The organism is Celeribacter ethanolicus, from assembly GCF_001550095.1.
In the GTDB taxonomy this organism is placed as follows: domain Bacteria; phylum Pseudomonadota; class Alphaproteobacteria; order Rhodobacterales; family Rhodobacteraceae; genus Celeribacter; species Celeribacter ethanolicus.
This window is the reverse complement of record NZ_LRUC01000033.1, coordinates 55,915-111,091: the sequence shown is the minus strand read 5'-3', so window position 1 is coordinate 111,091 and position 55,177 is coordinate 55,915. Positions and strand designations below refer to the sequence as shown.

60 protein-coding genes (2 of these 60 running past the window's edge) are annotated in these 55,177 nt (G+C 58.3%); 26 read left to right on the top strand and 34 right to left on the bottom strand.

The window, feature by feature from the left end; translation table 11 throughout:
- Positions 1-215, top strand: partial view of a L,D-transpeptidase family protein gene (locus NH195_RS12795; RefSeq protein WP_040618649.1) — the end only. The gene continues 298 nt to the left of window position 1, outside the view; only the last 215 of its 513 coding nucleotides appear in the window; its start codon lies beyond the left edge, outside the window; it ends in the stop codon at positions 213-215.
- A gap of 219 nt (positions 216-434) precedes the next feature.
- Here NH195_RS12795 and NH195_RS12790 read toward each other — a convergent pair whose 3' ends face one another.
- The 13 genes from NH195_RS12790 to NH195_RS12730 are packed head-to-tail and all read right to left on the bottom strand — an operon-like array spanning position 435 to position 11,010.
- Positions 435-1,436, bottom strand: a complete 1,002-nt coding sequence (locus tag NH195_RS12790) for a cytochrome c oxidase assembly protein (protein WP_009815494.1) — start codon at positions 1,434-1,436, stop codon at positions 435-437.
- A complete protein-coding gene (locus tag NH195_RS12785) occupies positions 1,433-3,370 on the bottom strand; it encodes a penicillin acylase family protein (RefSeq protein ID WP_066707513.1) in 1,938 nt (645 codons plus the stop codon). The genes NH195_RS12790 and NH195_RS12785 overlap by 4 nt, the downstream gene beginning before the upstream one ends.
- Positions 3,367-3,561: a hypothetical protein gene (locus tag NH195_RS12780; RefSeq protein WP_066707510.1), complete on the bottom strand. Its 195-nt coding sequence runs from the start codon at positions 3,559-3,561 to the stop codon at positions 3,367-3,369. The genes NH195_RS12785 and NH195_RS12780 overlap by 4 nt, the downstream gene beginning before the upstream one ends.
- Positions 3,552-5,165 carry an apolipoprotein N-acyltransferase gene (gene lnt, locus NH195_RS12775; protein ID WP_066707507.1) on the bottom strand — a complete coding sequence of 538 codons (1,614 nt, stop codon included), beginning with the start codon at positions 5,163-5,165 and terminating at the stop codon, positions 3,552-3,554. Before lnt ends, NH195_RS12780 begins: the two co-directional genes overlap by 10 nt.
- Complete coding sequence (gene lspA, locus NH195_RS12770; RefSeq protein WP_018001715.1) at positions 5,132-5,590, bottom strand: signal peptidase II; 459 nt, start codon at positions 5,588-5,590, stop codon at positions 5,132-5,134. The genes lnt and lspA overlap by 34 nt, the downstream gene beginning before the upstream one ends.
- 28 nt (positions 5,591-5,618) lie before the next feature.
- Positions 5,619-6,401: a ZIP family metal transporter gene (locus NH195_RS12765; RefSeq protein ID WP_026155630.1), complete on the bottom strand. Its 783-nt coding sequence runs from the start codon at positions 6,399-6,401 to the stop codon at positions 5,619-5,621.
- Between the two features lie 12 nt (positions 6,402-6,413).
- Positions 6,414-6,869, bottom strand: coding sequence for a DUF411 domain-containing protein (locus tag NH195_RS12760; RefSeq protein WP_018001717.1), 456 nt, complete (start codon positions 6,867-6,869; stop codon positions 6,414-6,416).
- Positions 6,870-6,872: 3 nt separating this feature from the next.
- Positions 6,873-8,246 carry a M23 family metallopeptidase gene (locus NH195_RS12755; RefSeq protein WP_026155631.1) on the bottom strand — a complete coding sequence of 458 codons (1,374 nt, stop codon included), beginning with the start codon at positions 8,244-8,246 and terminating at the stop codon, positions 6,873-6,875.
- Positions 8,243-8,869 (bottom strand): SCO family protein, encoded by a 627-nt coding sequence (locus tag NH195_RS12750; protein ID WP_026155632.1) that lies wholly within the window; start codon positions 8,867-8,869, stop codon positions 8,243-8,245. Before NH195_RS12750 ends, NH195_RS12755 begins: the two co-directional genes overlap by 4 nt.
- Positions 8,869-9,336 carry a copper chaperone PCu(A)C gene (locus NH195_RS12745; protein WP_018001720.1) on the bottom strand — a complete coding sequence of 156 codons (468 nt, stop codon included), beginning with the start codon at positions 9,334-9,336 and terminating at the stop codon, positions 8,869-8,871. Before NH195_RS12745 ends, NH195_RS12750 begins: the two co-directional genes overlap by 1 nt.
- A 23-nt stretch (positions 9,337-9,359) precedes the next feature.
- A complete protein-coding gene (locus tag NH195_RS12740; protein WP_018001721.1) occupies positions 9,360-10,019 on the bottom strand; it encodes a DsbA family protein in 660 nt (219 codons plus the stop codon).
- Positions 10,016-10,438, bottom strand: a complete 423-nt coding sequence (locus tag NH195_RS12735; RefSeq protein WP_018001722.1) for a disulfide bond formation protein B — start codon at positions 10,436-10,438, stop codon at positions 10,016-10,018. Before NH195_RS12735 ends, NH195_RS12740 begins: the two co-directional genes overlap by 4 nt.
- 5 nt (positions 10,439-10,443) lie before the next feature.
- Positions 10,444-11,010: an SCO family protein gene (locus NH195_RS12730; protein ID WP_026155633.1), complete on the bottom strand. Its 567-nt coding sequence runs from the start codon at positions 11,008-11,010 to the stop codon at positions 10,444-10,446.
- Positions 11,011-11,217: 207 nt separating this feature from the next.
- Here NH195_RS12730 and NH195_RS12725 point away from each other — a divergent pair, with 207 nt between their 5' ends.
- The 5 genes from NH195_RS12725 to NH195_RS12705 all read left to right on the top strand — a co-directional run bounded on the left by NH195_RS12725 (position 11,218) and on the right by NH195_RS12705 (position 14,468).
- Positions 11,218-11,646, top strand: coding sequence for a MerR family transcriptional regulator (locus tag NH195_RS12725; protein WP_013959865.1), 429 nt, complete (start codon positions 11,218-11,220; stop codon positions 11,644-11,646).
- A gap of 103 nt (positions 11,647-11,749) precedes the next feature.
- Entirely contained in the window at positions 11,750-12,328 is a 579-nt protein-coding gene (locus NH195_RS12720; RefSeq protein ID WP_009573601.1) for a cation efflux transmembrane domain-containing protein, read from the top strand.
- 95 nt (positions 12,329-12,423) lie between these two features.
- A complete protein-coding gene (locus tag NH195_RS12715) occupies positions 12,424-13,179 on the top strand; it encodes a transglutaminase-like domain-containing protein (RefSeq protein WP_026155634.1) in 756 nt (251 codons plus the stop codon).
- Entirely contained in the window at positions 13,169-14,134 is a 966-nt protein-coding gene (locus tag NH195_RS12710; RefSeq protein ID WP_010138164.1) for a cation diffusion facilitator family transporter, read from the top strand. The genes NH195_RS12715 and NH195_RS12710 overlap by 11 nt, the downstream gene beginning before the upstream one ends.
- Before the next feature lie 55 nt (positions 14,135-14,189).
- Positions 14,190-14,468, top strand: coding sequence for a SpoIIAA family protein (locus tag NH195_RS12705; protein ID WP_234988885.1), 279 nt, complete (start codon positions 14,190-14,192; stop codon positions 14,466-14,468).
- 266 nt (positions 14,469-14,734) lie between these two features.
- Here NH195_RS12705 and NH195_RS12700 read toward each other — a convergent pair whose 3' ends face one another.
- Positions 14,735-15,577 (bottom strand): hypothetical protein, encoded by an 843-nt coding sequence (locus NH195_RS12700; protein WP_008336115.1) that lies wholly within the window; start codon positions 15,575-15,577, stop codon positions 14,735-14,737.
- 237 nt (positions 15,578-15,814) lie between these two features.
- Positions 15,815-16,411, bottom strand: a complete 597-nt coding sequence (locus tag NH195_RS21845) for a hypothetical protein (protein WP_102017048.1) — start codon at positions 16,409-16,411, stop codon at positions 15,815-15,817.
- 518 nt (positions 16,412-16,929) lie between these two features.
- On the opposite strand from NH195_RS21845, the gene NH195_RS12690 reads away from it, so the two are divergent.
- Together NH195_RS12690 and NH195_RS12685 are read left to right on the top strand one after the other, a co-directional pair.
- Positions 16,930-17,172, top strand: a complete 243-nt coding sequence (locus NH195_RS12690; protein ID WP_018001728.1) for a type II toxin-antitoxin system ParD family antitoxin — start codon at positions 16,930-16,932, stop codon at positions 17,170-17,172.
- 5 nt (positions 17,173-17,177) lie between these two features.
- Positions 17,178-17,498 carry a type II toxin-antitoxin system RelE/ParE family toxin gene (locus NH195_RS12685; protein WP_009573608.1) on the top strand — a complete coding sequence of 107 codons (321 nt, stop codon included), beginning with the start codon at positions 17,178-17,180 and terminating at the stop codon, positions 17,496-17,498.
- Between the two features lie 208 nt (positions 17,499-17,706).
- Here the strand turns inward: NH195_RS12685 and NH195_RS12680 are convergent, their stop codons facing one another.
- The 6 genes from NH195_RS12680 to NH195_RS21695 form a co-directional block, all read right to left on the bottom strand.
- A complete protein-coding gene (locus tag NH195_RS12680; RefSeq protein ID WP_009573609.1) occupies positions 17,707-19,029 on the bottom strand; it encodes an APC family permease in 1,323 nt (440 codons plus the stop codon).
- Positions 19,022-19,714, bottom strand: a complete 693-nt coding sequence (locus NH195_RS12675; protein WP_009573610.1) for a TVP38/TMEM64 family protein — start codon at positions 19,712-19,714, stop codon at positions 19,022-19,024. The genes NH195_RS12680 and NH195_RS12675 overlap by 8 nt, the downstream gene beginning before the upstream one ends.
- A complete protein-coding gene (locus NH195_RS12670) occupies positions 19,711-21,159 on the bottom strand; it encodes a multicopper oxidase family protein (protein WP_009573611.1) in 1,449 nt (482 codons plus the stop codon). Before NH195_RS12670 ends, NH195_RS12675 begins: the two co-directional genes overlap by 4 nt.
- Before the next feature lie 15 nt (positions 21,160-21,174).
- Positions 21,175-21,636, bottom strand: a complete 462-nt coding sequence (locus NH195_RS12665; protein ID WP_009573612.1) for a rhodanese-like domain-containing protein — start codon at positions 21,634-21,636, stop codon at positions 21,175-21,177.
- Positions 21,637-21,657: 21 nt separating this feature from the next.
- Positions 21,658-22,044 (bottom strand): DUF302 domain-containing protein, encoded by a 387-nt coding sequence (locus NH195_RS12660; RefSeq protein ID WP_009573613.1) that lies wholly within the window; start codon positions 22,042-22,044, stop codon positions 21,658-21,660.
- Positions 22,045-22,133: 89 nt separating this feature from the next.
- The gene (locus NH195_RS21695; protein WP_081423917.1) at positions 22,134-22,964 is read right to left on the bottom strand and encodes an EF-hand domain-containing protein; all 831 of its coding nucleotides are present in this window, start codon (positions 22,962-22,964) and stop codon (positions 22,134-22,136) included.
- Here NH195_RS21695 and NH195_RS12650 point away from each other — a divergent pair.
- From NH195_RS12650 to lgt, 8 genes are all read left to right on the top strand, one after another.
- The gene (locus NH195_RS12650; protein ID WP_009573615.1) at positions 22,926-23,648 is read left to right on the top strand and encodes a response regulator; all 723 of its coding nucleotides are present in this window, start codon (positions 22,926-22,928) and stop codon (positions 23,646-23,648) included. The two genes, NH195_RS21695 and NH195_RS12650, sit on opposite strands and share 39 nt — an antisense overlap.
- On the top strand, positions 23,645-25,030 hold the full coding sequence (locus NH195_RS12645) for an ATP-binding protein (protein ID WP_009573616.1): 1,386 nt from the start codon (positions 23,645-23,647) through the stop codon (positions 25,028-25,030). The genes NH195_RS12650 and NH195_RS12645 overlap by 4 nt, the downstream gene beginning before the upstream one ends.
- A gap of 1 nt (position 25,031) precedes the next feature.
- Positions 25,032-25,352 carry an SHOCT domain-containing protein gene (locus NH195_RS12640; RefSeq protein WP_232616942.1) on the top strand — a complete coding sequence of 107 codons (321 nt, stop codon included), beginning with the start codon at positions 25,032-25,034 and terminating at the stop codon, positions 25,350-25,352.
- A gap of 47 nt (positions 25,353-25,399) precedes the next feature.
- Positions 25,400-27,400 carry a heme lyase CcmF/NrfE family subunit gene (locus NH195_RS12635; protein WP_009573618.1) on the top strand — a complete coding sequence of 667 codons (2,001 nt, stop codon included), beginning with the start codon at positions 25,400-25,402 and terminating at the stop codon, positions 27,398-27,400.
- A gap of 3 nt (positions 27,401-27,403) precedes the next feature.
- Complete coding sequence (locus NH195_RS12630; RefSeq protein ID WP_009573619.1) at positions 27,404-27,964, top strand: DsbE family thiol:disulfide interchange protein; 561 nt, start codon at positions 27,404-27,406, stop codon at positions 27,962-27,964.
- A gap of 1 nt (position 27,965) precedes the next feature.
- Complete coding sequence (locus NH195_RS12625) at positions 27,966-28,436, top strand: cytochrome c-type biogenesis protein (RefSeq protein ID WP_009573620.1); 471 nt, start codon at positions 27,966-27,968, stop codon at positions 28,434-28,436.
- Positions 28,433-29,596, top strand: a complete 1,164-nt coding sequence (ccmI, locus tag NH195_RS12620) for a c-type cytochrome biogenesis protein CcmI (protein ID WP_066707502.1) — start codon at positions 28,433-28,435, stop codon at positions 29,594-29,596. The genes NH195_RS12625 and ccmI overlap by 4 nt, the downstream gene beginning before the upstream one ends.
- A 97-nt stretch (positions 29,597-29,693) precedes the next feature.
- Complete coding sequence (lgt, locus tag NH195_RS12615; protein ID WP_009573622.1) at positions 29,694-30,599, top strand: prolipoprotein diacylglyceryl transferase; 906 nt, start codon at positions 29,694-29,696, stop codon at positions 30,597-30,599.
- 57 nt (positions 30,600-30,656) lie between these two features.
- Here lgt and NH195_RS12610 read toward each other — a convergent pair whose 3' ends face one another.
- The 8 genes from NH195_RS12610 to NH195_RS12570 form a co-directional block, all read right to left on the bottom strand.
- Positions 30,657-31,139: a c-type cytochrome gene (locus NH195_RS12610; protein ID WP_009573623.1), complete on the bottom strand. Its 483-nt coding sequence runs from the start codon at positions 31,137-31,139 to the stop codon at positions 30,657-30,659.
- A 121-nt stretch (positions 31,140-31,260) separates the two neighbouring features.
- Complete coding sequence (locus NH195_RS12605) at positions 31,261-33,621, bottom strand: copper-transporting P-type ATPase (protein WP_009573624.1); 2,361 nt, start codon at positions 33,619-33,621, stop codon at positions 31,261-31,263.
- Between the two features lie 65 nt (positions 33,622-33,686).
- The gene (locus NH195_RS12600) at positions 33,687-34,577 is read right to left on the bottom strand and encodes a ribose-phosphate diphosphokinase (protein ID WP_009573625.1); all 891 of its coding nucleotides are present in this window, start codon (positions 34,575-34,577) and stop codon (positions 33,687-33,689) included.
- The gene (locus tag NH195_RS12595) at positions 34,577-36,091 is read right to left on the bottom strand and encodes a thymidine phosphorylase family protein (RefSeq protein ID WP_066707498.1); all 1,515 of its coding nucleotides are present in this window, start codon (positions 36,089-36,091) and stop codon (positions 34,577-34,579) included. The genes NH195_RS12600 and NH195_RS12595 overlap by 1 nt, the downstream gene beginning before the upstream one ends.
- Positions 36,088-37,473 carry an MBL fold metallo-hydrolase RNA specificity domain-containing protein gene (locus NH195_RS12590; protein WP_066707496.1) on the bottom strand — a complete coding sequence of 462 codons (1,386 nt, stop codon included), beginning with the start codon at positions 37,471-37,473 and terminating at the stop codon, positions 36,088-36,090. The genes NH195_RS12595 and NH195_RS12590 overlap by 4 nt, the downstream gene beginning before the upstream one ends.
- 33 nt (positions 37,474-37,506) lie before the next feature.
- Complete coding sequence (locus tag NH195_RS12585) at positions 37,507-38,568, bottom strand: YncE family protein (protein WP_066707494.1); 1,062 nt, start codon at positions 38,566-38,568, stop codon at positions 37,507-37,509.
- Between the two features lie 682 nt (positions 38,569-39,250).
- Complete coding sequence (locus NH195_RS12575) at positions 39,251-41,431, bottom strand: protein-disulfide reductase DsbD family protein (protein WP_009573630.1); 2,181 nt, start codon at positions 41,429-41,431, stop codon at positions 39,251-39,253.
- Positions 41,432-41,682: 251 nt separating this feature from the next.
- Entirely contained in the window at positions 41,683-41,979 is a 297-nt protein-coding gene (locus NH195_RS12570; protein WP_066707491.1) for a DUF2933 domain-containing protein, read from the bottom strand.
- A gap of 163 nt (positions 41,980-42,142) precedes the next feature.
- On the opposite strand from NH195_RS12570, the gene NH195_RS12565 reads away from it, so the two are divergent.
- The 8 genes from NH195_RS12565 (at position 42,143) to NH195_RS12530 (ending at position 48,237) form a co-directional block, all read left to right on the top strand.
- Complete coding sequence (locus NH195_RS12565; RefSeq protein ID WP_066707488.1) at positions 42,143-42,706, top strand: L,D-transpeptidase; 564 nt, start codon at positions 42,143-42,145, stop codon at positions 42,704-42,706.
- A 29-nt stretch (positions 42,707-42,735) separates the two neighbouring features.
- A complete protein-coding gene (locus tag NH195_RS12560; protein WP_066707486.1) occupies positions 42,736-43,200 on the top strand; it encodes a c-type cytochrome in 465 nt (154 codons plus the stop codon).
- A 426-nt stretch (positions 43,201-43,626) separates the two neighbouring features.
- The gene (locus NH195_RS12555) at positions 43,627-44,199 is read left to right on the top strand and encodes a c-type cytochrome (protein WP_066707483.1); all 573 of its coding nucleotides are present in this window, start codon (positions 43,627-43,629) and stop codon (positions 44,197-44,199) included.
- Between the two features lie 11 nt (positions 44,200-44,210).
- Positions 44,211-45,146, top strand: coding sequence for a c-type cytochrome (locus NH195_RS12550; RefSeq protein WP_096807334.1), 936 nt, complete (start codon positions 44,211-44,213; stop codon positions 45,144-45,146).
- Between the two features lie 56 nt (positions 45,147-45,202).
- Positions 45,203-46,597, top strand: coding sequence for a multicopper oxidase family protein (locus NH195_RS12545; protein ID WP_009573640.1), 1,395 nt, complete (start codon positions 45,203-45,205; stop codon positions 46,595-46,597).
- Complete coding sequence (locus tag NH195_RS12540; protein WP_009573641.1) at positions 46,594-47,064, top strand: c-type cytochrome; 471 nt, start codon at positions 46,594-46,596, stop codon at positions 47,062-47,064. Before NH195_RS12545 ends, NH195_RS12540 begins: the two co-directional genes overlap by 4 nt.
- Positions 47,065-47,069: 5 nt before the next feature.
- Positions 47,070-47,798 carry a DsbA family protein gene (locus NH195_RS12535; RefSeq protein ID WP_040402930.1) on the top strand — a complete coding sequence of 243 codons (729 nt, stop codon included), beginning with the start codon at positions 47,070-47,072 and terminating at the stop codon, positions 47,796-47,798.
- A gap of 118 nt (positions 47,799-47,916) precedes the next feature.
- Positions 47,917-48,237, top strand: coding sequence for a YnfA family protein (locus NH195_RS12530; RefSeq protein WP_009573643.1), 321 nt, complete (start codon positions 47,917-47,919; stop codon positions 48,235-48,237).
- 88 nt (positions 48,238-48,325) lie between these two features.
- Here the strand turns inward: NH195_RS12530 and NH195_RS20880 are convergent, their stop codons facing one another.
- Positions 48,326-48,523, bottom strand: a complete 198-nt coding sequence (locus NH195_RS20880; protein WP_009573644.1) for a heavy-metal-associated domain-containing protein — start codon at positions 48,521-48,523, stop codon at positions 48,326-48,328.
- 174 nt (positions 48,524-48,697) lie between these two features.
- Here NH195_RS20880 and NH195_RS12525 point away from each other — a divergent pair, with 174 nt between their 5' ends.
- Both NH195_RS12525 and cueR read left to right on the top strand, forming a co-directional pair.
- A complete protein-coding gene (locus NH195_RS12525) occupies positions 48,698-51,202 on the top strand; it encodes a heavy metal translocating P-type ATPase (protein WP_040402909.1) in 2,505 nt (834 codons plus the stop codon).
- A 12-nt stretch (positions 51,203-51,214) separates the two neighbouring features.
- Positions 51,215-51,619 carry a Cu(I)-responsive transcriptional regulator gene (gene cueR / locus NH195_RS12520; RefSeq protein ID WP_009573646.1) on the top strand — a complete coding sequence of 135 codons (405 nt, stop codon included), beginning with the start codon at positions 51,215-51,217 and terminating at the stop codon, positions 51,617-51,619.
- Positions 51,620-51,674: 55 nt separating this feature from the next.
- On the opposite strand, the gene NH195_RS21690 is transcribed toward cueR, so the two are convergent.
- The 4 genes in view from NH195_RS21690 to NH195_RS12500 are tightly spaced (at most 26 nt apart) and all read right to left on the bottom strand, a layout consistent with a single transcriptional unit that may run on beyond the window.
- Positions 51,675-51,962 carry a copper-binding protein gene (locus NH195_RS21690; protein WP_009574142.1) on the bottom strand — a complete coding sequence of 96 codons (288 nt, stop codon included), beginning with the start codon at positions 51,960-51,962 and terminating at the stop codon, positions 51,675-51,677.
- A 23-nt stretch (positions 51,963-51,985) separates the two neighbouring features.
- Positions 51,986-52,462 (bottom strand): cupredoxin domain-containing protein, encoded by a 477-nt coding sequence (locus NH195_RS21685; RefSeq protein ID WP_009574143.1) that lies wholly within the window; start codon positions 52,460-52,462, stop codon positions 51,986-51,988.
- Positions 52,463-52,488: 26 nt separating this feature from the next.
- Positions 52,489-53,856: a multicopper oxidase family protein gene (locus NH195_RS12505; RefSeq protein WP_074646437.1), complete on the bottom strand. Its 1,368-nt coding sequence runs from the start codon at positions 53,854-53,856 to the stop codon at positions 52,489-52,491.
- On the bottom strand, positions 53,853-55,177 hold the 3' portion of the coding sequence (locus NH195_RS12500; RefSeq protein ID WP_043872337.1) for a TolC family protein. The gene runs 76 nt beyond the window's last position; only the last 1,325 of its 1,401 coding nucleotides appear in the window; the start codon falls outside the window, past its right edge; the stop codon is at positions 53,853-53,855. Before NH195_RS12500 ends, NH195_RS12505 begins: the two co-directional genes overlap by 4 nt.

The following is a 55,177-nucleotide window of genomic DNA, read 5'->3' as shown; positions in this document are numbered from 1 at the left end:
GCATCTCCTATCCGAATGAGGCCGACATCGCCTTTGCTGAAGCGCAGGGCCTTTCCCCCGGCGGCGACATCTTCATCCATGGTGGTCCACGCCCAGGCATCGACCCAACGGACGTCCGCGACTGGACAGCTGGCTGCATCGCGGTCACAGATCGGCAGATCGAGGACATCTATGCAATGGTGAAAGACGGAACACCGATCGACATCTACGCCTGATGGGAGGAGATGATCTTCCGTCAAATCAGGCAAATCGTCGGCACAGGGCGACGTTGATCGCTTCGATGGCGATCACGGCCAAAGTGACGCTCGCCGCCGTGGGCCAGCGCAAGCACCCGGTACGCGTAAGGACACTACAATATGTGTCCAGCCGTGGCAGTGGCGAAACAGGCGGGCCCTAGCGGGGAAGAATACGTCTGGTATCATGTCGAATTCAATCTATCCGAGGGCATAGACGATGGTCACGACGGTAATCATGACAACCATGAACATGGCGAATGCGCCAAGGGCGAGGGTACGGCCCATGTCCCGGTTCGGCTTCTCTACTTTCAGACGCAGTTCCTCCGCGGTTTCCGGAAACTCGAGCGCCGCCGCATTCGATTGGCGCATCAGGTCGTAGCGGGACGTCCAGCGCCGTTCCTCCGCCGCGTTCCAGCCGTTGAGCACCAGGATGATTGCCACGATGAGAACCATCGACGACGGGACCCAGATTACGTAGCCGCCGATTGTCTCGTCAGCCAGGGCGCGAAGTCGACCACCGCTCGCTGCGATGATTTCTGATCCATAGAGGGGCACCTCCTTGAGCGTTGTCAGGGAGCCCAGAAAGATGTTGGAAACGATCACCACGAACCCTGACATCAGTCGAGCACCGCGCCGCGCTCCTTCAGGCGGATCACGCGGATCGAACAGCATAGCAAAGTACCAAAGCCCCGCCAGCACCATAGACAGATGTGCCAGCGCTTCCATCGCCGCAATACGTTGTGTAAGGGCGTAGATCATCGGGATCTGCCAGACGAAAAGCGCGCCAATCAACAGGGAGGTGGCAGATGCAGGAAGCGCCAAGAATCGCGGGATGCGCGCACGCCCAATCGCGGCAAGGCGTCGGCGCCATTCCCTTTTCAATCCGGCTTGAAGGCCAAGCCAGGGCTGAGAAACCGCGATAAGAAGCGGTCCTACCAGTCGCAGAAGAAGATGCTCGACCTGATGTACAGAAAACAGACTGTGCCCCAATGGCGGGAGCGGCCCATTCGTCGCGACGAGGACGACCGCGAGGCCGACAAAGAAGACGGTTCGACGCCAGCCAGAAACCCTTCCGAGACAGCGAACGTGTATTTTGAGCCCACGCAAAAACAGCCATGCTGTAAGGCCGACAACAATGAGCGACACCGGTGACAGCGCATCGCCGAAAGGGTCGTAAAGAAAGAAGAGGTTCGTGATCATTCGCTCTGGCCCTCGCTCATCCGAGGACTGTCCGAGGTAGCCGGTGTGAGTCGCGAGATCCCGGAAGCGCCGCCACGGGCCAGTGACAGATCGGTCGACATGGCCAGGTATTCGCCTCGTATCCAGGAGGGAAAGAGATTGTCGTAGAATCGAGATAGCGGATGTCCCGACTGTCCGGTGGGCGAGATGTAGTATGATCCCGCTGCTTCCGATATCGACATGACCGCCTGAAAATTGCTTCCGGCACTCACAAGGAATGGACGGTCTTCTTCGACACCAAATGATGTCAAGAATAGCGTATACGGATCGCCTGAAATCGGCGCTTGAAGGGACAGCAGGTCGGTCAGCAACCCACGTGAACTGATTGGCGACCACTGCATGTCCAATCTATGCTCCTCCCCCCAGGTCCACGTCGAGGGATCGCGCCCATATCGATCGACCAGCCAGCCAAGGGCATCATCCAGGGCCACGCGAACCTGCTCCTCACATGTCTCGCGAGGTGAGGATAGGCGGATGTCGCACCAGATCGCGCTACCGCGACGATCGCTGAGTACCGCATAAAGAAAGTTTGGGTTCGGACGGGTCCAGAGTTGCTCCGCTGTCGGAAACTCGTCCTTCAAAATGCGCTGCTGCAAAGCCCGGACCCAGGTCCAGAACAGCAGAGGTTCCGGTGAATAGCGATCCATTTCGCCATTCCACGAGGCAAGCCTGTCCAGAAGCTCACGACGAAGGCTGTCCGCATCGGTGCCTTCGATGCTGTCTCTGGACTGCACGAACCAAAGCTCTTTCGCCATCAGGGGCAGGAGGGTTCGCGCCACGGAACTTACGGTGTCCCTTTGAACACCGATGGCGCCTTCCGTCGAGAAGATCGATTGCCGCGCTTCAAGCTCCGCCAGTCGAATGTCGCGAAAAGACGACGCCCGTACGGCCTCCGCTCTTGGCCATCGGGCAACGGTCTCTCGGTCAATGGCCAATGCCTCCATGCCCTTCGGCAACATGTCTGCGGCAACTCCGATGGCATCGGTCGCGTCGGCCGAACGCGCGAACAGCTCCAGCATCGTCAGGAAACCTGCCGCCCGCACGGGTGACGGCCCCCTTGGTGCCTCCTCGTCTGGCACGGGAAATGACCGGAAGGCCCAGGCGACGCGCGCATTGCGACCGACAATAACGAAAGGTACGCCCGGTATTGTGGCCCCTATGGCCGGCCCTGTCGAAAATTGAAGATCTGCGAGATACCATTCCGAGGGAAGCGACAGGGAACCGCTGATATCGGCGGCTAGAATTGGCGTTCCGGTCGCTGTTCGGTCGCCGTCGATCGCCCATGCATCAAGGCGCTGCTCCGGATCAGTCGCAAACAGTTCGGGCACTCTCAGGCGATCCGCCGGTATAATGGCACCTGATATACTCGGCATTCCTTCCCGTGCGCTTCCCGGTCGCAGGCCATTCAGGAAAGACCGGGCAATCCTCAGGCTATCGCCGGGTGTCCAGGCCGCGATCGACCGTTCGTCTGCGATCAGCAGCTCCGGAGAGCCTCGGCCACGCCCGCCTTCCGACACTAGCTCCAGCCACGCATTAACGCCGGCGGCATAGGATGCGAGCGCGTCTGAGACCGCTGGCTCAAGGTCCAAGATCTCATCCGATGGCCACGAAGCTTCCGCTTTTCGCCTTGCCCTTAACAGTTGACCGAGCCTGTCTTGGGCGTGAACGAAGCCGATCGCGAAGTAAACATCCGCAGCGGAAGCTGCGGAGATGTGCGGGACTGCCGAAGAATCTCGCAGAATGTCGACCGGTCCGCCTAAGCCTGCGACCGTGAAGTCCTCGTCGTAATCGGGAACGGATGCGCTCAGCAGAAAATAGACCAACCCGGAACCAACCGATACCGTGATGCAGATTGCCAGAAACCCGTACAGCAATATGTTGAAAAGCCGTCTCATGTCGGTGCTGTTTCGAAACCCTTCTTAAAAAAGATGCGCAAGAGGACCACCGATATGAAATAGGTGAGAAGACCGAAGGCGATCGCCGAACTCGCCGCATACTGGAGGATATCCAGCCGGTTTCCTTTTCGGCGTCGCGCCAGATATCCACCCCAGATCGCACCCGCGACAATGCCCGCGATTACCAGCATGACTTTTTCTCCGTTCTTGTTCTCTTGTTGCACCGGTGTGTGCCGACCAGACCTGCAGCCAGTCCCACGGCCCAAGTAGTGAAGATGAGAGCCAGCAGCGCCCAGTCGCCGAAGCGCGCATAGAGCGTTGACGGATGAGCAGAGGGCAGAGCCGCATCTATGACACCGGTTTCTCCGTTGCCGAGCCGCGCGACGAGGTCACCGTTTGCGTCGATGATCGCGGAGATCCCTGTGTTTGCGGCCCGGACGATGGGAAGCCCTTCCTCGACAGCGCGCATGCGTGCGGAGGCGAGATGCTGCTCCGGTCCAATGCTGGTTCCGAACCAAGCATCGTTGGTCGCATTGAAAATCCAGTCCGGCCGGAACAGGTCGTCGACCACATGCCCTGGGAAGATGATCTCATAGCAGATCGCCACGGCGACCAGCGGCACACCCGGAAGCGCAAGCGTTCGCGGGCCCGGTCCGGGCGTAAAATCGCCCAGACCCGCCGTGAGCCGCTCGATGGGCAACCAGCCGCGGAATGGCACATATTCGCCGAAGGGTACGAGATGGTGTTTCGCGTATCCGGTCAGGATTTTGCCGGTCTCGCCAAAAGCCTGGACCGTGTTGAAATATTGGATCCCATCCTCACTCGGTACACGGTCCGGCACCCCGGTGAGCAGCACGCTGCCTTCCGGTAGCGCAGCGGCAATGCGGGCCTGTGCCTCCGTATCCTCATCGAGGAAACCCGGAAAGGCGGTTTCCGGCCAGAGAAGAACGTCGAAATCGCCGCGCCGGGTTGAAAGCTCAAGATAGCGCGCGAAGGTCGCCTCGCGGTTCTCGGGCGCCCATTTCTCCTCTTGTGGAATGTTGCCCTGGACGATGCGCAAATCGACACCGGGTGGCTGTTGTGCATCCGACTGGAGGCGAAGCGTGCCGACAGCCCACATCGTCGCTATGCCGGCCAGCGCCATGAGCGAAATGGTCAATCGTTGCCGCCCGGACGCCATGGCAGCCGCGCCGGGGAGTAACGCAACGAACACGGTGAGAAAGCTTAACCCATAGCTTCCGACCCAGGCGGCGGGCTGGCGAAAAGCGGCGTAATCGACCAGAGCGTAGCTGGCGAGGTTCCACGGAAATCCTGTCAAAACGTGACCTCGCAACCACTCGGCAGCGGTCCAGGAGGTCGCGAACAGGAGGCAGGCCAAGAGACTGCCCATGGCTCCGCGCCGCGCGATTTCGGCAAAAAGCGCGGCGGCAATGGCTGGGAAAATCGCGAGACCTGCGGACAATCCCGCGACCGCCGGGATCGCCATCGTCCCAAACCGCCCGGCCTCGACGTAGAAACTTTCCGCGATCCACGAAATCCCGAAACCGAACTGGCCAAGACCAAACGCCCAGCCGACGAGGAAAGCGCGCCCGAAGGAGAGATCGCGAAGACCGACAAACAACGCGGAATAGGCAATTGGAACAAGCAGGAGAAGCGAGAAGGGCGGGAAAGTCAGAACGGTCAGCGCCCCGGCGGCGAAACCAAGCGTCATCCGCGAAAGCAAACGGTGGCGCAGAGCGATGCGGTTCAGAATTTCCGGCTTCACGACTTGATCGAACGCCGCGCGCTGATCCATGGCGCGGCGAGCAAGAGCCCCACGCCACTGACGACAAATACATCGGCCAAGTTGAAGGCAGGCCAATGTGTTGTGCCAATGTAGAAATCGAGAAAGTCTGTTACAGCCCGATACCGCACACGATCGATGACATTGCCCAGGGCTCCGCCAATGATCGCACCGTAGGCAAGCGTTTCCACCGCATTGTCGGCGCGAAACAGCATAACCCCCAGCCAAACACAGATGGCAAGAGCGAAAGCGATGAGGCTCCACCACGGCGCGCCGCCCAACATCCCGAAAGTCACGCCGTCATTACGATAAAAGACGAGGTTGAATCCCGGAAACACGGGAATTCCGGCGCTTAAAGTGACGGCATTCGCAACGACAATGGCTTTGGTGATCTGATCGATCGCGAACGCAGCAAGTGCTGCGAAGACGCCGATCATCGGAGATACCTTGTTTAGTGACATTGCCTCATCCCAACCAGACATCAAGGAACAGCATCAGAACGAGCCCGACTGCGAGACCGAGCGTCGCCCTGTTCTGATGGCCGCTGCGATGGGTTTCGGGGATGATTTCGTGGCTAATGACGTAGAGCATTGCGCCCGCGGCAAAGGCCAGACCCCATGGAAGCAGCGGTTCCGACAGTGTGATGATGCCGGCCCCGAGCAAACCGCCAATCGGCTCGATCATGCCCGTCAGCGCCGCGATGCCCCAGGCGCGCAGCTTCGGATATCCCTCGCCCAGCAGAGATACAGCGACGGCCAATCCTTCGGGCGCATTCTGAAGCCCGATGCCGATGGCGAGCGGCAGACCGCCCTCCATACCTCCGGATCCGAAGCCGACCCCAACCGCAAGGCCTTCGGGGAAGTTGTGGATCGTGATTGCGATGATGAACAGCCAGACCCGCCGCAAAGACGCCGCTTCGGGCCCTTCGCGTCCCGTCTTGAAGTGCTCGTGCGGCAGCTTTTCGTTCATCAGGGCGACAGCCCCCATGCCCAGAAGAATCGAAACGCATACGATGGCCGCAGGCATCGCGCCGTTTTCGAACATCGGCTCCGCCGCATCCAATGCCGGGATGATCAGCGAAAAGAAAGAAGCGGCGAGCATCACACCGGCAGCGAAGCCGAGCGACAGATCGCGTGTGGCCCGAGACGGGATGCGCCCGAACAGCACGGGAACTGCTCCGACTGCTGTGAGCGATCCGGCGGCAAGACTTCCGAGAAAGCCGAGCATTATCGGAGACAGATTTTCCATGGGCGGGCCAGATTATCCTTCGGCGTAGCTCGAAAAGACTTCCGTCGACCCGTCCTTGCGGATGAGGAAGACATCATAGGCCTCGCGGTCGTCTTCTGGCCCCATGCCGGGCGAGCCATAGGGCATCCCCGGAACAGCGAGGCCGACGGCGTCCGGGCGCTCCTCGAGAAGGCGGCGGATGTCAGCGGCCGGTACATGGCCCTCGATCACGTAGCCGTCAATGAGCGCGGTGTGGCAGGAGACCATGCGCTGCGGCACGCCGTTGTCTAGCTTGAAGCGCACGAGAAGCCCGCCGAACATGTCCTGGCCGGTCGGCACAAACCCGTTCTCTTCGAGATGTTTCATCCACGAGAGGCAGCAGCCGCATCCGTTGGTCTTGCGGACGTCGATCGCCGTTGCCTCTGCGAGGGCCTGGGCCGCTGGGAACAGGGCGAGCGTGATGGCAAGAACTTGTGTCATGCGTTTCATGGGTCAGAGCCTTTCGGTTGTCGTTTTGGCAATCTCGCTGCCGAGGTTTTCATTCAGAAGCGCCCGCGCCTCGGCCAGACGCGAGAGCGCGGCGGTATCATCCGCATCGCTCTCGGCCGCTTCGGCGAGCCGGTCGTCAGAGAGGGGGTCAGTCGGGCGCCCATCCACGAGCACCTCATAGTGCAGGTTCGGACCTGTCGCCGTGCCAGTCGCGCCGACGCGGCCGATCACGTCTCCCGCCGCAACGCGTTGGCCTTGTGCCAAGTCTTCCGGCACGGCGCTCAGATGCGCGTAGCGCGTCATGGTGTCGGAGCCGTGCAAGATTTCGACCACGCGACCATATCCGCCGCGCCAGCCGATGAAATTGACCCGCCCCGGTGCCGTCGCTTGAACCGGTGTCCCACGTGCCGCTGCAAAATCGACGCCGGTGTGCATCCGGACGTTGCCAAAGACCGGATGCGTGCGGCGTCCGAACACCGAGCTGAGGCGCGCACCCTCTACCGGCTGTGCGAAGACGCGCAGCACCTCGCCATCGACGTAGATCGTCGCCTGACCGCTGCCGTCGTCCGGCCATACGATCTCGTAAAGCGAACCGCCGATCTCCAGTGCGGCGAAGGCGAGTTCGGGCTGTCCGATCCTGTCCTCTCCGACCCGCGCCTCACGCCAGAGAAGCCTTAGTGTTTCGCCACCGGCCATCTCGCGGCGGAAATCCACGGTCCCACCCAGCATCTGCGCAAGGTCCACGGAAAAACGGGCGGGTATGCCGGCTTCGTCGAGTGCCGCGAAGATCGAGCTGTCGATCATGGCTTCGCCGGCAAGGGTTACGATTTCCGGATCCGGAGCCACGACCTGCGTGGACATCTGCTCGCCGAAAACCACCTCGATCCGAACCCCGTCCTCGACGGCGAGTGAGACGGTGCGGGGGCTGCCGTCCACGGTCGAAGCGACAGTGACCGAGTGCCCCGGCCGCAGCCGTCGCAGATCGTATTCCGCACCAAGCGCGAGGGCAACTTCGGCTCTGTCAGGTGCCGCAAGACCGGCCTCTGACAGCAAGAAATCGAGCGTTTCGCCCGGAGCAATGTCGCGCGACCACGTCGACAGGGGTGGCTCGATCGCTTGCACCGGCCTGTCGGCAAACGCGGCCTGCAGAAGGGGCAGCGGGCTGAGGTCGGGTGCATCGTCTGCCCATGCCGCCGCGGGCAGCGTCACGGGGATGTCAACGTTCTGGGGGGCTTCAGGACCTTGGGGCATCCAGCTACCTGCCTGGGCAAGTTCCGGCGGCACGGGTTCTTTCGACATGGAATCAGAGATGGCGATAGCCGCTCCCGAAACCGTCCCCGCAATTGCGACACAAGCCGCCAAAGTTCTGAGCCTCATGTCGCCCCCTCCATTTCTTCTTCCAGCGCGCGGCGGATCTTCGGCACCGCGAATTCTTTGGGCTCGTGATAGTCGATCATGGTGACGAATCGCCCAGAGGCTGCGAACAGGAAGACGCTCGCGGTGTGGTTCATCGTGTAATCGCCGCTCTCCGCCGGTACTCGCTCGTAGGTGGCGCGGAAGCCGTCCGCGACGCGCGCTATCTGCTCTTCCGGTCCCGTCCAGCCGCGGATCGCCGGATGGAAGTAGCCGACATATTCGGCCATCGTTTCGACAGTGTCGCGCTCGGGATCGACCGTGATGAAAACCACGTTCATCTCGTCGGCCTCGTCTCCCAGATCGTCGAGCCATCCCGAAATGTCAGAAAGCGTGGTCGGGCAGACATCGGGACAGTAGGTGAAGCCGAAGAACGCCATCGTCGGGCGACCGATCAGGGTTTCCGGCCCGACCGCGTTGCCCTCATGATCCGTCAGACGGAAATCCATCTCGGTCAGGGCCACAGGCCGCTGCCCGACAGGTTCGGGTCCACCGGGTCCATCGACCTGCCACCAACCGACGAAGAGCATCAGGGCGACCGCCCCGACACCAGCCGCGCCGTACCCCAGGACCGCCCGTCGCCGCATCAGTCCTCTGGCCCCCGCGCGGCGATTCCGAGGATCGGCACCTTGACCGTCACTTCGCCTCCGTCGTCGAAAAGCAGGGTCAGCGGAAAGGTGTCCCCTTCCGTCATCGGTTCTTGTAGCCGCATCAGCATTGCGTGCAGGCCCCCCGGTTCGAGCGCGACGCTCTCGCCCGGGGCGATCGCGATCTCCCCCGCCGGGCTCATGGAGCTCACACCTTCGGCATTGGTCTTCGTCTCGTGGATTTCGGGCATCATCGCGAGCGGTGTTGTAAGGCCGATCAGCGTCACCGGCTCGTCGCCAGTGTTGCGGATCGTCATGTAAGCGGCCCCGGGACGGTTCATCCCGATGGAGGCGCGGGACCACGCGTTCTCGACGACAACATCCTCGGGTCCGGCCAGCGCGGGCACCGAGAGCCCTCCAAGGGTCAAAAGCGCGGCCAGTGTGCCAGTCAAAATATACTTTTTCATCGTTCTGATCCTGCCCTTTCCATTCAGCTTTGCGCGGCAGCGACTTCGGCGGCCACCAGACGACGCAACTCTGCCTCCCCGAATGGATCGAGCGGCTTGCCGTTCACAAAGAATGTGGGCGTCTGGCGAATTCCCACGGCCTCGACGTCAGCACGATCCTGGTTAAGGATCGCCACGACACCGGGTGCCAGCATTTGCGTGCGCGCGGCTTCGGCATCGAGTCCGGCCGTGGCGGCGATCTGAAGGATCAGGCCAGGCGCCGGGGCACCGTGCGACGCCCATCTCGGCTGTTCCCGCAGAACGGCCTCGAGCACCGGCACGTAAACGTCCTGCATGCGCGCCGCTTCGAGCACGCGGATGGCTTCCTCGGATGCCGCGCCGTGGAAGGGCGTGTAGCGGATCACGACGCGGACAGCTTCCCCATGCTCGGCCATGATGTCCTTCACGATGGGATGAAAGGCGCGACAGGCCTCGCAGGCCGGATCGAAGAATTCGACGATCGTGACGGGCGCATCCGCAGGCCCGAGGATGGGCGAGTAGGGGCGGATCATCGCCTCCGCAAGTTCCGGAGCAACGGGCTCCGCTTCGGCCACTGGGCCGGGGCGGATTGCAAACCAGGTGGCTCCGCCGAAACCGGCGGCGCCGAGGGCAAGAACGGACAGGATCAGGCCGCGTCGATTCATGTTCGTGTGTCCTTCAATGAAAGGGCCGACAGCGCCCCGATCAGCGCGAAGGCGGCGAGCGCCATCAGCGGGATAGGGATGCCGAAGACCAGTTGGTTGTCATCGGTGCAAGAGGGGCCGGTGGCCGTGCAGGGCTGGACGCGTTCGGGAACAAGACCGACGTACAGCCCCATGTGCCAGAGGGCGATTGCGCCGCCGCCAAGCGCCAATGCGATGCCGTAGCGCCCCACGCGGCCGTCCCGCCACCAAAGGCCGAGCCCGAGGACAATGGCCAAGGGGAACATGAAGGCGCGCTGGAACCAGCACAGCACACAGGGCGTCTGCCCCAGCACCTCGCCGACAAAAAGCACGGCAAGCGAGGCGACGAGCGCGATGATCCACGCCAGCCCGAGGGCTGTTTCTCCGGACATACGGTTCATGTCGGTCAGAACCTCTCTTCCAGATCGGCGAGTATCTCTTCGGCGGAGGTGCCGTAGGGCCACGAGTCGGCGAAGCCCGCGTCGGGATCGAAGAGGAACAAATGCGACGTGTGGCCCATCGTGTAACCATCCGGCGCCGCAGCCTCTTCGACGCGTTCAAAGAAGATCGGAAACGTCTCGGATGTGGCGGCGATCTGTTCCGGCGTGCCGGTCAGACCGATGATGCCCGCATCGAACAGCGGGACGTATTCGGCGAGTGCGGCGGGCGTGTCCCGTTCGGGGTCGATGGTGATGAAAATCGGCTGGACCTTGGCGGCATCGTCGCCCAGACCGTCCATCACCGCCGCGACCTCAGATAGGGTCGTCGGGCAGACGTCGGGGCAGTTGGTAAAGCCGAAAAAAACCAGCATCCAGCGCCCCGCAAAGTCCTCCTCGGTTTGAACCATACCCTGGTGGTCCGTCAGTTCGAACTCAGCGAAAAAAGGCGGCTCGGCGTCAGTTCGGGCGCTATCGGCACGATAATCGGACCATAGCAAGAGCCATACGAAGGCAAGCGCTGCCACGCCTGCCAAAACCCAAAGAAACTTCTGTGCCGATGTAAGGGACAATCCTGTTCGCCTGTTTTTGATTCTTATTGCAAGTGCGGATACATCCTCTAGCCGCTAGAGGTTCAAGCACGAAATCATGGTATAGCTTGAACTCACGCGTCTGTGAAACCGACACTTGTTTATTCCGACGGCAAAACCTACACAAACTGTATCTTTTTCATGGAGGCGAAAATGCTCACGATCGGTACTCTGTCAAAGAAGACTGGCACGAAGGTGCAGACCATCCGGTACTACGAACAGATTGGGCTCATGCCCGAACCTGGCAGGACCGAAGGCGGGCAGAGGCGCTACGACAATGCACAGCTCGACCGGCTGTCCTTCATCCGCCATTCGCGACAACTCGGTTTCTCGCTCGATGCGATCCGCGAGCTGCTCGACCTCAGCGACCATCCCAACCGGCCCTGTGATGAGGCTGATGCCATCGCGCGTCGCCAGCTCAAACAGGTGGAGCAGCGCATGGCCCGCCTGAAGGCGCTGCGCACGGAACTGAAACGCATGGTTCACGAATGCAGCGGCGGGCGGACGGGAGATTGCAAGGTGCTTGAGGTGTTGCGGGACCATTCGGAATGCTTGACCGAACACGAGGAAATCGGGGCCTGAAGGAATTCAGCCAACATTCCGGCTGGAACGCAGATCTGCCGCAGAAGTTAATGTGTCGTACAACACAAGCTGGAACCACAAAATGGCCGCTAGACAAGATTCAATGGAGAGACGGACGCTTTGGATCGTTCTGGCGCTCAATATCGGTTTGGCCGTGGCTTTTTTCGCAACAGGCGCCTTCGGCGACTCAAGTGCCCTGATCGCCAACGGGCTCGATAACCTCTCCGACAGCTTCGTCTACGCGATCAGCCTTTTCGCTTTGTCCCGATCCGCCAAATGGAAACGCGGGGCGGCGAACGTTTCCGGCGGGCTGCTGATCCTGTTCGCTGCAGGCATCCTCTACGATGCGTGGCGCCGCTACATCGGTGGGTCAGATCCGCTCGGGACGATCATGATTGCAATGGCCCTGATCGCGGCGGCTATCAACGCAGTCTGCGTTTGGCTGCTCGCTAAGCTCAAAAATCCAAACGTCAATATCCGCGCGGCCAACACCTTCAGTTACAACGATTTCGCCGCGAACCTCGGGATCGTCGTGGCCGGTGGCCTCGTCGCTTGGCTAGGAACCAACTGGCCGGACCTTGTCGTCGGTGTGATCGTCGCCGGGATCGCGGCCTGGGGCGGTATCGACATCCTGCGCGACGCACACGGCGAACACCACAAAGCGGTTCACACGGACAAATAGTTGCGGGAGATTCTTTCTGAAAGAAAGGATTGAAGCTATAGTGACTATAGCAATTAGTCTTGTTCCAAGACGATTCGAGGAGCGACCCGTTGCAGATGATCGACCCCCTACTTGTACCCACCAAACTACTGGATTTTGATGCCGCGCCTCTTGCGCGTCTAATTGAGAACCGCAGCTGGCGCGGCTTATCCGAATACGATCGGATCGGAGCTGCCTATGATTTCGTTCGGAATGAAATCGCGTTCGGATACAATCGAGCTGACGACATCCCCGCATCCGAAGTGCTTTCCGACGGCTATGGGCAGTGCAATACCAAAAGCACGCTCTTGATGGCGCTGCTGCGTGGTGTCGGCATTCGTTGCCGGTTGCATGGGTTTACGATCCACAAAGGCTTGCAGCGCGGTGTTGTCCCTGAGCTGGTGTATCCGCTTGCTCCGCAGGAAATTCTCCACTCATGGGTCGAGATCGAATTTCAAGGTGCCTGGATCAACCTTGAAGGCTTCATCCTGGATGACGCTTTCCTCGATGTCCTGCAAACGTCATTCTCGGACACAGAAAGTCTCTGCGGTTATGGCGCGGGCACGGATTGCCTTGGCGCGCCTCCCGTCGCCTGGAACGGAGAAGATACCTACATTCAGAAAACCGGCATCGTGCAGGATTTCGGCGTGTTTGATACGCCGGACGCCTTCTATTTTTCCCATGAGCAATCCTTTGGATGGCTGCGTGGTGCCCTTTACCGTCATATCATACGCCACTGGATGAATGCGCGCGTTCGTGGTTTCCGCAGCGACCGCCTCAAGACTGACCGACGCGCGACACACGCGCATGAGGAGCCTGCCAATGCCACATGACCACGGGCACGCGCATATCGATCCGGATTCTGGCGATCGGCGGGTTGCCATCGCGATCTGGGCGAACGGGCTTCTTACCGTTGCGCAAATCGTCGGGGGCATATTGTCGGGCAGCCTGGCACTGATCGCCGATGCGCTGCACAACTTTTCCGATATGGCCTCGCTTGTCATTGCCTTTGCCGCACGCAAGATCGCGCGCCGCCCGGCCGATGAGCGCATGACCTTCGGCTATGGCCGGGTCGAAATCGTCGCGGCCCTGATCAACTACACCACCCTCATCGTGATCGGCTTCTATCTGATCTACGAAGGTGGCATGCGCATGATTGATCCACCCGAAGTCATGGGGTGGACCGTCGTCATTCTCGGTGGAATCGCGCTTGTGGTCGACACGCTGACCGCAATGCTGACCTATTCGATGCAGAAGGGGAGCGTGAACATCCGTGCGCTTTTTCTCCACAACCTTTCGGATGCGCTTGCTTCGGTCGCGGTTATCGTCGCTGGGTCGCTGATCATCCTTTACGACATGCGTTGGGTCGATCCTGCCATCACCATCGGCATCGCGACCTACATCCTGTATCTGTCTTTCACTGAAATAGGCGGCCCAATCCGAACCCTGATGCTCGGGAGCCCGCCGGACATCGACAACGAGGCCGTCGTCGAAGCGATGCGGAAAGTCGAAGGCGTCGCCGACGTCCACCACGTCCATCTCTGGCAAATGCAAGAGCACGAGGCTGCGCTCGACTGTCATGTCGTCGTGGCAGCCGAGGGATGGTCGAAGATCGAAGAGATCAAGAGCGCGATCAAGGAGCGGCTGAAGGAAGAATTCGGCATCAGCCATTCCAGCCTCGAATTCGAGCACGAGGATCGCGCTCATCAGAACGCCGATCTCTACGGTCACGGCAACGCAAGTGAAAAGGAGAAGACCAATGTTCAAGGAAACGCTGACCGAGCGTGATGATGTCATCGGGCTCGTCTGCGAAGGCAAGTTGACGGAGACAGAATTCAAGTAAATGCACGCGCTGCTTCATGAGCGTCTTGGAACAACCGATAATCCGGGTCTGGTTCTCGACCTTACAAGTTTCGAGGGCTACGAAGAGCCTTCGGCGATGCTAGAAGATCTGAAGGTCGACACCGCCCACGCGAACGATTTCGGTCGCATAGCGGTTGTCGGAGAACGCAGATGGATGGAATGGGGCGCACGGGTGGTCAACCTATTGACGGGCTCCGAGATGCAGTGGTTCGAATCCAGCGATACCGAGTCCGCAATTGCGTGGGCGCGTGACGGGTAGCCAGCGATTCTGCAAGAAAAGGACTCTGGCCTGGAAATTGACATCACATCAGATGCTTCACGATTAATGGAGGAACGGAACGATCTAAATGTAGTCAGCAACATTTGTCTGCTCGGATGAAACAATCCGATGCAGTTTGATGTCGACTTTAGGCTGCATAATAAGTCCCTACGCGCTGAATTCTTCGAAATTTAACATAAACTTCACTATCGGAACTTGACATCTGTAGCGGGGCTTTCATGGACTCCAAGTCCGAGCAAGCGAAGCTACCGGGATATCTCCCCTTCCAGCACCGCTCGTCCGTGCACCGCCAAGGTTGCTGAAAACCTCTGGCACCCAAACTTGCGGATCACATCGAGTACCCGCGCTTCGTAGGCAGCGTGTCCGATCAAGCGACACAAGTCGGACGCGTGGAACTGGCGGTTCGCAGTTGGTGCGGCTTGCATCTGTCTCAGCAATTCGCGCTCTTTGGGATCCGTTATTGGTCTCGCGGGCGGCTTGACCGCGGGACGAGTTGGAGTTCCCCACGAATTTCGCCATCGGCGCATGAAGCCAAGCAGGAAGCCGGCCGGCACCCTGCCGTTGCCTCGGGACCGGTTGAAGGCAAGGAAGCGATCCCAGATGACCTGGGTGTCGATGTTCCAGCAGGGCAACGTGGCCTTCGCTGCTTTGATGAGCTCCGCCCAACTTGTCTGAAAAACGTTCGAACTCGTGGTGATATCGATCAGCCCTGAGAAGATAGTTTTGTTTTTATTATCTCTAGATAGTGATGTGTCGCCTTCACCTGACACGAGATCATGGGTTTCACTCTCCTCGTCGAAAGCGGAAAACCGAAAGATCCAGGGCGCGAACTTGCCATTCGGCTTCGCCCGCTCGAGCTGCAACTCCGAAGCCTCAAGTTCGCTCAGAAGAACCGCAAGATACTGCCGTGAGACACCCATCTTCTCCGCCAGGGCCGAGAGGGTGAAGGCTGCCGTTCCGCGCGACAAACCGTTGTAGCCATCCTTCCAGGCGATGGCATCGAGGATGAGGGTGGCAAGCTTGTGCGCTGCAACAGAGAGATTTGTCTGCGTGATCCGTCGCAGGATCAGGCCGGTCGTAGGTTCCATGGTCGAGGTCTCCTTGGAGATCCGACGCCATGTCGTGAGACAACAACATTCTTGCCAGCAAAACAACTTTGCTGGTTGCAGGTGTTTTAGCGGTGCGCTAGGAAACTCTTGTTCACGGAGTTTTCTAGCACGGCGTCAGGCTTCACGGTCTGGCGTCGTCTCCTTTTCGGGGGTTTTGCACAGCCTTCCGTGCGGGGTTGTCAGGACGCGCGCGGTAAAAACCGCGCGCAGATTTTGTCAGTAGCGAACTTCTTCAGAACCATAGTTCCCGGCGTGATCACGCCAGTCGACGAAGACGGAACGGTAAAAGTAGCTGCCACATCCATTCGGGATGCTCAGGCCAGATGCGGCTGGCACCTGGCCCACGGTGGATCTTGTCCATCGGTAGTCGCCCTGCACGCCGTAGGACCCCAATCGCGTCGAGTCGCTGCGATTGCAGTCGCCATCTCGGTTTTCGTGCTGGCGATACTGGATGTGATAGACCCGTATGCTGCGCACGAAATCAAAGGCGTCGCCCGAGATGTCGATGTCGGCTTGTTCATCCGCTTGGACGCGGACAAGGGGCATAGGAGTCGATTCCTGCGGTTCGGGCGGATCGCGGAACGTGATGTCATAAAGGCGTTCCATAGGCGACATTGGACTGGGGTCTTTGAACGACACACCCATTGGGCACCGCCAGATTTGTAAGGGCGGCTCGATCGGCCATGGCGTGATCCGCCGAATGAAGACCGCTCTGGCATGCGCGCAGGGCGCAGAGGCAGGCCAACCGCCCGCAAGGCAGAGGAGGATCGCACAATCCACCTGATAGGCCTGAGCCGGAGCTGACGAGGCCATTAGTCCGGATATGCTTATTGCCGTGGCTGTTGCCACGCCGTGGATCACGTGCTTCATGATGCCGACTCCATCTATAATGGTGCAGCGATACGAAACAACATTAATGATAGCAAGGAGATTTGATTGATGGTTGCGTGCGATTGTTCGCTTGTCTAGCTTGATGGCTTCCAAGAACTGACGTCGGTTCTGGCTGCTTCGGCGTCTTGAAAGTGGCCAAAATTGCGGACCTCTTTCATGTTAACTTTCACTCAAATATCTGTAACCAAATACAAATATGGCATTTCAATGCGGCCACGAAAGCGGTCATGGAAGAACAGGCCGCATGAGCCCGTCACACGGCGAGTCGCAGCGCTCATGGTCTCGGGAATGGCAGAACGGAAAACTGTCTCGCCTGGTTCCCCGGCGGGAATCCGGGCGCAGAAGGACGGGGTGGAGCAACGAGCCTATGTTGGGACCGAACATGACCTTGAAGATTTATGTCAGTATCTGATACGATTGAGCATGGATAGGAGAGTCTGATGCCAAACGTCCACCTGACCGAACCGATGCAGAAATATGTGCAGGCGCAGATCGAGTCCGGCGCTTACGCCAATCTGAGCGAAGTCGTGCGCGCCGGCGTGAGGATGCTGATGGAGAAGGACGGCGCGCGGCAGTTCTACGCCCTAAAGGCCGACCTCGAGATGGCAGCCACCCTGGCCGAAAATGGGGATTTCGCCGAGTTCGATGCTCATGCCTTCGAACCGGATGCATTTGATCGCTGACCCATATGATTATTCGACTTTCCGGTCGGGCCAGGGCCGACCTTGAAGAGATCCGTGCCTACACCGTCGAAACTTGGGGTAGGGACCAATGGCTCGTCTATTACCGCCAGTTGGTCAACGCCTTCGAGCAGATCACCGGGGATCCCGACCGGGGTCGGGACAGGAGTCTCTTCGTTCCGGGGTTGCGGTCCGTCAACTGCCAACGTCACGTGATCTTCTACAAGCGGCTAGATGCGGCGGATGGGGCGGCAGTCATCCTGCGCATCGTGCATCAGCGCCGCAACATGCCCGCGCTCGTCTACTACGAGGATCTCGACGGCGGTTAAGCCCTTGCGTTTCCTCATTTCAATGGCTCGACCAGTCTTCCATAGTCTTCACTGACCTCGTGAAACGCGCGTTGGCGCCCGCCATCGAGGCAACGAAAGTAGTCCTACACATCGGCAAAGTGGGTCTCAAAATCGCTCAAACCCGACCAATTTGAATGTTGGAAGCGCTAAGAATTACTGCTTCGATACCTGGTCATCACGCGAGCACTCAATGCCCATTGTGATCATGTTGATGTGGCTCGGTTTTTGTGCGCTGAAGAAACCAATGCTCAAAGATCAATACACAAGCCATGATCGCGAATGCGACCACTACAATCATTGGATCGCTCTGCCACTTTAGTGAAGCGAATACGGCAAGCACGATCGCGTCGAGACCGATTGCAGTCAACATGATCCATCCATGCGCAGAAAGCTCGGCCCTAAGGTTTCGGTACACTCCCCAGTGAATAACCATATCCATTACAAGGTAAAAGAAGGCCCCCATCGACGCTATTCGGCTAACGTCGAAGAGAATGGTCAGCAGGCTCGCAATCACTACTGTGTAGATCAGTGTATGGTCGCGGACTCCGCCTGACATCCCAAAATGACTGTGCGGGATCAATTTCATCTCTGTCAGCATTGCCAACATACGAGATACCGCAAAGATGCTGGCAATCACGCCTGATGCAGTTGCGATCAAAGCGAGCGCGACGGTCAGATAGAAGCCCGTTTCCCCAAGGGACGGTGCTGCCGCTTCCGCGAGCGCATAGTCTTTTGCTTCGACGATCTTGCCAAGCGGCAAGCTGCTTCCCACCGCAAATGCTACCAAGAGATACACCACTACGCAGACCGCCAATGAAATGATGATCGCGCGTCCGATGTTGCGGTGTGGGTCCACTATCTCGGCGCCGCTGTTGGTGATTGTCGTGAACCCTTTGAATGCCAGAATTGCCAACGCTGTGGCACCAACAAATCCGCTGAGACCCTGTGAAGCTGTTCCATCTCCTGTTGTGCCAAAAGTAAACCCGCCGGCCCAAAGCGCAGAGATCCCAAACAGAGTGATACCGCCAACCTTCAGTACCGCGAGCAACTGGGAAATCCAGCCTACAGAGCGGTTGCCCGAGATGTTGACGACATAGGCTGCGATAATGAGAGCAACGCCTATTGCCGGAACCAGTAAGCCATCTGGTGCAATGCCCAGTCCACGGAGCAAATAGTTTGCGAAGGTCCGTGCGACTAGGCTTTCGTTAATGACCATTGACAGAGCCATAAGCAAAGCCGCTGCAGCGGCTACGGCGGTTGGTCCATAGGCCTTTTGCAGGATCATTCCAATTCCGCCAGCTGACGGGTAGGCATTGGACATTCTTATGTAAGTGTAAGCGCTGAAGGCTGTAACGATGGCTCCAACGATGAACACAAGTGGAAAGGTAGGGCCGGCCAGTTCCGCAATTTGGCCTGTGAGTGCCAGAATTCCGGCGCCAATCATGACACCAGTCCCCATGGCGACGGCATCCCAAAGAGAAATGCTGCCCGCTTTATAGTCGCTATTCATCGTCGATCTGCTTTCTATTTTTGAGGGTCAAAAAGACAAAAGGCAGTGCTGTCACAACCCCAAGTCCTATCGTGATCCATTCAGCCGTTCCCCAATCCCCTGACATGGCCACAGCTCCAAAATGGGCAAGAACAAAACTCGCCGGCAAAATCCCGGCAAAAGTTGCCAGCATGAAGCGCCATAGATGAAGTTGGCTCAAGCCCGCAACATAGCTGATTGCATCGAAAGAAACGAATGGAAGCAGGCGGGACGCAAACACTGATAACATCAGAGCCTTTTGCGACCCCAACAGCCCGAACTCTGAATACTTACCCAAAAAACGCCGAACTGTGCTTCGACCGAGTTTTCGCGCGAAGACAAATGCGATTGTAGCACCGAGCTCCGAGCCTATGGCTACGTAGGCGGCTCCGAGATAGTGACCAAATGCAGCCCCGGCGGCAAGTGCGATTGGTGCGCTCGGTATGGGGCTTGCGACAATCGCGAGGGCCATGAGTGCAATAACCGCGAGGGGGCCAACGGCTCCGGCATTTTCAATATGGCGCTGCACTTCAGCCTGTGAAAAGGCGACCCCAAGATTGCTCAGAGAAACCGTGCCCGAAAAAAAACCGAAAGCTGCAAGAGACAGAACTGTTGCTATCGCCAAACAACCAATCAGGCGACCATATCCCCATGCTTGCACGATCATGTGACCGTGAACTGCGCCATCATTCCTCCATCTTCGTGTTCAAGGATGTGACAGTGATACATGAAGGGATTGGCGCGATCTGCCGTCTGCTCAAAGCTGACCAGGATATCGACTCGGCCATTTACGAGCACGGTATCCTTCCAGCCAGAATTTTGTATGCTTGGTTTCTTTCCGTTTTCGGCGAGCACCTGAAACCTCACGCCATGAACATGAAACGGGTGCATCATCATGTTTGAGGAGACTTGCCAAATCTCGGTCGCCCCCTTCGAAAGAGACAAGTCTATCCTCCCCATGTCGAAGGACTGCCCATTGATCGCAAACCGATCATTCGACCTACGCATCATCATGCCCATCCCCATTGGCATATCGAGTGTGATCTGACGTGTATTGACTGATCGGGCCTCACCGTCAGGCAGGACGCCGCCCAAGTCGGCGGGTATTTCCAGAATGCGGGCAGGAAGTCTCGCATCCACACCAAAGGGTACAACTACGAAGCTCCCCCCAGCAGTGCTCGCGCCGCCCATCATCCCACCCATCATCTGATTGGGATTTGCAGAGGATACCAGCGTGCCAGCCTCTCCTCCCGAAAAATCGACGAGGACTTCGTATCGTTCGCCGGGAGCGATCACGAGGGACTCAATGGCGACAGGTTGATTGAGATAGCCACTGTCCGTCGCGATGAGGTGCATCTCGCGACGGTCAGAAAACGATAGGGGATAAATCCTCGCGTTCGAGCCGTTGAGCAAGCGCAAACGGACAATACCGCGAGGGACGACAGCCTGGGTGCCTAGCTGACCGTTAACAAGAATGACATTGCCCATGAAACCCATCATCTGATCTGGCATAGACAGGCCATAATCGATGCGGCCCTGCCGGTCGAACCGGCGGTCTTGCAGAACCAAGGTCAAATCATCGACGCCGTATGAGATCGGGAGACCCCGAGCATCGTCCCGACCGTCATCAACGTGGATCACACCGGCCAATCCCCTTTGAACTTGTCGTCCGGTGTCACCATGAACGTGCGAGTGGTACCAAAGAGTAGCGGGTGGTTGTGTCAGATCCAGTTCGGGAAACCAAGTCGTGCCCGGTTCAATGGTCTGGTGTGGGCCGCCGTCAACTTCGCCGGGTATCAGCATACCGTGCCAGTGCACCGAGATTTTCTCTGACAGCGTATTGTCGATCTGTGCTTGCGTCGAAGCTCCTGCGGGAAGACGTAGCGTAGGCCCCAAAAAGGATTGGTTGAACCCCCAGGTCTCACCGCCGCCCAGTCCTGTAAAATCGGTCTTGCCCTTTTGGGCAGTCAGACGGAAATGCCGATCGCGGGTTGCGTCGAGCAATGGTGGCATAGCCAACGCCCTGACACTCCCCTGTGCGATGGCCGCCAGCGGACCTGTGGCGAACGGCAGGCCAGCCAAGCCGGCGATGAAGGCTCTACGATTTGTCATGGTATAGCTTGTGTCTCACGCTAGCTCACTTGGGAGGGCGGCCAGTGCGGCTTCTCTTGTTACTGTCGGCAGACCTTGCTCGATCCAGCCGGATCTCCCCGGGGCGCCAAGCATCCCGCCTACGGCGTCAACAAAGCCGGCAGCTTTCGCTTCACGCAACTTGCTCATTACGAGACCTGAGCGATGGCCGGTCCGACAAATCAGGGCGACCGGGCGTCCCGCAGCAAGATCGCGGGCGTCGAAGAGGCGCTCCCCGAACCGCGGATGGGTCATGTCGATTGGCCACGCCCCCTCCGCGACGCCGGTATCTTGCCATTCCTCGGGTCTGCGGATGTCCACAAGCCTTGCCAAATCGCTTTTCAGCGCATCATGGAGAGTATCGAGCGCCCATACGTCATGGTTGTCAGCCCAAGCTGGCGAATAGGCAAGCAAGGTGCTCGATGCGAACAGGCCAAAAGTTTGACGGCGGCTCAGCATGGTCTGCCTCCTCAGTTTAGTTTATGCATTATCAACCGCAGATCGCAGCATATCGCGCACCTGCGCGGCGACTTCGTGCAGCTTCTCATTCTCGACAGCGGCCATCGAAGCCACTGGATCAACAGCGCTGATTTCAGTGCCGTTTTCGACCGTCCGCAAGATCACATTGCAAGGCAGCATCGATCCTATACGGGGCTCCAGCCCAATGGCCTCCCATGCCATATGAGGGTTGCACGCACCCAGAATGCGGTATCCATCCATGTCGCGGTCAATCTTTTTCTTCATTGTTGCCTGTACGTCGATTTCGGTCAGTACACCAAATCCCTTTTCTTTCAGGGCTTCGCGCAGGCGCATCTCCGCATCATCAATCGCCGTATTGGGCAGATGTCTGTTGTAGGTATAACTCATTTTGAGCCCTCTCGATCTTGTTCAGGCAAACCCAAAGCACCGAACCGTTGACGGGCTTACCTGAATGGGGAATTTCTGAACGACGGGGTTCAGTTGTCTTCGTCCGTCATCATTCCGGGATTTGCGGCCATACCCTGTGCCATGTTGTCGGCAGGGGCGACCATTTCGCCTTGAGAAATCTGGCCGTCGCCATCAGCATCAAGCATCTGGAAACGATCGACCATGGTCTCGCGCATCGCCTTGGCGTGAAGCGACGCGAATTCGTCAATCGAGAGCGTGCCATTACCGTCGGCGTCATAGTCCGACAGCATCGACTGAAGGCCCTCATGCGCCTCTTCGGGAGACACCGCGCCGTTTCCATCCATATCGAACATTGACATCATGTTGCCCCCCATCATCGGGAACATACCTTGACCGGTTGTGCTTGGTCCCATCATGCTGCCGTTTCCGCTCATCATGCCCGAATGCATTTGCATCATCATGCGCATCATGCCGTGCATCATCTGAAGATGCTCGGCCATCTGACTGGGATCCATCATGCCGCCACCCATCATCATTCCGGGCCCGCCCGTCCCTGCCATCGGTTGAGCAAGTACATTGGGAGAGACGCTTTCACCGCCCGCAGCTTGGTGATGGCTGTCATCGGCGAGCGCAGCACCTGCTGTGAGAACGGCAACCAGAAGACCGGTAGAAACTTTTGTTGAGTAGGACATTTTGAAGCCTTTCCTTCTTTTGACCTCATACAACTTGGCATCAAACATTTGAATGTAAGGACGTACACCCGTGGATTTGTATCCGTCTGTCGCAATGGACAGGGGCTGATACAATTGGCGACAAAAAGGAACCTGACCGTCTGATTTCCAATGCTTTAGAAGGGCCCCATGCAACACGCGCCACATATTCTCGTCGTGGATGACCATGAACAGATCCGGAAAAGTGTAACCCGCTATCTGGAAAAGAATGGCATGCGAGCAACCGCTGCCAAGGATGCGGCGGAGATGGACGCGAAGCTGGCTGTCGGAAGCTTCGACCTACTGGTCCTGGATATCATGATGCCTGGCGAGGATGGCCTTTCCGTTTGCCAACGTCTGTCAAGCGAAGGGCGACTGCCGATCATCATGTTAACCGCGCTCGGTGAAGATGCGGACCGTATTGTCGGTTTGGAGATCGGTGCGGACGATTATCTTCCCAAGCCGTTTAATCCACGCGAACTCCTTGCGAGGATCAAAGCCGTCCTGCGAAGAAGCGAGCACAAAGAGGCCTTCACCGGATCTCTGAGCGGCCGCAAAGTCCGCTTTGCACACCTTACCTTGGATGTAGACCGGCAGGTGCTTCTCGACGACGCGGGACAAGAGACCGCTCTTACGGTCGCAGAATTCAAACTGCTGACGGTCCTTCTGGAGCGCCCTCGGATGGTGTTGAGCCGCGATCAGTTGCTAGATCTTTCTCAGGGCATTTCCGCTGGTCCGTTGGACAGGAAAATTGACAACCAGATTTCGCGCCTTCGGCGAAAGCTCGAGCCCGACATTCTCCGTCCACGTATTATCAAGACGATCAGAAGCGGCGGCTACTGCCTGTCGGTCGACGTCGAGGTGTCCGAATGATCTGGCGGCTCCTACGATCTCTCCGGGTCCAACTCGTTCTTCTCATCATTATCGCGTTGGGGATCGCACAGTTTGTCAGCCTGTGGCTCTTCGCCGATGAACGAAGCCTCGCCATACGGGCTGCTCTTGGGTTTGAGGCAGCTGGACGAGCGGCAAATGTTGCGCGCTTGATTGAAGAGGCACCCGCTGACCTGCGCCCATCAATTATCCGCGCGGCGAACTCGCCCCTTGTTCGCTTTGACCTCGGGACGAAGCCGCTTGTGCAACATAGCGACCATTCGGATGGCGGGTTGGTTGAAACCCGCGTCCGCGCACTCCTGAACGACAGCTACAGTCGCGACATTCGTGTGGAGCTTCACCAGATCCAAGGCGCGATCCTGCCGCTACCGAACCTTTCGCACGAAATGACCGAGATGCACTTGGCCATGATGCGAGGTGAACTGTCCGCAATCGAGATGAACCTTTCAATTTCGATCGCCGGCGGCCAGTGGTTGAACGTAAGTACGCGCTTTGAGCGTCCGCCGATCCAGTGGCCGCTTTATTCCATGCTGACATTTGGTCTGACGGCAATGGCCCTGTTGGTCGCAGTGAGCTGGTTTGTCATGACCGGACTGCTGGGCCCTCTGCGGCGATTGGCCTGGGCGTCGGAACGATTGGGGCGTGGAGAAGACATAGACGCGTTGCCAGAACGGGGACCCCAGGAGGTTCGGGAGCTGACCGCTGGTTTCAACCGTATGCAGGACAGGCTGACACGGTTCGTTGCCGACAGAACGAGGGTTCTGGCGGCCCTTGGACATGATCTTCGATCTCCGCTCACCGCAATGAGAGTACATTCAGAAATGGTAGAGGAAGACGAAACCCGAGAGAGTCTCGTCGCAACCGTCGAAGAAATGCAGTCGATGGTGGAAGCAACCCTTACCTTCGCGAAAGGTCTCTCAGGGAACGAACCAATGCAGGATGTTGACCTGCAATCGTTCCTAGAAGCTCTGCGGGGGGATATGGTCGTACCGTTTGTGCTCTCTGACGGCCCCGAAGTCACGGTTCGATTGCGCCCCAATGCCATTCGACGCGCATTGCGAAACGTGATCGAGAACGCGGTGCGCTACGGCGGGTCCGCAACCCTGGGCTGGATATCAGCCGAGGGGGAAATAGAAATTTCCGTCACTGACAGAGGGCCGGGGATTCCAACCGCAGAATTGGAACGCATATTTGACCCATTCTTCAGGCTTGAAGAAAGCCGATCTCTGGAAACCGGCGGGCATGGGCTGGGCCTGTCGATCGCAAGGTCCATTCTTCGTGCGCAGGGTGGGGAGATCAGTCTGGCGAACCACCCGGACGGGGGGCTTATCGCGACAATTCGATTGCCAGTTGCTGAAACATGAAATGACAGAAAAGGAAACCGACATGCTTAGACTTACCAACACAACCGCAGCATTCACACTGTTCGCGACGACCGCCATGGCGGACCCCGGCGGAGATTATTACGGCCACATGTGGGGCGGTGGATTTGGAATGCTGGGAGGGCTGATGATGATCGTGTTCTGGGGCGTGATTATTGCGCTGATATTCTTCGCCGTTCGCTGGTTCAGCGAAAAGGGCCGTGCCTCCGGGTCGAGCGCGCATGACATTCTCAGGGATCGCTTCGCGCGCGGTGAGATTGATGAAGAAGAGTATCGCAAGCGCAAAGCCGCTCTAGACGACTGAGAAAGTGATCACCAGTCGACCCCACTGCTAAAGATCGTGAGGCTCCTATGACCCCGGAACTCGGCCATTTTGTGCTGGCCCTCGCATTGGCGTTGGCCCTCGTCCAATCGACTATTCCTCTTTTCGGCGCGGCCCGGGGCAATCTTCTCTGGATGCGTTCGGCCCGGTCGACTGCTTTTGGGCAGGTCGTCTTCGTCGGACTTGCCTTTGCAGCCTTGATGCGCGCTTTTGTTGTCTCTGATTTCACTGTTTTGAACGTTGCGAACAATTCGCATTCGCTGAAACCAATGATCTTCAAAGTCGCGGCGACTTGGGGAAGTCATGAAGGATCGTTGCTTCTCTGGGTCTTCATTCTGACCATCTTCGGTGCTGCGGTTGCTGCTTTCGGCTCAAACCTACCGGAAACACTTCGAGCGCGAACTTTGGCAATGCAGGCATGGATCAGCGTCGGGTTCCTGTCCTTCCTTCTCTTCACATCCAATCCGTTCGAGCGCGTCTTTCCTCCGCCGCTTGATGGCGCTGACCTCAATCCTCTGCTCCAGGATATCGGCCTCGCGATGCACCCGCCTCTGCTGTATTTTGGATATGTCGGTTTCTCGATCGTCTTTTCGTTTGCAGCCGCAGCCTTGATCGAGGGACGGATCGACACAGCCTGGGCAAGATGGGTTCGACCCTGGACACTGGCCGCGTGGATCAGCCTGACTGCGGGGATAGCTCTGGGATCGTGGTGGGCATATTACGAACTGGGTTGGGGTGGATGGTGGTTCTGGGACCCGGTTGAAAATGTCAGTTTTATGCCCTGGCTTCTCGGGACAGCACTTCTCCATTCGGCGATTGTCACTGAAAAGCGTGACGCGTTCAAAAGCTGGACAATCCTACTCGCGATCTTGACGTTTTCGCTGTCACTCCTCGGCACATTTGTGGTTCGGTCTGGCTTGCTGACCTCTGTGCATGCTTTTGCCGTGGATCCGGAGCGAGGCCTATACATTCTTGGCCTGCTTGCGATTTCAATTGGTGGCTCACTTGCACTCTATGCGTGGCGGGCGCCAATGATGGAAGGTGGCGGGTTGTTTAAGCCGATTAGTCGAGAGGCAGGGTTGTTGCTAAACAACCTGATCCTGGCTACAGCGACTGGCACGGTTCTGTTCGGTACGCTTTATCCGCTGTTTCTCGAAGCCGTTTCTGGTGACAAGATTTCCGTCGGTCCGCCGTTCTTCAATGGCGCGTTCGTACCAATGATGCTCCCCTTGGTTTTTGTCATGGGTCTGGGGCCGTTTTTGTCCTGGAAACGAGCCGATCTCGTCGGAGTGCTTCAACGTGTCCGCTTCGTGGTGGTGCTGGCGGTGCTGGCAACGCTCGCAATTTGGTATTTCGCCAAAGGCGGGCCCGTGTTGGCATATCTTTCGATCCTCATCGCGCTTTGGTTGTTTTTTGCTTCCTTACGTGAATGGGCGCTGCGGGTTCGTTTGTTCGAGGTTCCGCTCCAGGAAAGCATCCGGCGTGCCCGCAATTTGCCCCGCGCGGCGCATGGAATGACGCTCGCTCATGCGGGAGTTGCGGTCTTGATGATCGGCATGATTGGCTCTTCGGTTTGGAAATCTGAAGAGATCGCATTTGTAGAGCCCGGCACGAGTGTCAACATTGCGGGATTTGATGTCACATTTGAAGGTGTGCAGCGCGTTCGTGGCCCGAACTATATTGCGGATCAGGGAACCCTGCGCGTCGAAAGGGGCGGCTCTTTCGTGACGGCTCTCAAACCTGAACGGCGCAGCTATCCGGTCGCACAAAGTACGACAACAGAATCGGCGATACGGTCAACCCTGGCGGGAGACCTATACGCTTCGATCACGGAACCCTCTCTGGACAAAGCCGAAGAGAGCGGTGCCTGGACTCTGCGTATTCTCTATGAGCCATTCGTCGGCTTGCTTTGGTTGGGTGCGGCCATGCTTGTCATAGGCGGCAGTCTGTCCTTGTCCGATCGCCGCTTCCGGGTCGGGGCACCCCAAAGCTCCAAGGCACGATCCACGAAACCGGTCGCAGCGGAGTGAGCAATGAAACGAGCTGTAGCGATTATTCCCTTGGTACTGGCAGTGATTGTCGGCGGATTTTTCTTGTGGGGCCTGAATCCCAATCGTGACCCAAGCGAGATTCCTTCGGTTCTCATTTCTCAGCCAGCTCCCTCGTTCATTCTCGGGCCGGTGCCGGGTCTTGATGTACAGGGACTGTCTCGGGAAAACCTGCTCGGAAACCCAACGCCAGTCGTCGTTAATGTGTTCGCTTCCTGGTGCGTTCCCTGTCGTGCCGAACACGCGGTTCTGAGCGCTTTGGTTGAGCGCGATGGCGTGCGTTTGTTCGGGATCAACTACAAGGATCAACCGGTAGACGCGGTCAATTGGCTTCAAAATCTCGGGAACCCGTACGAACGTATTGGCTTGGATCTGTCAGGTCGTGCCGGGATCGAGTGGGGGATTTCGGGTGTGCCCGAGACATTCATTGTCGGAGGCGATGGAACGGTGCTCTACCGATACGTCGGCCCGATCGTCGGTGAAGAGGCTGTATCAACCTTTCGCCAGGCTCTCCGACAAGCGGGTGTGTTAGAGGAGAGGAGCTGACATGCGTCGTTTTTTCCTTGTGTTGGCACTCATCATGCCAATGTCTGCGCAGGCTGTTGAGCCCGACGAAATCCTCTCCGATCCAATCCTCGAGGCTCGGGCACGGGAGGTTTCCAGGCAGCTTCGCTGCGTAGTTTGCCAAAATCAGGATATTGACAGCTCGAACGCCGGCGTTGCGCGCGACCTACGACTTTTGGTCCGGGAACGGTTGGTTGCGGGTGACACGAACGAAGATGCAATTGCTTTCATCCAAGCGAGATACGGCGATTACGTTCTACTGAAGCCTCCGTTTAAACCCGAGACCTACGCTCTCTGGTTTACCCCCCCACTCCTTGGGCTCTTGGCTCTGGGGATCGGTGGCGGCATCCTGATGGGCTCTCGAAAAAGAAAAAAAATCGCAGACCTGAGCGATGACGAGGAGGCCGAGGTCGCACGCATTTTCACTTCATCCAGCGAAGGGGACCACCGATGATATGGATTGCAATGGCAGTCCTCGCCTTGACTGCCTCAGGTATTGTTGCGGCTTCGGCGTGGAAGCCTGCCTTGGTGCAAGGTCCGGCCGAAGACAGGACTCTCGCAGTTTTGAAGGACCAGTTGTCTGAAGTCGATCGGGATGCTGAACGCGGCCTGCTTTCTGTCGCAGAGGCGCATGCGGAGCGACAGGAAATCAAGCGGCGGGTTCTCTCCGTGGGGAGAGTAAAAAACACCGGGGAATCCAACGGCGGCGGCAGGGTCATACTCATGGCTGCTGCGGTCTTTGTGCCGCTGTTCGCGGCGGGGTATTACAGTTTTGCTGGAGCGCCAAACCTATCCAGCATCGCTTTCGAGGATCGCCAGGCAGAGGTCGCGCAAAATCGTGAAATCGAAGCGTTGGCGCAGAAGCTATTGCAGCGGTTGCAGGCGGATTCAGAAGGCGGAGCCTTGGAGGGCTGGATGCTCCTTGGACAGACCTTCATGAAATTGGGCCGCGCTTCGGATGCCGCATCGGCCTACGAGCGTGCAACACAATCCATGAATGCCGATTCTGCTGTGTTTTCGATCTATGCGGAAGCTCTCATCGTTTCCGAACAGGGGATCGTGACACCCCAAGCGAAGCGGGCCATTGCAAGAGCACTTGAGCTCGATCCGACCAATCCTGCTGGAACTTTTTACGATGCTGTCGGGCTTGCGCAAGCGGGTGCGAATGAGCAGGCCTACAATCGTCTTCTCACGCGATTGGACGAAGTGGATGGGTTCGCACCCTGGATGGAAACATTTGTCGCGGAAGCAAACCGGATAGGTGCGGCACTGGGCCGAGCGCCTATCAGTTTGTCGGATTATGCTCCAGTAATGTCAGGCAATTCGCCCGGCCCCACTGCTGCAGATGTCGAAGCGGCCAGCCAGATGGATGATGTCGATCGAGATGCATTTATCCGATCCATGGTGGAACGTTTGGCAACACGCCTTGAGGCTGAACCAGACGATATCGATGGATGGATGCGTCTTGGCAGGGCCTACAGGGTGCTCGGCGAAACTGACCTCGCCTTGAACGCGTACAGTCGAGCCAAAGAGCTATTGGTGCCCGTTTCCTCCGAAGACCCGCGCCAAAGTGTCATTTTGCAGTCCTTGGAAGAACTCCAGTCGGGCCAATAGCCCGCGGAAGCTTCACTCGCGATGAACAAACCATGAGAGAGCACGAACGGCGTATGTGCACGATCCGACCTCACCCGAATGACTAGAAAGAATGTCCATGCCTTTGTCCGCACTTCCGTTCCCAAATATCGGGCCGGATATATTTTCGGTTGAGATCGGCACGTTTACGTTGACTCTCCGCTGGTATGCGTTGGCCTATATCATCGGCCTTCTCGTCGGCTGGAGAATTTGTGTTGCCACGGTCAAACGCGCCGCTCTGTGGCCTGCATCGGGCGCCCCGCTAACACCGCGCCAAATTGAGGATCTTTTGACCTGGATTATCATCGGGGTGATCGTTGGCGGGCGGTTAGGGTTCGTGATGTTCTATCAGCGCGGGTTCTATCTTGCCAATCCGTTAGAAATTCTGAAGGTCTGGCAAGGGGGAATGTCATTTCATGGTGGGTTTGCTGGCGTAACCATTGCCGCGCTTGTTTATGGCATCCGTCAGCGTATGCCGCTCCTGAGCATGGCTGACCTTCTCGCTCTGGCAACGCCTCCGGGCTTGTTCTTGGGCCGGATCGCAAATTTCATAAACAATGAACTATGGGGCCGCCCATCGGACATGCCCTGGGCCGTCATATTTCCCGGTGACGCAGCGCAATCATGCCCGGGAATAACCGACATTTGCGCACGGCATCCTTCGCAACTGTACGAAGCCCTTTTGGAAGGCCTGTTGCTTGGCTTCGCTCTCCTATTCCTTGCGTGGCGGCGCGGATGGCTTAGGACACCAGGGGCAATTTGCGGGCTCTTCCTGGCCGGATATGGTTTTGCGAGAAGTTTTGTAGAGTTGTTTCGCCAGCCCGACGCTCAATTCGCAGACGTGAACAATCCGATTGGGTATGTTGTGCAGTTTGGTGACTGGGGGCTTACGATGGGGCAATTCCTTTCCTTGCCGATGTTAGCCGCGGGATTTGGATTACTTTGGCTGGCGCAGAAGCGGTCCGCCATAGGATCGGCATCTTAGGGCGCAAATGAAACTTTCGACGCATTGCCTTATTCTACTGCGATATCCCCTGACGCTTCAGTCGTGATCCTCCTCACCCATTTGGTGCATCATTTCTTCAATCTTTTCGGGGATGTCGCCGGCAGAGAATGCCTTCTGTTCTTCGGAATCGTGAACGAACGCGATGATATCGGCAAGCTCCTGACCTGTGAATTCAATTTGCCCGCCGAGCTCATCCTCTTGGGCAGCGACCATCGCCGGCGCGCCGCGCCACATTCGGGCGGCAAATTCAAACGGGTTCATTGGCAGGTCCATATACGCTGCATCAAGGGCGGGGGCATCCTCGCCTCCGACCCCGTTGATAGAATGACAAACGACACAGCCTTTCGAGGCGAACAGCGCACGCCCCTTGGCTGCATCCATGTTTGGCAGGAACAGTCCGGAGCTCATCATCTGACTCATCGCCCCATTATCTGTCATATGCCCGCTGTCTTGGGCGCCGACTGGCAGCGCCCACACCACAGCAATGGCTAAGATCATCTGTCTGGAAATGTAGGTCATTTTGGTCTCCTTGGTTTGCAGGTGATTGTCTGAACGCTGTTGCCCCTTCTCCGGCGATGGATTGTACCCAATACTGTTTATTGAACGGTCTGATGGACCTCGCGATCGTTCTTGTTTCCCCTCAAATCTGCGCGCGCCGTAGCCGAAGGGAGTTTAGGACGACCGAGATTGAGGAAGCGCTCATGGCAAAGGCCGCAAACATCGGACTGATCAAGATCCCGAGGAATGGGAACAAGATCCCCGCAGCGACGGGCACGCCCGCAGTGTTGTAGATCAGAGCAAAGAACAGGTTCTGGCGTATGTTCCGCATGGTCGCGCGGGCGAGTTTGCGCGCACGCACGATACCGTCGAGGTTCCCTTTGACGAGCGTGAACCCTGCGCTCTCAATGGCCACATCGGCGCCGGTGCCCATGGCAATCCCGACATCGGCCTGAGCCAGGGCAGGTGCATCGTTGACACCGTCGCCGGCCATGGCAACCTTGTGCCCCTTGGCCTGAAGTTCCTTGATGATCTTCGCTTTGTCTTCCGGCATCACATCGGCGCGGATCTCGTCGATGCCTAGACTGGACGCGACGGCCCTAGCGGTACGCTCATTGTCTCCCGTCGCCATGATAATACGGAACCCAAGTGCGTGCAGTTCCTTCAGGGCGGCCGGTGTGGTCGCCTTTACCGGGTCTGCGACGCTGACAAGACCGGCAACGTCATTCTCGACGACGACAAACATAACCGTTTCGCCATTATCCCGACGGGCATCCGCCTTGTCCCGAAGCTCTGCTGCATCAAGTCCGAGGTCAGTCAGGAGTTTCACGTTGCCGAGCGCCACTACCCGCCCGTCCACCGTGCCTTTGACGCCCTTGCCGGTGACCGCCTCGAAGGCGTCGGCTTTTGCCAGGTCGACGCCACGCTCTTCAGCACCGCGTACGATGGCTTCCGCGAGAGGATGCTCGGAGCCGCGTTCCAGCGATGCGGCAAGCCGAAGCACTTCTACCTCATCGTGACCCGGTTCAGGGTAGACGCCGACAAGTTTCGGCTTGCCTTCCGTCAGCGTGCCGGTCTTGTCGACGATCAGGGTATCGACCTTCTCGAACCGTTCCAGTGCCTCTGCATTCCTGATCAGGACACCCGCCTGCGCGCCGCGCCCCGTCGCCGTCATGATAGACATCGGTGTCGCAAGGCCGAGGGCACAGGGACAAGCGATGATGAGAACGGCAACGGCCGCAATAAGAGCATAGGAAAGGGCCGGGACCGGGCCCCAAATGGCCCAGCCAATGAAGGCCAGCACGGCGATGCCAATAACTGCAGGCACGAAATATCCGGAGACCTTGTCGGCGTATTTCTGGATCGGCGCGCGAGACCGCTGCGCATTGGCCACCATCTCGACGATTTGGCTCAGCATCGTGTCGGCGCCGACGCGCGTCGCCTCCATGATCAGGCTGCCGGTTCCGTTGATCGTGGCACCCGTTACAGGGTCTCCTCCGACCTTTTCTACAGGTACCGGCTCGCCCGTGATCATGCTTTCGTCAACTGAGGACCTGCCTTCGACGACCATACCATCGACCGGCACCTTGTCACCGGGTCGCACACGTAGTCGGTCGCCGACCTGGACCTGTTCCAATGGAACCTCTTCCTCGCTTCCGTCGTCGCGGATAATACGTGCCGTCTTGGCGGCCATATCCAGAAGAGCACGGATCGCCTTGCCAGTGCCTTCGCGAGCGCGCAGCTCCATCACCTGTCCCACAAGGACCAGCGTGACGATCACAGCCGCCGCCTCGAAATAGACGCCGACATGCCCTTCGGCATCCCGGAACCCATCGGGGAATATGCCCGGTGCCAGGACGGCGATGATGCTGAACAGCCATGCGGCGCTTACACCCATGGCAATGAGACTGAACATATTGAGGTTCCTTGTCCGGAACGAGTTCCAGCCACGAACAAGGAAAGGCCAGCCGGACCAAAAGACAACGGGTGTCCCGAGCGCGAGTTCGACCCAGAGGGTGACGCGTTCTCCGAATATCTCGCGCACCCCGCTCAGGCCAAGATAGGGGCCCATGGTCAGCACAAGGAGCGGTACGGTCAAAATGGCCCCCACCCAGAAACGACGGCTGAAATCCACAAGCTCCGGGTTCGGGCCTTCCGCTTCCATGGCGGCCGATTCCAGTTCCAGCCCCATACCGCAGATCGGACAAGACCCGGGATGCGTCTGGCGCACCTGAGGGTGCATCGGACAGGTATAAACCGGGCCAGTGTAGTCGTTGGGAACCGAGTCCAAGTGGTTTGGCTCCACCGCGTCGCCCGTGTGCTGATGATGGGCGTGGTGTTGCGAGGGCTCGCCCTCCGGCACCAGATGCATCTGGCATTTCGGGCAATCTCCCGGTTCGGCGCGGCGTACCTCGGGGTGCATCGGGCAAGTGAAGACCGTGCCCGCGTAGCCAGAAGGAACTTGATCGTCAGATCCGTTGGCATGTTCGTGATGGTTGTTCATTCGGGGATCCTTTCCCGTATTTCTAGCTCATTGCCTCAAACCTAATTCTTCCAGTAACTGGAAGGTCAAGTGGCGCATTGAGCAACTTTCATTTCTGTCGCTAACAGCTCGCCGACGCAGACTGCGTTCGTTGAGTGTGGAATCGTATCGGTACTGACGATCCGCGCGGCACCGGCATGGCGGATTGCTTCCTCTGCGCCGTGTGCGAAAACCGCGTGGATAATTACGCAAGTCGCAGGTCGGGCACCGGCCTGCTCGAGTTGTTCGAGCGTTCGGATCAGCGTGTGTCCGGACGAGGCGATATCATCGAGGATCACGGGTGTCCCCTGTCGGAAAACGGCGCTGCCCGGCAGGCTGATCTCGACCTGCCGATCCCCGGAGCGATGTTTTGTCAGCACTTCGTAGGGGCGTCCGGCGAGCCTGGCGACTTCAGCCACCCATTGCTGGCTTTCGCTGTCAGGCCCAAGGAGCACGGCCTCTGGAACGTTCGCCGCAATCCAGTCGGCCAGCAGAGGGGCTGTGGCGACACGATATGCGGGAATGCGGAACAGCGCTGAAAGGCTCGGGTTGCGATGCAGATGGGGGTCAGCGGTCATCACCCAGTCGAAACATTCATCAAGAAATCCCGCGAAGATCGGGGCGCTCACAGCTTCGCGTGGATGAAACCGCTTGTCCTGGCGCATGTAGCCAAGATAGGGCGCGACCAGCCCCACACGCGCGGCCCCAAGTTCGCGCGCCGTCAGAGCTGCGAAACGCAGAGGCAACGCCAGCCGATCAGGATCGCGCAACGTGGCGAGGAAGGCGATTTCGCGTCCTGCAGGATCGCCGCCGAGCTTCACGAGGGTTTCACCATCGGGAAAATGGTGCAAGTCCACCGGCTGGATTTCGGCACCGGATGTCGCCGCCATTCTGCGCGCCAATGGCTCCATGCCGGGAAAGGGGGCGATAATGGTCATCAGTTTGCCTCCTCAATTGTGCAAAGTCCCAATTGCGCCTCGGCATAGGAGCGGGCGTATTCCAGTTCTCCCAGCGTTTCGGCGTGGATCTCGAACAGCGGCTTGCCAAATTCGATATGGTCACCGATCTGGACCAGAAGGCGCAGCCCTGCGAGCTGCTGCCGCGGTGCGCCGGCGAGTTTCGCTGTGCGCGCGATGCGACGATTGTCAATCGCAATGAGGCGCCCCGCCGTGCGGGAGGTGATCACCGCATGATAACGCGCCTCACCGGGCTCAGTGAAACCGCCTTGTGCATCGCAAATCGCCATGAACTTCGCCTCGGCAGCGCCGCTGTCGAGCAGCTGTGCGGCCACCTTTCGCCCTCCCGCGCTGCCCGTCTCGGGGACAAGGTCCAGCAGCGCTCCAGCGATGTCGAGTGCACGGTCGCGCAGGTCGACAGGGAAGTTCTCGTTGCGGCGTAGCACGGCAAGGACATCTTGGGCTTCAAGTGCGGGTCCAATTCCGCGGCCGACAGGTGCAGTCCCGTCGCTTTGATGGATCGAGAGCGTCAGGCCGATGGCCTTGCCAACGGCGCGGAGCCGCTCTGCCAGCGCAGCGGCGGTTTCCGCCGAGCGGACCTTGGCCGTTGGTCCGACGGGCACATCGATCAGCACGCGCTTCGCACCGACCGCAGCCTTCTTCGACAAGACGCTCGCCACCAGCTGTCCGTCGCTGTCGAAATCGAGTGGCCGTTCAATCCGGATCAGAACATCGTCCGCAGGGCTGAGAGCGAGGTTGCCCCCCCAAACGATGCACCCGCCCTCAGCCTCGACGACGCGTCTCAACGCGGGGATGTCGAGCGAGACGGGAGCCATGACCTCCATCGTGTCGGCCGTGCCTGCGGGGGAAGTGATCGCGCGAGAAGAGGTCTTGGGGATCATCAGCCCCGCCGCCGCGATGATCGAAACGATGATCGGCGTGGTGCGGTTTCCTGGAAGCCCCCCGACGCAATGCTTGTCGTAGATCTCGGCGCCGCCCCAATCCAGCGTTTCGCCCGCCGCCTGCATGGATCGGGTCAGTGCGATGGTTTCCGCAATCGAAAGCCGGTCGCCCGCGCAGGCGGTGATGAAGGCTGCCAGATCGAGATCGGAGAGACGATGATCGAGGACGTCACGAATGATTGCGTCGAACCTTTGCTGCTCAAGGGTTTCTCCATAGACCTTGGCGCGGATCGCTGAGACGGAGTCCGGTGGCTCCGGGTGCGTAAAACTTGCCCGGTCCCCCGGTTGGGGCTTCAGGGCGGCCCAGGCTTCTTCCGACAAGGCGGCAGTGTCGTCGGGCAGCCAGTCGCCATTGGTCAACACGTTCAGCGTGGCAATCACCGACCTGTCGCCGAGCGTGACCTCGATCCGGGTCAGGGCTGCGAAGCCTTCGGCGCGGCAGACGTGGCAGTCTTCGCGCATGAAGACAACGGGTTGCCGGTAAGTGTCGATCCCCGCGCGGGACAGGGCGAGCGTATTGTCGATTTCTGTCATTTTGGATTGTCCAGCCGGATCGTTTCGAGGTGTTCGGGGGCGCGGGCAGGCCAGCCGAGTTCATGTTCGATCCGCCAGCGCAGCCGGTCCGAGGCAGAAGGTTCGCCGTGAGTCACATAGGTCATGCGCGGCGCGCGATCCGACGCGCGCATCCAGGCCAGCAACTCTTCGGCATCGGCATGTCCGGAAAAGGCTTCGAGCTGGATCACCTCTGCCCTGATCGGGAAATCTCGACCGAACATGCGCAGACTGTCCGCGCCAGCGGCCAGTGCCGCCCCGCGGGTACCGCCAGCCTGAAAGCCCGACAGCAGGATTGCGTTGCGCGGGTCGCCGCCGAAGCTGGCGAGGTGATGCAGGATCCGCCCGCCGGTCAACATGCCGCTCGCCGAAATGATGATCATCGGGCCATGCTGCGTGTTCAGCTTCTTCGACTCCTCGACCGAAGTGACCCGCTTGGCGATCTGGAACATCGCAAGGCAATCCTCCCAGGCAACGTGATGTTCTTCGTGATGGCCGTGGTAGATTTCGGTCGCGTCGATCGCCATTGGCGAGTTGAGATAAACCGGCACATATGGGATCTCGCCGCGGTTTTGCAGGCGTGCAATGTGATACATAAGCCCCTGCGCGCGCCCAACCGCGAATGAGGGGATGAGAACCGTACCGCCCCGCCCGAAAACACGTTTCAGGATTGGCAGAAGCTCTTCCTCCGCGTCGATGGCTGCGTGATGGCGATTGCCATAGGTGGATTCACAAACCAACACGTCCGCACCTGAGAACGGTTGTGGTGGTCGCATCAGTGCGTCGTTCTGTCGGCCGAGGTCGCCACTGAAGTGGATTGTCCTTCCCGGCAGTCTGATACGGATCTGCGCCGCACCGAGCAAATGGCCCGCCGGGATGAACTCTGCGGATATTCCGTCACCAACATCGATTGTGCTGTTGAAGGGAACTCTGTGCAAATGCTCAAGCGCCGCCTGAGCATCTTTCAACGTGTAGAGCGGCTTGGGGTTCTTGTGCTTGGAGTATCGGTGCCTTTTGGCAAAACGTGCCTCCTCTTCCTGGATATGGCCGCTGTCCGGCAGGATCAGGCCGCAGAGTTCCTCCGTCGCTTCGGTACACATCACCTTCCCTCGATACCCGCCGCGGATCAGCGCAGGCAGATAGCCTGAGTGATCGAGATGCGCGTGCGTCAGAAGTACGGTGTCAATGGTGGAGGGGCGTACCGGAAACGCCTTGCGGTTGCGGTCCCGCAGCGATTTGAAGCCTTGAAACAAGCCACAATCAACTAGAATGCGGCGATCCCCGGTTTCAATCAGATAGCGCGATCCGGTTACTGTTCCGGCGGCTCCCAGAAAACGAAGTGTTGGGCGAGTGTCCTGTGCCATGATCCTGTGCCTTTCATTCCCATCGGCAGCCCTTCAGGGAAGCGCCACCATCTGATGTCCTTCTCCTTCGACAGAAACTGTTTCACGCGTTTGCAGTGAGCTGGTATCGATGAGCCAAACCACGGGCTCTGCACGGCTTGAGACATAAAGGATGTCGGAGCCTGGAATTACCGTCAGGTGGTAGGGTTCTGGTGCAAGCGTGGCTGTGCGCACTTCCCCGGTAGCGAGTGCAACTGAGGCGAGTTTGTCCTCTCCCCTACCCGCGACGAACAAAGTTGCCCCATCATTTGACAGCCCCAGTCCATGAATCTCGCCGCCAATTTCGAAGGTCCGCAGCTTTTCACCGGTACTCAAAGACAGTTCCAGAACCTGACCTGCGTCCGCGTCTGCCACAAAGAGTCGATCAGTTTCGGGCGAAACCGCCGTATGTTCCGGGGTGTCACCTGCAATGAAGTTGCGACGAACGATACCCCGCGACAGGTCTACTTCGCTGATCGTTCCGTTACCGGTGTTGGAGACGTAGACGAGATTGGGATCAGTTCCGAACGCTGCATAGTTCGGCATCGATCCAGTCGGGACAAATGCCGTCATGCCGAAAGTCGCCAGGTCAATCACCGATATTCCGTCACCTGCCGGATGGGTCGCAACGGCAAAGCGTCCATCAGGGGAAACTGCCGTATGATGTACGGCACCCGGCACCTCTATCCGACGCAGGATATCGCCACTTTTTGCGTCCAGAATCGAGAGAAGACTGATCCCGGCATCGGGTGGCCCCATTGGCGCGGCCTTTGGTGCGTGGTGCGCGGCGTGATCGTCTGCAGACACGGTGGAGGGCTTTTCTAGCGCCGCGACATCCTCGCGCGGGATCTCCGAATAGCTGCCGGCGACCAGATACGGCACGCCGGGTGCGCCTGCGAGACCGTGGACCGCCTCGACATCATTGATCCGACGCAGGACTTTTCCAGTCTCCGCCTGAACCATCAGGACTGAATTGGCGCTGCCCTCTGGAATGAAGACCGTAGGCGGAGCGGCCAAAGCTGGTGCTGACACGAACAAAGTGGCGAGCGTATAGGCGATGCGGGGCGACATGTTCATTTTTGGAACCTTTATCTGGTCGAGATCATGCGGTGGCCGTGGCGAGGGCAGAAAACCGGCGGATCCACGGTTAATAGGAGCGAATGAAGTGAGGAGCGCGGTCAGGCAGAATCCGGACATCCAGACTACGAGCCTGTCGAAAAACCTAAGCGTCACGATTGGCGTAAAAGCCGAAAGGGAGGCGCTTCGCTACCTCGCTGACTGGAATGCTCAGAAGAGAATGGGGACGTGTATGAATTCGTCATCGGCGAAAGACGCCGATTGCCGCCACGACATTACCATTCGCGTGCTACGGTTCGAAACTACTGCGCTGACAAGCCCGTTAGGGATCAGAGCAGCGGCGCAACCGGGATGAATTCCGCAATCCGCGTCCAGAATAACGTGGACGGAGGAATTTGCGTCGGTGACCTGAACAATCTGCGTCTCTAACCCGGCAGGCTCGCCCTCATGCGCATGCAAACCATCGGCAATGAGACCGAAAAACAAGGCTCCGATCAATATCAGGACGAAGCTGACGCGAATACGCGACACTCTTCTGACATCGATATGTGGCCTTGATCGCATGATTTGAGTCCTTCCTAGGTGATTATAACACGCTATCCAGATGGTGTGGTTGATCTAAATCAGGGCGTTAAATGCTGCCTGACTCGGCGTCCTTGATGCGCAGCTTAGGCGAAATTACTCAGTCGGCACTTTGCTCCAAAGTGTTTCCAAATCTGGAAACCTTCACATCGTCCTCGATGAGCGTTGCTTGAGCGGCCCCCGGACGCGCCGCGTGCAGAGCAGCAAGAACATCCTGAGTCGACAATATTTCAGACAGGATAATTCCTTCGGGAGCAGACGGCCCATAAACCGCGTTGAATGGAATGCCGTAACGGTTGTTGGTCTCCAAAAAACGGGTGATCGCGTCATCTGGGCGGGTCCAGTCGGCCAGCATCGGCGTGACACCAGAGCTGTTCAATGCCGAAAGAACCGGGTCGCGTTCAAGAACGAGCGCCTTGTTGGCTTTGCAGGTCAAACACCAATCGGCGGTTACATCGACAAAAACGACCTCTCCGCGTGAAACCCGACGGGCAATATCGCCGCGGTCAAATGTGACCCAGGCAATTTTTCCTGCTTGGGCATCGGGTGCGGCGGGTGTTGCCAAGAATGGCGCGGCCGCGACCGCGAGTGCCGCCAGCGCCAGCCCAAAGGGCCAGCGAAGAGATCTTGGCACCCAGGGCGATGCCGCTATGAAGAGCATAACCGCACCGAGAGATGCAACTGTTAGGGCCGCGCGCGATCCAGCAACGCCGAGCAGGACATAGAACAGCCATGCCGCGGTACCCATCAGGAGGATGCCAAGGCCGGCTTTCAAGGCGATCATCCAGCGGCCGGGCTTGGGCACGAACCGAACAACGTTCGGCACGATGGCCACCAACAGATATGGGCTGGCCAGACCTAACCCGAGAAAGGTGAAAACGACAGCGATGTCTATCACCCGCCCCGCAAGTGCGAATGCGATAGCTGTTCCAAGAAACGGCGCGGAGCAGGGAGTAGCCATGACCGCCCCGAAAAATCCGGTGGCAAAATCCGCTCCATAACCGGCCGTACCTCCTGCTTTCATCAACCGCGTTGTCAGGGCGGCTGGCAAAGAGAATTCGAACAGTCCAAACAGGTTTGCGGTGAACAGACCAAGGATCAGGAGCATCAGAACCAGGAACGTTGGGCTCTGGAACTGGAGCCCCCAACCGACGGCAACGCCAATCTTTTGCAATGCGAAGAGAACAGCCGCGAGTGCCCACATAAAGACCATGACTCCGGCGGCGGCGGCCAAGAAGCCTGCCCTGACTTGGGCATTGCCGCGTCCTTCGGATTTCAGGGCAGAAGATAACTTGATCGACAGAACAGGAAGCACGCAAGGCATGGCGTTCAGGATCAAGCCCCCAAGAAAAGCGATGATGGCGATCCAGATCACTTGATCAATGCCGGGGACCACCCGATCAATACTGAAAGGGGGAGTTGGGGCGGTTGTTGCCCGATCTGGCGTGACGGTGAGGGCGTGATCCGGCCCGTCCGTCACGGTTACCCGTGGCGGCGCGTCTGTATCTGCCATGTAGGCAAGAATTGGGAATTCAGCCCAAAGCGTTCGCCCGCTTGCCCCAAGGCGAATGTCGGGCTTCCCCAACGTGTTGCCATCACCAATTTCAGGAAAGACGTCCGGGGTTTTGAAGGCAGTCGTGGCAGCTATTTCTATCGTTAGGCGGGTGAAATCATCGTTTATATGGGATGTGGCGGCGGTCACGCCTGCCGCTCCTCCTTCCGCCGGAACGCGTGCGAGAAATGCCCCGATACGATTAGCCGAGACTTGATCGATTGAGTTCCCCTGAGGCAACGAAAGTGCCAAGTCAAAATCCTGGGGGACACAAACTGCTGAGCAGGTCAAGAGCTTGACGTTTGCTCTGAGTTCGACAGGTTCCCCAGGATCCTTCAGGGTGATCTGAAGTGGAAAGACAACCTCATCATGATAGCCGAAGTTTTCGATGCCAAAGGCAGTGAACCGCTCGGGCGCAGGCCATAGGAAATCAACGCCCGCGACATTCGTCGACCCGCTCCAGTCGATCTGTGGCGGAATGCCAACCTCGCCAGGCGAACGCCAATAGGTTTTCCATCCGTCAGCAAGGTTCAGATCCAGACCGGCGGAGAGCGTTTGAGCTTCGGCGGAAACGGCATCCTCGGCGGAGATCAGCCGCGCTTCCACCGCAGTGACCTTGTGGGCGACTGATACCTCGGCCGTTGCAGCAAAGGGGATCAAGAGCCAGAACATTGCGGCAGCGAGGGTACCGCAGAAAGCAAGACGGATTGGCGAGCGCCAGATGGTCATCGCACTATCTCCAGGCTTTGAACTTGAGTGGCAACAAAGCCTGATCGGCCGTTTACACAATCCAACTGGCCCACACCGTTGGAGATAGGCCCTGCCAGACGACATCCATTGGGCAGCTCCAGCTCTGGTGACTTTGTCGACAAAGTTGGCGGCGGGTTTGTCGGGCACAGGACTGGTCCGCCGGAACAAGCGCTCACGAAAATCGCTCCCAAGAAGACAGTCGCCAGCCGCGCTCTTGTTCTCATTTCGACTTACCGCCGGACGGCGCTGTCGGTCATATCTTCAATCGGCACTGGCTGGGGGGCGGTCTGCTTGTGCTCTTTGCTTCCATGGCATGAACGCCCCATCATCTTGTGCATCACAAAATGGGCGCCAACGCAGAGCACCAGAGGCGCAAAGACGGTAGCGTTTGCCCAAAGGCCTGCGACGGTGCCTCCGCCAATCAGGAAAGCTGCGATGGGTAGAAGCATGACAGCACAGCAAGCCATCATGCCCCAGTGCATCAACTTTCCGTGGCGATTGCCACCTGACTCGCTATCCTCTTGCATGGAATCCACCTCTGATTTTGGTCAACGCATCCTGTTTAGCTTGATCTCCCGCTGGAAGGTCAAGGATACACTTCGATACAAATCTTGCGGCCTGTTGCGGTTGAGATTCAGCCCCATCTGAGCAATGCCTGTCTCGTCCAATTGAGTAACCAAGGACGAACAAATGGCAGAGAGACCGAGTTTGAACAGGCGGAGCCTGATTGCAATTTCAGGCGCATTCTTGATGACCCCCCACACTCTTCGGGCGGAAGAGGCTGGTGTGGTAAGACGCAATATCTCGTCGTTCGTTCTCCACAATTGGCGTGATCACTTTGACCGTCTCGGGAAGGGCATCATCATTTCGGATACTGTCACAAAGGTGCTCCAACACTGGACAGAGGATGAAGAGATGCGGATTTACCCGACCTCTGTTCCCTTGACTGATGAATTGACGAAGCGCGGGTATACAGAAGTTGTCGAGAAACGGGAAAATCCAAGTTGGGCGCCGACCCCTTCAATGCGGGAACGCAATCCGGAATGGCCAGCCTATGTGCCTGGAGGAGATCCCTCCAATCCTCTGGGAACGCGTGCGCTCTATCTGTCGTGGCAATACTACCGGATCCACGGAACCCAAGACACGCGGAAAATCGGGCGTCGATCATCAAACGGCTGCATCGGCCTTTACAACGAACATATAGAAGAGGTCTTCGATCGCACGCCGGTCGGGACGCAGGTTAAGTTGATCTGAACGGATCACATGCAGGAGAGTAAAACACTATGAATTTCTGGGGATGGTTCGTTAGCGGGTTCTTCGTGCTCGGCCTTGGAGCGGTCGGTTGGCAAGCGTTGCAGCCGGCCCCGGCGCAGACCGCTCAAGGACACTCAATGGTTCCGCCGGACACGAGCGGCATTCCTCAGGGCGCGCCCATTGCCAATGTAATAATTCCCGCTGAGTTTTCGCCGCAAGCCCAAATGGGGCAACGCGCGTTCGAGGCAAAATGCGCCAGCTGTCATGGTGAAAATGCCGCAGGCCAGAATGGGGTCGCTCCTCCGCTTGTTCACAAAATCTACGAGCCGAACCACCATTCCGATGCCGCGTTCCTGAATGCGGCGCAAAACGGCGTCCAATCTCATCATTGGAATTTTGGCAATATGCCTCCCGTTGAAGGCCTCACCCAAGGTGATGTGAAGATGATTGCTGGATACGTGCGCGAACTGCAGCGCGCGAACGGGATCAACTGACTTTGGTCGTCAGGCTGAACATCTTCCGTAGCGCGATCCAGATTCTCCTGCTGGTCTCGATTGCGTTATTTGTCGTTCTCCCGGCGGGATCTCTCGATGCAATTGGCCATGAAACGGTCGCTGCCAAAGTTTCCGAACGAAGTGCGCAAAAACATCAGACCTCTCATGAGGAAGATGCAGATAATCTTCTCCCCGGGCATTGCGATCCGGGGCCGGACTGCTCGAAAAATATGGTAATTGTCATTTTATCAGCTCCGAGAGCTTCGACCAACTTGTCGCAATTGCCTCGCGAACATCCAGATCAGAGCTTTTCTAACCGGAATGTCCTAAGGGACACCCCGCCTCCCAAACACCTATCCTGACCTAGGGGCAACCACGCCTCATCAAATTAAATCTATCAAGCATGGAAATACAGGATACGGAACGATGAAAAGCAAACTGATGATCGGCCTCTTGGCAGGAACGACAATGGCCGCAGCTGCATTTGCACATGGTGGCGCGGAAGGCGTCGTCAAGGAACGCATGGACGGCATGATGGCCATGGGGCAATCGGTCAAAGAACTGGCTCCGATGATGCGTGGTGAAATCACCTATGATGCTGAAGCTGTTCGTGCGGGAGCACGCGTCTTTGTCGAACATAGCGAAGGCATGACCGAATTGTTTCCCGAAGGGTCTGCTGGGAAACCGTCGGAAGCAAAGCCCGAGATCTGGTCGGATTGGGAAGAATTCAGTGCGCTCGCAGAGCAGCTCAAGGTGGTTAGCGAAGGTCTTGCCAAAGCCGCCGACAACGGGCTTATGGCGTCAGCGGCGGGAATGGATGCAGGCTCTATGATGGGCACGCAATCCCCCGGTGGCATGATGGGAGCTTCGTCCATGATGGGAACTTCGTCAGGAAGCCCGATGATGGACTATGCCTCGATGCCCGCAGATGGGGCATTCAACATGGTGACCCAGACATGTTCGGCATGTCACGCGAAATTCCGCTACGAGGCGAAGTAAAGATGGGCCGGATGAAAAAACTGGTCTTTGCTGCAGGGGCGCTTGGCGCCCTTGTGGTCGGCGGCCTTGTGATCTGGCCGATTGGCAAGGTGCCCGCGTCGATCACGCAAACGGGTGATGTCCAGCGCGGCGCCTATTTGGCTCGCGTATCCGGGTGCATTTCATGCCACACCAATTCAGAGGCTGGCGGCGCCGCACTCGCAGGCGGCGCGGGGCTGGCGACAGATTTTGGCACGTTTTTTCCGCCCAATCTGACGACAGACAAAGAGAGCGGCATCGGGGGGTGGACGGTTGAGCAGTTCGCCAAGGCGGTTCGCCAGGGCATTAGTCCTAGCGGAGAGCCGTATTATCCCGCTTTTTCCTATCCGTTCTATGCGGATTTCACGGATCAGGACATTGCCGACCTTTGGGCAGCTTTCCAGACCGTGCCACCGGTCGCCGAGGCAGCGCTTGAGCATGATGTCAAGTTTCCTTTCGATCAGAGATGGGGCCTGAAGCTATGGCGGGCGGCCTATCTCTACGATCCACCCACGGAACCCATTGACGAGAAAAACGCACAATGGAACCGCGGTCGCGAGCTGGTTCGAGGTGCAGCACATTGCGGTGCTTGCCACACGCCACGCAATATCGGAGGCGGGCGCCTGCTTGACGCGGTTTTTGCTGGAAATGAGGCATTGCCAGGGGGGAGCAAGGCGCCTTCGATCACGCCGAACTCACTGGCGGAACGCGGCTGGACCGTTTCCAACCTCGCCTATGCGTTGCGTACTGGCGTGACGCCGTCAGGCGACGCTTTCGGCGGCAGCATGGTGGAGGTCGTGCAGGGCAATACGCGCTTTTTGTCCCCCGATGATCTGGAAGCGATGGCCGTGTACTTGCTTGATGGTGACGAACCTCGAGCCGACCGGGTCGCTCAGGGCGAGGGCGCCGCTGCTAATAAAGACATGTGACTGCAATAGAGACAATGTGTGAGCCAAAACTGGCTCGCACAACAAACGAGAACGAAATGACACACACCAGAAGAGCATTCATTCAATCGGGGTTGGCAATGAGTGCGTTGAGCGTCTTCCCTAAGGCTGGATCAGCAGCCACCCCTGAATTTCAGGTGATGACAGCGCAAAGTGGCGCCGTACAACTCGCCCCTCCGGACTACCCCAAGACGGAGATTTGGGGCTATGACGGAAAGTTTCCTGGCCCCGTGATCCGTGTTCGGCAGGGCGCGCGTCTTCAACGTCGGCTCGTCAACAAGTTGCCGCAGGCGACGTCCCTGCACTGGCATGGCGTGCGGATATCAAATGCGATGGACGGCGTGGCCGGGCTCACCCAAGATGCCATCCCCACAGGCGAAACCTTCGACTACGATTTTGCCGTTCCAGATGCAGGAACTTTTTGGTTTCACGCGCATAATCGCTCCGTCGAACAGGTCGCTCGTGGGCTCTACGGAGCGTTGATCGTCGAAGAACCGATAGCCCCGGATGTTGATCGCGATGAAGTCCTTATTCTTGACGATTGGCTCCTCAACCCGGAGACCGCACAACTCGACCCAGATTTTGAAGCCGTTCATGATCGTAGCCATGCAGGCCGACGTGGCAACTTTGTCGCCACCAACGGAAGCTTCAATTCTACGCTCAACGTGAGCCAGGGTGAGCGGATGCGGCTTCGGTTGATCAACGCGGCAAATGCCAGGATCTTTGTTTTGGGCCTGTCAGGTCTAAAGGGGTGGGTGATGGCGTTCGACGGAATGCCACTGGTGACGCCGAGTGAGATCAGCGAACCGATCATCCTTGGGCCGGGCCAACGAGCGGATTTGTTTGTCGACGTCATTGCGGATGAAGGGGAAAGTGCTCATCTGGTGCGGCTTGAAGACGGCCAGGGATTTGCCCAAACCGAGTTTCGCGTGACCGGCACTTTGGCCTCCGCTGTGCGGGATGTCCCCCAAGTTCTGCCACCGAACCCTAATATGGATGTGCCGGGACTGGAGCAGGCGAGACGCATCAGGCTCAACATGGAAGGCGGGGCAATGGGCAACCTTGACGCAGCCATACTTGAGGGTGAGCGAAAAACGTTCCGCCAACTGGTCGACGCGAACCAGTTCTGGGCTTTCAATGGTACCGTGGGCATGACCGAGAAGCCACTGGCTAGCCTGTCACGCGGTGAAACAGCGCGAGTGGAGATCTACAACGATACATCCTTCCCCCACGCCATGCATTTGCACGGGATGCATTTCCGGGAGGTGCTGGAGGGCGGTGAAGTTGGTCCCCTGCGGGATACCTTGCTGATGTTCGGTGGCGAGACTCGCGAGATCGCCTTCGTTGCCGACAATCCGGGAAAGTGGCTGTTTCACTGTCACATGCTCTCGCACGCGGCATCCGGCATGATGACGTGGCTGGAGGTCGCATGAGATCAGCTTACCTGGCGGTAATTTCATCCATTGGCCTGATTGGGCTAGGTGCAACCTGGTGGTTCAGCGGCAATGCCTCCCAGGGTTCTTCCCCGTTTGACGACGTCAATATCGAACTGGGGCAAGCTCTCTATTCTGAAAACTGTGCGTCCTGCCATGGCGCCAATCTCGAAGGGCAACCAGACTGGCGAAGCCCTGGTTCAGATGGCCGCCTGCCCGCGCCGCCGCATGATCGCAACGGTCATACCTGGCACCATAGTGACCAGATTTTGTTCTCCTACACCAAGCTCGGGGGGGCGGAACTGATGCGACAACAGGGCTCAGATTTCGATAGTGGCATGCCGGGCTTCGCCGGCAAACTCACAGATCAGGAAATTTGGAACATTCTCGGCTTCATTAAGTCGACCTGGCCAGAGCGAGAGCGCAATGCTCAGGCCGCACGCACAGCAGCAGAACAAGAGGGATAATGGACATGATTTTCAGAAATTTGATGCTCGTATCGTCATTTGCCTTACTTCCAATGGCAGTGCAGGCCGCAGACCTGGACGAAGCGCGGGTCAAGGAACTTGTATATGAGGCTATCCGCGAGAATCCGCAAATCATCATGGAAGCAGTCGAAATACTTCAACGTCAGGACGCCGAAGCCCAGGCACAAGCGCAGGCAACCGTCTTGCGCGATCAGCGACAATTGCTCGAGCAAGACCCGAATGCACCGGTTCTCGGCAATCCCGATGGGGATGTGACCGTTATCGAATTTTTCGATTACAACTGCCCATATTGTCGACGCGCTATGCCGGAAGTTCAGGCTCTGTTGGAGGCCGATCCTGATGTGCGTCTGGTCTATCGCGAATGGCCAATTCTCGGGGACGGGTCAGTGTTTGCAACCAAAGCTGCACTCGCATCGCGGCTGCAAGGCAAGTATGAGGCATTCCACTGGGCCCTAATGGGTATGAACGGCCGGGCGGAAGAGGCAAGCGTTCTCAGGATAGCACAAGAAGTTGGTCTCGACATCGAACGCCTTCAAACCGACATGGAGCGCCCCGAAATTGAAGAGCACATCGCGACCTCGATGCGGTTGACGCAGTCGCTCGGCTTCAGTGGCACGCCTTCATTTGTGATCGGCGACAATCTGGTTCCAGGCTTCGTGGAGAGCGATAAGCTCACGGAACTGGTCGACAACGTGCGGGCGTCGGCAAACTAGCACTCTGCGGTGGGTTCTGACATCACGCCCGATGAGCAATGATGCAGGCGAATGAGCCGGAGCCCCTACATACCAAAAGACCTAGGCACGGCCTACCACTGAAAGAGGCGGCGAGAAGATGACTTACCTTTGGTATCTTATTGCTGCCTTTGCCGAGATCGCCGGATGTTTTGCTTTCTGGGCATGGTTGCGGCTCGATCGTTCGCCACTTTTGGTCGGGCCAGGTCTGGTAAGTTTGGCACTCTTCGCATGGCTTTTGACGCGCGCAGAAAGCGAAATGGCCGGTCGGGCATATGCAGCTTACGGGGGCGTCTACATAGCGGCGTCCATGATCTGGATGTGGCTAGTGGAGGGGAGCCGACCGGACCGCTGGGACATTGCAGGCATTCTTCTTTGCCTCTTAGGCAGTGCTCTCATCCTGTTGCCTTCGCGCTCATGATCTGCGGAACCTCAGAAAACCAGGCAAATCCGTCGCTAGAAATCGCTAGGTCATCGCACCCGTCACGACGGGTGCGATGACCCATAGATTAGGCAGTCACGGTATTTTCGTACCCAGCTTCACGAAGCAGGGCCGTCAGCCGTTCTGTTGACAGTGCACCTTCAACAGAAACCGTGCGGGCCGGAATGTCGCAAGATACGCTCGCATTTGCGTCAGCTGCCTTGATCGCCTTTTCGATCGTACTGGTGCAATGACCACAACTCATGTCGGGAACGTTGAATTTCATGTCGATGTCTCCTCTGTGACAGCTTGTTCAGTGCAGATGGGGCTTCCAGTGGGGGGAAGGTCAAGGGTCTCCGTAGATTTTTAAAGCGAAGCCAGGAAAGTTCAAATTGGGTATTGACCTTCCAGTCACTGGAACTCCTATTTGGGGTGTCAAATGGGATTCCAGGAGACTGAAATGACAGATCAATCCAAAGTGACGCTCTCGATTGAAGGAATGTCTTGCGCCTCATGCGTAGGGCGCGTGGATCGGGGCCTAGCCGCGTTGAGGGGAATATCCGATGTCTCGGTGAACCTCGCGAACGAGACGGCGCGTTTCAGCGTGGATGGTTCGCCCCACCTGCAAGATGCGGTCCAAGCCCTGAAAGATCTCGGGTATCCAGCGCGAACGGCATCCGTGACGCTGAACATCGCGTCCATGTCATGTGCTTCTTGTGTCGGGCGCGTCGACAAGGCACTTGCCTTGGTTCCCGGCGTGTTGGAGGTCAACGTTAATCTTGCGGCGGAAAATGCGCGCATCACATATCTTGAGGGCATGACCGACCCTGTGGCCCTCATCCGTGCATCCGAGCAAGCCGGATATCCAGCCAGCGTGGCCGAGGCCACGGCAACACAGGATCGCACTTCGCGAAAAGAAGAGGAAGCGCGCGGGTTGGCACGCCGGGTGGCACTGGCCGCAGCACTCGCTTTGCCGGTTTTCCTGATGGAAATGGGCGGGCACCTGATCCCGGCCGTGCATATGGCGATCAACAATACCATAGGACAGCAGGCCAGCTGGTTGATCCAGTTCATCCTCACAACGGCTGTGCTCATTGGGCCCGGCCGACAGTTCTATCTGAAAGGGTTTCCGGCCTTGCTGAAAGGTGCTCCAGACATGAACAGTCTGGTCGCCGTCGGCACAGGCGCAGCTTATCTTTATTCAGTTGTCGCAACGTTCTTCCCGTCGCTGATGCCCGAGGCCGTCCGCGCTGTCTACTTCGAGGCCGCCGCGGTCATCGTGGTCCTGATCCTGATCGGGCGCTGGCTCGAAGCGCGAGCGAAAGGGCGAACAGGGGCTGCAATCGAGAAGCTGCTCGGCCTACAGGCTCGTACGGCGCGTATTTTGCGTGACGGCGATGCGGTCGAGGTCGAGATCGATGCCTTGCGCACCGGAGATCTGATTGTTGTGCGCCCCGGAGAACGACTCGCCGTGGACGGTGAGGTTGTGGACGGCGAAAGCCATGTCGATGAAAGCATGATCACCGGGGAACCCGTGCCGGTCGGCAAGTCGGCTGGTGATCCTGTCACGGGCGGTACGGTCAATGGCGCGGGCAGTCTGACCTATAAAGCAACGCGTGTTGGTGCGGATACCACGTTGTCCCAAATCATCCGCATGGTCGAAGATGCGCAGGGCGCCAAGCTCCCCATTCAAGGGTTGGTGGATCGGATCACGCTTTGGTTCGTCCCCGCTGTGATGACCCTCGCCGCCTTGACGATCCTTGTCTGGCTAATATTCGGCCCTGATCCCGCCCTCACCTATGCGCTGGTCGCGGGTGTCTCAGTTCTCATCATTGCTTGTCCCTGCGCGATGGGACTGGCGACGCCGACGTCGATCATGGTCGGGACCGGTCGCGCTGCTGAAATGGGCGTGTTGTTCCGCAAGGGGGATGCTCTGCAAGCATTGGGGGACGTCAAGGTTGTCGCTCTGGACAAGACCGGCACCGTCACCGCCGGACGTCCCGCGCTGACCGACCTTGTGCTGGCGGAAGGAGCCGAGCGCTGCACCGTTCTTGCGGCAGTCGCATCGGTCGAAGCCAGATCAGAACACCCGATCGCCGAAGCTATCGTGCGCGGCGCGCAGGCGGAAAACATCAGACTGTCGGAACCGAGCGCGTTTACTTCGATTACAGGGTATGGCGTGCGCGCCATCGTTGACGGGGCCGAGGTTGTTGTCGGAGCTGACCGAATGATGCAGCGCGAAGGGATCGATCTTGGTGAACTCGCAGAGGCTGAAACTATGCTCGCACGGCAAGGTCGCACCGCACTCTTCGCCGCAATCAATGGCAAGGCGGTGGCTGCGATTGGCGTCGCCGATCCGGTCAAACCCTCGAGCCGAGCCGCGATTGCCGCACTGCACAGTCTGGGTTTGAAGGTGGCAATGATTACCGGCGACAAACGCGAAACGGCAGAAGCAATTGCCGAAGAGACTGGTATCGACCACGTGATCGCGGGGGTCTTGCCCGACGGCAAGGTGGCGGCACTGGAAAATCTGCGCCAGCAGGGCACATTGGCCTTTGTTGGCGATGGCATCAACGATGCACCCGCGCTCGCCCACGCGGATGTTGGCATCGCCATCGGCACTGGCACGGATGTGGCGATCGAAAGCGCAGATGTCGTATTGATGTCCGGTGATCTTCGCGGCGTTGTGAACGCTTTCGAGATCTCGCGACACACCATGCGAAACATCAAACAGAACCTTGGTTGGGCCTTTGGTTACAATGTGGCTTTGATACCCTTGGCCGCCGGAGCGCTTTATCCGAGTTTCGCCGTGCTGCTGTCACCGGTCGTCGCTGCCGGTGCGATGGCACTTAGCTCGGTCTTTGTCTTGACGAACGCCTTGCGGCTGCGGCGCGTAAGACCGGCGATGGACGAGCGCCAAGAGTCTGGGCGGGTGGAGGACTTCGCCCCCGTCCCGGCCGAGTGAGAGGAGGCAGAAATGAACATTGGTGATGTTGCCGAGCGGTCAGGAGTGCCGGCCAAGACCATTCGCTACTATGAGGATATCGGTCTAGTAACACCTTTGCGCGCTGCAAACGGGTATCGAAGCTTCAGAGAGATCGATTTTCATAAGCTGGCATTCATCGGACGAGCGCGAGCCTTGGGATTTACAATCGAAGACTGCCGTACGCTTTTGGCGCTCTATAACGATGACAATCGAGAAAGTGCGCAGGTAAAGGCCGTCGCAGAGGTGCACCTGCGCCAGATTGATGAAAAGATCTCTAAACTCATGTCGATGAAAGAAACTCTTTCGTCTCTCGTGCACCAGTGTGCTGGCGATCACCGACCGGATTGTCCAATTCTTGCGGATCTTTCTGTCGTAGACGACGCAACTTTCTCATGATCTCCGACGACGAATGAAATCGCGCGCCCTGCGAGACAGGGCGCGCGACCTGTAGTTACTGCACCAGCTCTGTAATAGTCAGCTTGCCATTCACACGGTCGGCAACGAAGTTGATCTGTGCGCCTTCACTCAGCCCTTCCAGCATCGCGGGATCGGCGAGAACGAAGACCATTTTCATTGCTGGCATGTCGAGGTTTTCCAGCGGGCCATGGTCGACAGTAATCTTGTTCCACTTGGCATCGATCTTGGTCACCGTGCCCGAGGACATGGCACTATCGCTAGCAGCAATTGCAGTTCCAGCGGTCATCAGAAGGGCAGCGGCGAGCGTCAAAAATTTGGTCATGATTGGTTTCCTTTGATTTGAGATCAGTTGACAGTAAGGGCGCCGTGCATGCCGCCTTCATAGTGGCCGGGCAGCAGGCAGGCGAATTCGAAGTTGCCGGCCTTGTTGAAAGTCCAAAGGATCTCCGCCTCTTCACCTGGTTCAAGGCGCACAGCGTTAGGGTCGTCATGTTCCATCTCAGGGAACTTGGCCATCAGCTCTTTGTGTTCAGCGTTTTGTGCCATCGAATCCATCACGAACTCGTGGGTTTCCTCACCCATGTTCGTGATGCGCAGGCGCACGGTTTCACCCTCAGAAAAAGTCATTTCCGAGGAGGGTTCGAAGACGAACGGTGCGTCCTTGTCGTAGTCCTCACGCATTATCACATCGATGGTTCGCGTGGGTTCATGGCCATGCATCGCAGGCATGCCGATGGCCATTTGACCGTTGCCGTGCCCGGCGTCCGCAATTGCGAGGGCGGGAATCAGGGCCAGCCCCAATGTCAAAAGTGCAGTTTTCATGAGCGTGTTTCTCCTGTGCTCTGGCATCAGCCCTGCCGCACGCCGCCGCGCGGCGTGATCACGGTTTTCGGACTGGTGTTGTATGCATGTTCGGGCAGCTCGCCCGTCCATTCGTAGGCCTGTGTTCCGGGCGGGTTGTCGTACCAGCCAGGATCGCTGTAATCGTCGCGGTCGATGCCCTCGCGAACCTTCACCACGCTAAACATGCCACCCATTTCCAATGGGCCATGCGGCCCCCATCCGGTCATCATCGGCACGGTGTTCTCGGGGATCTCCATCGACATCTCGCCCATATCCGCCATACCCGCCGTGCCCATCGGCATGTAGCCAGGCTGCTGGCGGCGGATCATTTGGGTCAGGCGGGACTTGTCGGCGCCAATAAATGTAGGGATGTCGTGGCCCATAGCATTCATGGTGTGGTGCGACTTGTGGCAGTGGATCGCCCAGTCACCTTCGTGAATCGCGTCGAACTCGTAGGCGCGCATGGCGCCTACAGGAATGTCGATCGAGACCTCGGGCCAACGGGCACTTTCCGGCACCCAGCCTCCGTCAGTACAGGTGACCTGAAAGTCATAGCCATGCATGTGAATTGGGTGGTTGGTCATCGTCAGGTTGCCACAACGCACACGGACGCGGTCCCCCTTGTTGACCACCAGAGGATCGATGTCCGGGAAGATCCGGCTGTTCCAGGTCCACATGTTGAAATTGGTCATCTCGGCCACGCGCGGGATGTAGGTCCCCGGGTCGATGTCATAGGCCGCAAGGAGGAACGCGAAATCCCGGTCCACCGGCATGAACGCCGTGTCGCGCGGATGCACGATGAAGAGCCCCATCATGCCCATGGCCATCTGTACCATCTCGTCCGCATGCGGGTGGTACATGAAGGTGCCGGACTTGATGAGGTCGAACTCGTAGACGAAGGTCTTACCCGGCGGGATGCCGGGATGCGACAAACCACCAACTCCATCCATTCCCGATGGCAGGATCAGTCCGTGCCAATGCACGCTGGTATGTTCCGGAAGACGGTTGGTTACGTAAATACGCACCCGCTCGCCTTCGACCGCTTCGATTGTGGGTCCGGTGGATTGGCCATTGTAGCCCCAGAGCCGCGCAATCATCCCGTCCGCCATAATCCTTTCAACAGGCTCTGCAACGAGGTGGAACTCCTTTACATCTCCGTTCATGCGATACGGCAAAGACCATCCGTTCAGTGTTACAACGGGGTTGTAGTCGAACCGATCCGAAGGCCTTGGGGGAACTTGTGTATAGGGGCTGTCGGTAAAGGCGGCCTCGGGCAGATCGCGAAAGCGTGTTTGCGCGGCCCCGGCGTTCGCCAGCACAGCTCCAGCGCTCGCGGTCAATCCCGCGCCCAGTAATTGACGACGGTTCATCATTCTTCGCTACCTCCGGTCAGAGTAATTGCCCCGCCCCAAATCGCCGCGGTCGCGTCTGTTTCGGCAAGCCAGTAGTCACGTTTCGCTTCTGCGGCAGAGAGGCGCGAAGCGAGCCCCTCCTGGGCATCAGCGATCAATTCAAAGGTCGAGGTCAGCATGCCGTTGTAGGACAGCAGCGCTTCGTCATCGATCTGGCGTCGCAGAGGCAAAACAGAGTCGCGCCAATGCCGCGCGATGCTATGGCGACCGGTGATGGCCCTATAGGCCATGCGTGCGTCCGAACGCGCATCGACGGCCTGCTGGGCCAGCCTGTTCGCTGCCTGCAGATAGGCCATGCGGCCACGCTTCGACACCAGCGGACCGGTGTCGTAGAGCGGGATCTCGAAATCTAGAGCAAGCGCTGGATTGGCCTCGGTTTCTCCGGCTGCACGTTCCAGGTCGAAACCAGCCACCAACTGGACGTCCGAGACCATACGGGTTTGCCCGGTCAGACGGTAGTCCAGCGCGAGCGCCTCGAGTTCCAGCTTTCCAGATGCCAGGTCTACGCGGTTTGCCAGTGCCAGCTGTTCGATATTTCCTGCAACGCGCGGGCCACCAGGCAAGGCGGGCAGCGAGTCCGGCACGAATACAGTGGTGTCGCTACCCCAAAGCCCCATCAGCCGAAGCAGTTTTTCTTTGGCCAATTGCGCCTCCAATTGGGCGGCTGCACGTTCGGCGGCAAGCTCAGCAGTAAAGGCATGCTCTCTTGCTTGATCGGCCTTGCTCATCGCGCCGGTACGGCCCAGTTGCACAGCAAGTTCGGACGCTGCCTCGGCAGTGCCCTGAGTTTGAGCGATCAGTGCAGCGGCTTCGAAAGCGCCAACCGCCTCAATCCAGGCCCGGCGGGTTTCAACGGCCAAGTCTATCGTGTCGGCGAGCGCAGCAAGTTCGGATTGTCTGAAGCGAATCTCCGCAAGTTGGGTCCGCGGTGCGGATGTTGCCACGTCGAGCAGGGAGTTGATTAATGTTGCCTCAAGTGTGCGAGTGACATCGCCAGCCAACCCGGAGATTGACACACCGATCGAGGGCACCGGCCCCATAGCCACTTCCCATAAGTCAGTTGAGGACAGACCTAGCTCAGCGAAGCTGGCTTGAAGTGCGGGACTGTTTATCAGGGCAACCTGCACTGCGGTGTCGGCGCTGACGGTCTTACCATGCACCATGGCGTGAACCCTCTTGCGCGTTTCCTCAAGGTCCGCGGCAGACAGGTTCCAGATCGGTGTGGCCCCTAGAGCCTGGCGTGCACCCGTCTCGACACTGCCAAAGCCCGCGCGATCTGGTT

What these genes read in the sequence shown, in the direction of transcription:
- NH195_RS12790 (WP_009815494.1), bottom strand. Translation starts at nt 1,436, where the DNA reads ATGATCACGAACCTCTTCTTTCTTTACGACCCTTTCGGCGATGCGCTG.
- NH195_RS12785 (WP_066707513.1), bottom strand. Translation starts at nt 3,370, where the DNA reads ATGAGACGGCTTTTCAACATATTGCTGTACGGGTTTCTGGCAATCTGC.
- NH195_RS12780 (WP_066707510.1), bottom strand. Translation starts at nt 3,561, where the DNA reads ATGCTGGTAATCGCGGGCATTGTCGCGGGTGCGATCTGGGGTGGATAT.
- lnt (WP_066707507.1), bottom strand. Translation starts at nt 5,165, where the DNA reads ATGGATCAGCGCGCGGCGTTCGATCAAGTCGTGAAGCCGGAAATTCTG.
- lspA (WP_018001715.1), bottom strand. Translation starts at nt 5,590, where the DNA reads ATGATCGGCGTCTTCGCAGCACTTGCTGCGTTCGCGATCGATCAGATC.
- NH195_RS12765 (WP_026155630.1), bottom strand. Translation starts at nt 6,401, where the DNA reads ATGGAAAATCTGTCTCCGATAATGCTCGGCTTTCTCGGAAGTCTTGCC.
- NH195_RS12760 (WP_018001717.1), bottom strand. Translation starts at nt 6,869, where the DNA reads ATGAAACGCATGACACAAGTTCTTGCCATCACGCTCGCCCTGTTCCCA.
- NH195_RS12755 (WP_026155631.1), bottom strand. Translation starts at nt 8,246, where the DNA reads ATGAGGCTCAGAACTTTGGCGGCTTGTGTCGCAATTGCGGGGACGGTT.
- NH195_RS12750 (WP_026155632.1), bottom strand. Translation starts at nt 8,869, where the DNA reads ATGCGGCGACGGGCGGTCCTGGGGTACGGCGCGGCTGGTGTCGGGGCG.
- NH195_RS12745 (WP_018001720.1), bottom strand. Translation starts at nt 9,336, where the DNA reads ATGAAAAAGTATATTTTGACTGGCACACTGGCCGCGCTTTTGACCCTT.
- NH195_RS12740 (WP_018001721.1), bottom strand. Translation starts at nt 10,019, where the DNA reads ATGAATCGACGCGGCCTGATCCTGTCCGTTCTTGCCCTCGGCGCCGCC.
- NH195_RS12735 (WP_018001722.1), bottom strand. Translation starts at nt 10,438, where the DNA reads ATGAACCGTATGTCCGGAGAAACAGCCCTCGGGCTGGCGTGGATCATC.
- NH195_RS12725 (WP_013959865.1), top strand. Translation starts at nt 11,218, where the DNA reads ATGCTCACGATCGGTACTCTGTCAAAGAAGACTGGCACGAAGGTGCAG.
- NH195_RS12720 (WP_009573601.1), top strand. Translation starts at nt 11,750, where the DNA reads ATGGAGAGACGGACGCTTTGGATCGTTCTGGCGCTCAATATCGGTTTG.
- NH195_RS12715 (WP_026155634.1), top strand. Translation starts at nt 12,424, where the DNA reads ATGATCGACCCCCTACTTGTACCCACCAAACTACTGGATTTTGATGCC.
- NH195_RS12710 (WP_010138164.1), top strand. Translation starts at nt 13,169, where the DNA reads ATGCCACATGACCACGGGCACGCGCATATCGATCCGGATTCTGGCGAT.
- NH195_RS12705 (WP_234988885.1), top strand. Translation starts at nt 14,190, where the DNA reads ATGCACGCGCTGCTTCATGAGCGTCTTGGAACAACCGATAATCCGGGT.
- NH195_RS12700 (WP_008336115.1), bottom strand. Translation starts at nt 15,577, where the DNA reads ATGGAACCTACGACCGGCCTGATCCTGCGACGGATCACGCAGACAAAT.
- NH195_RS21845 (WP_102017048.1), bottom strand. Translation starts at nt 16,411, where the DNA reads ATGGCCTCGTCAGCTCCGGCTCAGGCCTATCAGGTGGATTGTGCGATC.
- NH195_RS12690 (WP_018001728.1), top strand. Translation starts at nt 16,930, where the DNA reads ATGCCAAACGTCCACCTGACCGAACCGATGCAGAAATATGTGCAGGCG.
- NH195_RS12685 (WP_009573608.1), top strand. Translation starts at nt 17,178, where the DNA reads ATGATTATTCGACTTTCCGGTCGGGCCAGGGCCGACCTTGAAGAGATC.
- NH195_RS12680 (WP_009573609.1), bottom strand. Translation starts at nt 19,029, where the DNA reads ATGAATAGCGACTATAAAGCGGGCAGCATTTCTCTTTGGGATGCCGTC.
- NH195_RS12675 (WP_009573610.1), bottom strand. Translation starts at nt 19,714, where the DNA reads ATGATCGTGCAAGCATGGGGATATGGTCGCCTGATTGGTTGTTTGGCG.
- NH195_RS12670 (WP_009573611.1), bottom strand. Translation starts at nt 21,159, where the DNA reads ATGACAAATCGTAGAGCCTTCATCGCCGGCTTGGCTGGCCTGCCGTTC.
- NH195_RS12665 (WP_009573612.1), bottom strand. Translation starts at nt 21,636, where the DNA reads ATGCTGAGCCGCCGTCAAACTTTTGGCCTGTTCGCATCGAGCACCTTG.
- NH195_RS12660 (WP_009573613.1), bottom strand. Translation starts at nt 22,044, where the DNA reads ATGAGTTATACCTACAACAGACATCTGCCCAATACGGCGATTGATGAT.
- NH195_RS12650 (WP_009573615.1), top strand. Translation starts at nt 22,926, where the DNA reads ATGCAACACGCGCCACATATTCTCGTCGTGGATGACCATGAACAGATC.
- NH195_RS21695 (WP_081423917.1), bottom strand. Translation starts at nt 22,964, where the DNA reads ATGGTCATCCACGACGAGAATATGTGGCGCGTGTTGCATGGGGCCCTT.
- NH195_RS12645 (WP_009573616.1), top strand. Translation starts at nt 23,645, where the DNA reads ATGATCTGGCGGCTCCTACGATCTCTCCGGGTCCAACTCGTTCTTCTC.
- NH195_RS12640 (WP_232616942.1), top strand. Translation starts at nt 25,032, where the DNA reads ATGACAGAAAAGGAAACCGACATGCTTAGACTTACCAACACAACCGCA.
- NH195_RS12635 (WP_009573618.1), top strand. Translation starts at nt 25,400, where the DNA reads ATGACCCCGGAACTCGGCCATTTTGTGCTGGCCCTCGCATTGGCGTTG.
- NH195_RS12630 (WP_009573619.1), top strand. Translation starts at nt 27,404, where the DNA reads ATGAAACGAGCTGTAGCGATTATTCCCTTGGTACTGGCAGTGATTGTC.
- NH195_RS12625 (WP_009573620.1), top strand. Translation starts at nt 27,966, where the DNA reads ATGCGTCGTTTTTTCCTTGTGTTGGCACTCATCATGCCAATGTCTGCG.
- ccmI (WP_066707502.1), top strand. Translation starts at nt 28,433, where the DNA reads ATGATATGGATTGCAATGGCAGTCCTCGCCTTGACTGCCTCAGGTATT.
- lgt (WP_009573622.1), top strand. Translation starts at nt 29,694, where the DNA reads ATGCCTTTGTCCGCACTTCCGTTCCCAAATATCGGGCCGGATATATTT.
- NH195_RS12610 (WP_009573623.1), bottom strand. Translation starts at nt 31,139, where the DNA reads ATGACCTACATTTCCAGACAGATGATCTTAGCCATTGCTGTGGTGTGG.
- NH195_RS12605 (WP_009573624.1), bottom strand. Translation starts at nt 33,621, where the DNA reads ATGAACAACCATCACGAACATGCCAACGGATCTGACGATCAAGTTCCT.
- NH195_RS12600 (WP_009573625.1), bottom strand. Translation starts at nt 34,577, where the DNA reads ATGACCATTATCGCCCCCTTTCCCGGCATGGAGCCATTGGCGCGCAGA.
- NH195_RS12595 (WP_066707498.1), bottom strand. Translation starts at nt 36,091, where the DNA reads ATGACAGAAATCGACAATACGCTCGCCCTGTCCCGCGCGGGGATCGAC.
- NH195_RS12590 (WP_066707496.1), bottom strand. Translation starts at nt 37,473, where the DNA reads ATGGCACAGGACACTCGCCCAACACTTCGTTTTCTGGGAGCCGCCGGA.
- NH195_RS12585 (WP_066707494.1), bottom strand. Translation starts at nt 38,568, where the DNA reads ATGAACATGTCGCCCCGCATCGCCTATACGCTCGCCACTTTGTTCGTG.
- NH195_RS12575 (WP_009573630.1), bottom strand. Translation starts at nt 41,431, where the DNA reads ATGACCATCTGGCGCTCGCCAATCCGTCTTGCTTTCTGCGGTACCCTC.
- NH195_RS12570 (WP_066707491.1), bottom strand. Translation starts at nt 41,979, where the DNA reads ATGCAAGAGGATAGCGAGTCAGGTGGCAATCGCCACGGAAAGTTGATG.
- NH195_RS12565 (WP_066707488.1), top strand. Translation starts at nt 42,143, where the DNA reads ATGGCAGAGAGACCGAGTTTGAACAGGCGGAGCCTGATTGCAATTTCA.
- NH195_RS12560 (WP_066707486.1), top strand. Translation starts at nt 42,736, where the DNA reads ATGAATTTCTGGGGATGGTTCGTTAGCGGGTTCTTCGTGCTCGGCCTT.
- NH195_RS12555 (WP_066707483.1), top strand. Translation starts at nt 43,627, where the DNA reads ATGAAAAGCAAACTGATGATCGGCCTCTTGGCAGGAACGACAATGGCC.
- NH195_RS12550 (WP_096807334.1), top strand. Translation starts at nt 44,211, where the DNA reads ATGAAAAAACTGGTCTTTGCTGCAGGGGCGCTTGGCGCCCTTGTGGTC.
- NH195_RS12545 (WP_009573640.1), top strand. Translation starts at nt 45,203, where the DNA reads ATGACACACACCAGAAGAGCATTCATTCAATCGGGGTTGGCAATGAGT.
- NH195_RS12540 (WP_009573641.1), top strand. Translation starts at nt 46,594, where the DNA reads ATGAGATCAGCTTACCTGGCGGTAATTTCATCCATTGGCCTGATTGGG.
- NH195_RS12535 (WP_040402930.1), top strand. Translation starts at nt 47,070, where the DNA reads ATGATTTTCAGAAATTTGATGCTCGTATCGTCATTTGCCTTACTTCCA.
- NH195_RS12530 (WP_009573643.1), top strand. Translation starts at nt 47,917, where the DNA reads ATGACTTACCTTTGGTATCTTATTGCTGCCTTTGCCGAGATCGCCGGA.
- NH195_RS20880 (WP_009573644.1), bottom strand. Translation starts at nt 48,523, where the DNA reads ATGAAATTCAACGTTCCCGACATGAGTTGTGGTCATTGCACCAGTACG.
- NH195_RS12525 (WP_040402909.1), top strand. Translation starts at nt 48,698, where the DNA reads ATGACAGATCAATCCAAAGTGACGCTCTCGATTGAAGGAATGTCTTGC.
- cueR (WP_009573646.1), top strand. Translation starts at nt 51,215, where the DNA reads ATGAACATTGGTGATGTTGCCGAGCGGTCAGGAGTGCCGGCCAAGACC.
- NH195_RS21690 (WP_009574142.1), bottom strand. Translation starts at nt 51,962, where the DNA reads ATGACCAAATTTTTGACGCTCGCCGCTGCCCTTCTGATGACCGCTGGA.
- NH195_RS21685 (WP_009574143.1), bottom strand. Translation starts at nt 52,462, where the DNA reads ATGAAAACTGCACTTTTGACATTGGGGCTGGCCCTGATTCCCGCCCTC.
- NH195_RS12505 (WP_074646437.1), bottom strand. Translation starts at nt 53,856, where the DNA reads ATGATGAACCGTCGTCAATTACTGGGCGCGGGATTGACCGCGAGCGCT.